Raw genomic sequence first — 56186 nt, 5'->3', positions numbered from 1 at the left:
CCTTGATAGTCAGGACGCCATCGCCCCGACGTTTCGCTTGCCGGGGGAAATCCAGGCGCATTATCAGGCGCTCAACTGCACTGCCAGTGCCTCCGACCGTGAGGGCATGGCGTTTCTGATTCTGACCGGGCGCTACATTGGTTATCTGCCGGATCATTACGCCAGCCTTTGGGTACAGCAAGGGCGTTTACGCGCACTCAAGGCCGACACACGTTTTTATGATTTGAGTCTGGCATCGGTCACGCGCAAAGGCCGGCGCCCTCATTTGGTGCTGGAAAGCTTTCTGGAGAGTCTGGCGGCGACGCGTTAAACATTGCCCGCCGCCCAGCCACGTTAGGCCTTAGAGACAAAACCAAGCAATAATCTGAGCAAGTGGACAGCTTTTTGCAAAGCAGGATCAACCCCGATCCTTCAACAAGAAGCCCAACGCCATGCAGCCAGATTCCGAACCGTCCAGCGACTTGATCTACGGCCTCAACGACCGCCCGAAACCGCTGGCCGCAACCCTCGCCGCCCTGCAACACGTGCTCGCCAGTTTCGTCGGCATCATCACCCCACCGCTGGTGATCGGCTCGGCGCTTGGGCTGACCGCGCATTTGCCTTACCTGATCAGCATGGCGCTGATGGTGTCCGGGGTCGGCACGTTTATTCAGGCTCGCCGGCCGTTCGGGATCGGCGCGGGGATGATCTGCTTGCAAGGCACCAGTTTCGCCTTTCTCGGCGCGGTGCTGTCGGCCGGGTTTCTGGTCAAGCAGCGCGGCGGTAGCCCGGAAGACATTTTGGCGATGATCTTTGGTGTGTGCTTTTTCGGCGCGATTGTGCAGATCGTGCTCAGCCGTTTCATTGGTCAACTGCGCAGGGTGGTCACGCCGCTGGTGACCGGGATTGTCATCACGCTGATCGGCGTCAGCCTGATCAAGGTCGGCATCACCGATCTCGGCGGTGGCTTCAATGCCCCGGACTTCGGCGCGCCGGGCAATCTGGCGCTGGGCGTATTCGTGTTGCTGACGATCATTTTGCTCAACCGCTCGAACACGCCGTGGGTGCGGCTATCGGCAATCGTCATTGGCCTGCTGCTCGGGAGCCTCGCAGCGTGGTTCAGTGGGAAACTGGTACCGCAGCCGTTGCCTGACTTGCCGCTGGTGAGTTTTCCTACACCGTTCAAGTTCGGATTCAGTTTTGACTGGACCGCTTTCCTGCCGGTCGCGCTGATTTATCTGATCAGCACCATCGAAACCGTCGGCGACCTCACCGCCAATTGCATGCTCGCCCGCCAACCCATCAGCGGCCCTTCTTATATAAGCCGCTTGCGCGGTGGTGTACTGGGTGATGGCGTGAGCTGCATGATCGCCGCAACGTTCAGCGCCTTCCCCAACACCACGTTTGCGCAGAACAACGGCGTGATTCAGCTGACCGGCGTTGCCAGCCGCTACGTTGGCCTTTACATCGGCGCGATCCTGTTTTGTCTCGGCCTGTTTCCAATGATTGGTGCGGTGCTGCAACAGATACCGAAACCAGTACTCGGCGGCGCCACTCTGGTTATGTTCGGTGCCGTCGCCGCTGCCGGTGTGCGCATCCTCGCGCAGTCGCCGCTGGATCGGCGCAGCATGCTGATCATCGCCACTTCGTTCGGCGTCGGCCTGGGCATCGCCGCACAACCGAACCTGCTGCACCTGCTACCCAAACTGGTGCAAAACCTGTTCGACTCGGCGATTACCAGCGGCGGGCTGACGGCAATCATCCTTTGCCTGCTGCTGCCGGAAGCCAAAACAGCACCCGCTGAAGTGCAAGTGCAGCTGAACAAGATCGAACAGGCGTAACGGTTTTATCGCCTGAGGACTTGTCGGATGCTTGTGGGTGCGCTATCAACGCAATTGGTTGCACCCACAGACAAACCCGGAAGTGCCTATGACCTTTGAAGTCCCCGCTCACGGCGGCAAGCCCGCCAGCCGCATTCGTCAGAAGAACGAAGAGACCATTCTCAAAGCCGCCGAAGACGAGTTCGCCCGCCACGGGTACAAAGGCACCAGCATGAACACCATCGCCCAGAATGCCGGGTTGCCCAAGGCTAACCTGCATTACTACTTCACCAACAAGTTGGGGCTGTACGTGGCGGTGCTGAGCAACATCATCGAGTTGTGGGACAGCACCTTCAACACCCTCACCGCCGAAGACGATCCGGCCGAAGCGCTGACCCGTTACATTCGCGCCAAAATGGAATACTCCCGTCGCCAGCCACAAGCCTCGCGAATCTTTGCGATGGAAGTGATCAGCGGCGGCGAATGCCTGAGCGAGTATTTCAATCAGGATTACCGCGCCTGGTTCCAGGGCCGCGCGGCGGTGTTTCAGGCGTGGATCGATGCCGGCAAAATGGACCCGGTCGACCCGGTGCACCTGATCTTCCTGTTGTGGGGCAGCACCCAGCACTACGCCGACTTCGCCACGCAGATCTGCCGCGTCAGCGGGCGCAGCAAGTTGACCAAGCAGGACATGGAAGGCGCCAGCAACAACCTGATCCGCATCATTCTCAAAGGCTGCGGCCTCACTCCTTCTCTATAAGACGTTTATGCCTTTCACCCTCAGCGGTTTTTGCGAGTACCGCGAAGAGATTCGCAAAAGCCGCTTTATCACTTTCGCTGCCCCCATCAGCAGTCCCGCTGACGCGCAGGCGTTCTTCGAACAGCACAGCGACTTAAACGCCTCGCACAATTGCTGGGCGTGGAAACTCGGCGATCAATATCGCAGCAATGACGACGGCGAGCCGGGCGGCACGGCCGGGCGACCGATTCTGGCAGCGATTGAAGCGCAGGATTGCGATCAGGTCGCGGTGCTGGTGATCCGCTGGTACGGCGGCATTCAGCTGGGCACCGGCGGTTTGGCGCGAGCCTATGGCGGTGGTGCGAACAAGTGCCTGCAAACGGCGGCGAAAGTCGAGTTGATCAGCCGCATGCCATTGCGTTGTGCCTGCGGCTTTGCCGAGTTGGCGTTGGTGAAGCTGCGGGTGGCGGATCTGGGCGGACTGGTAGTTGAGGAGCAGTTCACCGCGAACGGGGTTGAGTTGAGGTTGGCGGTGGGTGAGGCGCAGATTGAATTGTTGCAGAGCCAATTGGCAGATTTGAGTCGCGGAAGGATTCTGCTGCAGCGCTAAAGCAAGATCAAAAGATCGTCCGAAGGCTGCGATCTTTTAGGGCATCCGCCGTTTTCCTTATTCCACGCAGTTGCCCACATCTGCTGTGCACCCGGCTGTGGATAACCTGAGCACATCCCGCTGTAACCCTTCTGTCATGCGGCTTTGCGCGATTTGTTCACTTTTCGCTCAATCACTCTGCGAACGCGTATTTTTTTCGTAAAAACAATAAGTTAACCAGGTTTAGCACTATTGGAAGAAAGCACCACGGTGCTTATGCCCTTGATTCCATGTTGCGCACAAATACTGTGGAACAACCTGTGGATAAGCCGTTCATGACTGGCGCAGTTGCAGATTGCACATAGCTCCGACGCAGTTGCTCGTTTTTTGATCAATTGCCTGCGGGCAAAAGTGGAGCTTGATCAACGGCTTCGCCCCCAAGTGGTGCTCGTTGTTATGCCGAATTTACTGCAAGTGCTCTGCGACAGGCGCGGGGTATCGGTGTCTTCAGGTGTTCCTGACTCAATGGCCAGGAAATTGCTTTATCCACAGGCACAACTCCAAGCAAGTCGAGCCTGTCATGCCCATCGCCTCTCCTACTCCGCGCCTGCAACTGCGCCATATCAGCAAACGCTACCCCGGATGTCTGGCCAATGACGCTATTGATCTGAGCATTGCGCCCGGAGAAATACATGCCTTGCTCGGTGAAAACGGCGCAGGCAAAAGCACGCTGATGAAGATCATCTACGGCGTCACTCAGGCCGACGCGGGCGAGATGCTCTGGCAAGGTCAGCGCGTGAACATGCGCAACCCGGCCCAGGCGCGACAGCTGGGGATCGGAATGGTCTTTCAACATTTCTCGCTGTTCGAAACCCTCAGCGTGGCGCAGAACATTGCGCTGGCGATGGGTGCGGCAGCGGGTACGCCGAAACAGCTTGAACCGAAGATTCGCGAAGTCTCGCGGCGCTACGGCATGGCGCTGGAGCCTGAGCGACTTGTCCACAGCCTGTCGATTGGCGAGCGGCAGCGGGTGGAAATCATTCGCTGCCTGATGCAAGACATCCGTCTGCTGATTCTCGATGAACCGACTTCGGTGCTGACGCCGCAGGAGGCCGACGATTTGTTCATCACCCTGCGCCGTCTCGCCGCGGAGGGTTGCAGCATTTTGTTTATCAGCCACAAGCTCGGAGAAGTTCGCGCCTTGTGCCACAGCGCAACGGTGTTGCGCGGCGGGCGAGTGGCCGGGCATTGCGTACCGGCCGAATGCTCGGATCAACAGTTGGCGCAGATGATGGTGGGCGAAGCGGCGGCGTTGATTGGCGACTATCCGAAGGTCAGCGGCGGCGCGGTATTTTTGCAGGTCCGCGGTTTGAGCTGGCATAACCCGGACCCGTTTGGCTGCTCACTGGCAGGCGTCGACTTGCAGGTGCGCAGCGGTGAAATCGTTGGCATCGCCGGGGTCGCGGGCAATGGTCAGGACGAATTGCTTGCCCTGCTCAGTGGGGAGCAAACGCTGTCACGGGTCGAGGCCGAAACGATTCGTTTCGGTCATCAGGCTGTTGCTGATTTGCGCCCCGATGCGAGACGCAGACTCGGTCTGGCTTTCGTCCCGGCCGAACGCCTCGGCCATGGTGCGGTGCCAGAGCTGAGTCTGGCCGACAACGCGCTGCTGACAGCCTTTCAACAAGGGCTGGTGAGCAACGGTTTGATCGAACGCGGCAAAGTCGATGCCCTCGCCCAGCAAATCATTCAACGCTTCGGGGTAAAAACGCCGAGTACGCAAACCGCCGCCCGCAGCCTGTCCGGCGGCAATCTACAGAAATTCATCCTCGGCCGGGAAATCCTCCAGCAACCAAAACTGCTGATCGCCGCGCACCCGACCTGGGGCGTGGACGTCGGCGCCGCCGCGACCATCCACCGCGCGTTGATCGCCTTGCGCGACGCCGGCGCGGCGATTCTGGTGATTTCCGAAGACCTCGATGAACTGTTCCAGATCAGCGACCGCCTCGGCGCCTTGTGCGGCGGCAAGCTGTCGGCGCTGCAAAACACCACGGACACGCAACTGAGTGACGTCGGCGGCTGGATGGCCGGTCAGTTCGATGCCCCTCAACAACACGCCACGGTTTAACGGAGTTTCAAACATGCTGCTTTCCCTCGAACCCCGTGGCCAGCAATCGCGCCTGATGCTTTGGTGCTCGCCGCTGTTGGCGGCGGCGCTGACGCTCGGCTGCGGTTCGCTGCTGTTCATCGCCCTCGGTCATGATCCGCTGCAAACCTTGCATACGTTGCTTATCGCGCCGGTCAGCGACTTGTACGGTGTTTCGGAATTACTGGTCAAAGCCTTGCCGATTCTGCTCTGCGCGCTGGGCCTGGCGGTGGCCTACCAAGCGCGAATCTGGAACATCGGCGCCGAAGGTCAATTGCTGCTCGGCGCGCTCGCCGGCAGTGCCTTGGCCGTAAATATCATCGACATGCAAAGCCGTTGGGCGCTGGTGCTGATTCTGCTGACCGGTACCCTCGCCGGCGCCGCATGGGCGGGGCTCACCGCATGGCTGCGCACACGCTTCAACGCCAACGAAATCCTCACCAGCATCATGCTCAATTACATCGCGCTGAACTTGCTGCTGTTCTGCGTACATGGGCCGCTGAAGGATCCCGCCGGTTTCAATTTTCCCGAGTCGGCAATGTTCGGCGACGCCAGCCGTTTGCCGCTGTTGCTGGAGGATGGCCGCGTGCATGCCGGGGTGTATTTCGCCCTGCTCGCACTGGTCGCGGTGTGGGTGTTGTTGCAGAAAAGTTTTATCGGTTTCCAGATCAAAGTGCTCGGGCTGGACAAGCGTGCGGCAGGGTTCGTCGGCTTTCGCGAGAAGCGTTTGATCTGGCTTGCCCTACTGATCAGCGGCGGGCTCGCGGGGCTTGCAGGTGTCTGCGAAGTCACCGGCCCAATCGGTCAATTGGTGCCGCAAGTGTCACCGGGTTATGGCTATGCGGCGATCACCGTGGCGTTTCTTGGGCGGCTCAACCCCATCGGGATTCTGTTCTCCAGTCTGCTGATGGCGCTGCTGTATATCGGGGGCGAGAACGCGCAGATGAGCCTCAATCTGCCGCAAGCGATCACTCAACTGTTTCAGGGAATGATGCTGTTTTTCCTGCTCGCCAGTGATGTGCTGATTCTCTATCGGCCACGTCTGAATCTGCGCTGGGCACGGCGCACACAGACCCCCACCGTAACCGCCGGAGCGCTGTGATGGATATCGATCTGCTGAGCAATATTTTCTTCGCGATGGTGCGTTGCGGCACGCCGCTGCTGCTGGTAGCGCTGGGTGAACTGATCTGCGAGAAGAGCGGCGTGCTCAACCTCGGGCAGGAAGGGATGATGCTGTTTGGTGCGGTGATCGGTTTTATCGTCGCGCTCAACAGCGGCAACCTGTGGCTCGGCGTATTGCTGGCGATGCTCGCAGGGATGTTGCTGTCGTCGCTGTTTGCTTTGGTGGCGCTGGTGTTCAACGCCAATCAGGTAGCGACCGGGTTGGCCCTGACGATTTTTGGCGTGGGGTTGTCGACTTTCGTGGGGGCGGCGTGGGTCGGCAAACCATTGGCTGGATTCGAACCGTTGGCGATTCCGTATCTGAGTGAAATCCCGCTGATCGGGCGGATGCTGTTCGCGCAGGATCTGCTGGTGTATCTGTCGTTCGGGCTGTTTGCGCTGGTGGCGTGGGTGATCATCAAAAGCCGTGTCGGGCTGATCATTCAAGCGGTCGGCGAGAACCCGGATGCGGCCAGTGCGATGGGCTTGCCCGTGTTGACCGTGCGCACCTTGGCGGTGCTTTTCGGCGGTGCGATGGCCGGGCTGGCCGGGGCGTATCTGTCGCTGGCGTACACGCCGATGTGGGCGGAGAACATGACGGCCGGGCGTGGCTGGATTGCCTTGGCGCTGGTGGTGTTTGCCAGTTGGCGGGTGTGGCGGTTGTTGCTGGGCGCCTATCTGTTCGGCCTCGCCAGCATCCTGCACCTGGTGGCGCAGGGGTTGGGGCTGGCGATTCCGTCGAGCCTGCTGGCGATGCTGCCGTACGTGGCGACGATTGTGGTGCTGGTGTTGTTGTCGCGCGATGCACTGCGGACACGGTTGTATGCGCCGGTGTCGTTGGGGCAGCCGTGGCAGTCGGGGCATTAATGCGGTGATTTCACGGGCCTCATCGCTGGCAAGCCAGCTCCCACAAGGATCTCGGGTGTGAACGAGGTCCATGTCACACAACAGGAACCTGTGGGAGCTGGCTTGCCAGCGATGGGGCCCGAACAGGCAACACCTGAGCAATGCCCCACGCCAGTTCGAAGACCAGAAAAACTGTCAAAATCGAACTGGCGCCATGGACCAGGGCATACCCCTGCCAAGCCGCAAACAGAAACCGCGCCACCGCGTCATAACGTCCATAACGCGCCTGCGGATCACGAATCCGCAGCACCGCCCACACACAAACCACCGAGCCCAAAAGATTCGCCATCAACATGTGCATCGGCGCGAACGCCGGCAACTCACCGGGCAAATCCAGCGCCTGACCGAGCGCGGTCAAAACCCCATGCAACGCGGCAAAACTCCACGGCGTCACAAATGCAGCCGTGACGATCAGGTCGTACCAGGCGCTGCCGCGCACCACGTGTCGATATTGTGTTGAAGTCCACATCGTCCATGCTCCAGAAATTTGAGGAGCAACCACGGTAAAGCCTGGAGTATGCTCCAGGGTCAAGCCCTCTTCAGAGCATCACAAATGCGCATCGGTGAATTGGCACAGGCCAGCGCAGTCAGTCGCGACACGCTGCGTTTCTATGAGCAACGCGGATTGATCGCAGCGCAACGCAGTGCCAATGGTTATCGCGACTACCCGCCGGAAATGCTGCAACTGGTGCTCTACATCAGGACGGCGCAGCGTTTGGGGTTTACCCTCGGCGAGATCGGCGACAGCGTTGCCGCACTGTGGAACACGCCCGATCCGAAAAACGCTGTGGCGCAATTGCTGCGCGACAAGCTACAACTGATTGAAACCCGCATGAGCGAACTCGACGCGCTACGGCATGAGCTGCAACTACGGCTCGGTCAGGCCTGTCCATTGAACCCTGAACGATAATTTTCAAGGAACCCATCATGTCCCAGGCAAAAAATGCACTGATCATCGGCGCCTCCCGTGGCTTGGGCCTCGGCTTGGTGAAGACCCTGCTGGGCGACGGCTGGCAAGTGACTGCCACCGTGCGCAATCCCTCGAACGCCGAGGCGCTGCAAGCGCTGGGCGACGTGCGGATCGAGAAGCTCGACATGGATGACCAGCAAGCGGTGATCGCCTTGAGCCAACAGTTGAAGGGTGAAACTTTCGACCTGCTGTTCGTCAATGCCGGGGTCAAAGGCCCGGCAGTACAGACCCCGGGCGGCGCAACCCTGGCGGAAGTCGGTCAGCTGTTTTTCACCAACGCGGTGGCGCCGATCAATCTGGCGCAACGCTTTGCCGGACAGATCCGCGATGGCAGCGGTGTGCTGGCGTTCATGAGCTCCGGGCTCGGCAGCGTGACGGTGCCGGATGCGCCGGAACTGGCGCTGTACAAGGCGAGCAAGGCTGCGCTGAACTCGATGACCAACAGTTTTGTCACGCAATTGGGCGAACAGAAACTGACGGTGCTGTCGCTGCATCCGGGTTGGGTGAAGACCGACATGGGCGGTGAAGGGGCTGACCTTGATGTGGACACCAGCACACGCGGACTGATTGATCAGGTGAATGCGTTTACCGGCAAGGGCGGGCATCACTTCATCAATTACAAAGGCGAAACCATTCCCTGGTAAAGGCACAAATCCTGTGGGAGCCGGGCTTGCCCGCGATGATGGAGTGCCAGTCGCCATATAAGGTGGCTGATCCGACGCATTCGCTGGCAAGCCAGCTCCCACAGGGATGAACGGTGTCCTGTCGGGTGGGGCTTGCCCGGCGCGGTGATTTGTTTGAAACTGCGCACCTCGTCCGTCGCGGCGAACCTGGATCAGCAGACAGGGCAACACTGAGCTGGCAACCCTGAACCCACTTTCAGAGGAGCCGGCGACAATGCCTGCGACCCGTATCTGGTTAAAAAACCCCCTCGCCATTTTCACCTCCAACGAGCTCGATGCCCGTGGCGGTCTGGTGCTGCAAGACGGCGTGATCGTCGAAGTGCTCGCCGCCGGTCAACAGCCGTCAGCGCCGTGCAATGAAGTGTTCGATGCCCGCGAGCATGTGATCCTGCCGGGCCTGATCAACACCCACCATCACTTCTATCAAACCCTCACTCGCGCCTGGGCGCCGGTGGTCAATCAGCCGTTGTTCCCGTGGCTGAAAACCCTGTACCCGGTGTGGGCACGTCTGACGCCGGAAAAACTCGCCCTCGCCACCAAAGTCGCTTTGGCCGAGTTGCTGCTGTCGGGTTGCACCACCGCTGCCGACCATCATTATCTGTTCCCGGACGGCCTGGAAAACGCCATCGACGTGCAAGTCGAAACCGTGCGTGAACTGGGCATGCGCGCCATGCTCACCCGTGGTTCGATGAGCCTCGGCGAGAAGGACGGCGGCCTGCCGCCGCAGCAGACCGTGCAAGAAGGCCAGGTGATTCTCGACGACAGTCAGCGCCTGATCCACGAGTACCACGAGCGTGGCGACGGTGCGCAAATCCAGATCGCTCTGGCACCGTGCTCGCCGTTTTCAGTGACCCCGGAAATCATGTCGGCCAGCGCCGAACTGGCGAATAAGCTCGACGTGCGCCTGCACACGCACCTGGCCGAAACCCTCGACGAAGAAGATTTCTGCCTGCAGCGTTTCGGCCTGCGCACCGTCGACTATCTGGACAGCGTCGGCTGGCTCGGCCCGCGCACCTGGCTGGCCCACGGCATCCACTTCAATCCGGACGAAATCGCCCGTCTCGGCCAGGCCGGCACCGGCATCTGTCACTGCCCAAGCTCGAACATGCGTCTGGCCTCGGGCATTTGCCCAAGCATCGATTTGACCGACGCCGGTGCGCTGTTCGGTCTGGGCGTGGATGGCTCGGCGTCCAACGATGCGTCGAACATGATCCTTGAAGCGCGTCAGGCGCTGTACATCCAGCGTCTGCGTTACGGCGCCGAGAAAATTACCCCTGAGCGCGTGCTGGGCTGGGCGACCAAGGGGTCGGCGAGCCTGTTGGGCCGTACCGACATTGGTGAACTGGCGGTGGGCAAACAGGCTGATCTGGCATTGTTCAAGCTCGATGAACTGCGCTTCTCTGGCAGCCACGATCCGATTTCGGCGCTGCTGCTGTGCGGCGCAGATCGAGCGGATCGGGTGATGATTGGCGGCAAGTGGCGCGTGGTTGATGGCCAGGTCGAAGGACTGGATCTGAAAGGCTTGATCGCCGATCACAGCCAGGCTGCTCGCCAGCTGATCGCCGGTACCTGATCCCAGCGGTTAAAACGGTGGGAGCGAGCCTGCTCGCGAAGAAGGAGCATCAGACAACATTTTTGTTGAATGACACTCCGCTTTCGCGAGCAGGCTCGCTCCCACAATTGTTTTGCAGTGGGCTTAAAGGCCTAGCAGGGACAGCATGATGAACGTCGCAAACAACACAAAGTGCGTCATGCCTTCAATGGCATTGGTCTCGCCGTCATTGAGATTGATCGCGCTGACGATCAATGTGAGAAAGATCATTACCGTCTGCACCGGGGTCATTGCCATCTGAAATGGCTGACCGGTGTACAGCGCCATCGCTTCCATCACCGGCACGGTGAGGATCACCGTCGACAGCGACGCGCCCATCGCAATATTGACCACTGACTGCATGCGGTTGGCCAACGCCGCACGCAACGCGGTCAAAATCTCCGGCGCCGCTGAAATCGCCGCCACCAGAATCGCCGTGATCACCGGCGGTGCGCCCGTACCTTCCAGGCCCAGATCGAGGGTCTTGGACATCACCTCGGCCAATGCGCCGATCACTACAATGCCAAACACCAGAATGCCGATCGACAGGCCGATGCTCGGTGCTTTTGCCTGCGCGTCCTGCGGCTCTTTCTTACGACGTTTGTCCGGGTAGCTGTAGCTGAAAAAGTAACTGTGCGGGCCGACCTGCATGCGCAGGAACAGCGCGTAAAGCACCACCATTGCACCGATAGTGAACGCCGAATAAATCTTCCAGTTGGCCTCGGGAATGAACTCCGGCACCACCATCGACACGCCCATCGCGGTGAGGATCATTACGCTGTAGCTGCGCGCCGAATCGTCGTTGTAGGACTGCTCGCCATGCTTGATCCCGCCCATCAGCGCAGCGAGGCCGAGGATGCCGTTGATGTCGAGCATCACTGCCGAATAAATCGTGTCGCGCACCAGTGTGGGCGACGCTTCGTTGCTCATCATGATCGCCAGAATCACCACCTCCACCAGCACGGCGGCCAGCGTGAGGATCATCGTGCCGTAAGGGTCGCCGACCTTTTCGGCGAGCAATTCGGCGTGATGGGCGACGCGCATCGAAGCGGCGACGATGAACGCGATCAGGAGCAGACCGGCAGTCAGCGCGACGATCTGGCCGCTGTGCAGCATCCAGTGTTCCAACGGATAAGCGACGACTGCGGCGAGCAGGGCCAACAGCAGAAAGCTTTCTTGCTTGAGGATTGAGAGCATGGCGGGCCTTTTTTGCCAAAGATTCGAATGAGCTACTGACTGCGGCGCGGCGCTAACGTTTCGTTACACATTAGCGCACCAAGCAATGGCGGGACTTTTGCCTGATGCACTTTTATTGGCCTGACCGGCCCCTTCGCGAGCAGGCTCGCTCCCACCTTGGAATGCAATCCCCTGTGGGAGCGAGCCTGCTCGCGAAGGCTTTCACACGGTTTCCAACCAGTTTGTTGTCTTGTTGGTCAGCAATTTGCATTGCCCCTGACCACACACAACAAAATGGAGCTCCAATTCATGCAAATACGTCCGCTGCACAAACTGCTGTGCGCCGCCATTGGTCTGGGGATAAGCCTGAGCGCCAGCGCTGCCGATCCGCTGAAGGTTGGTTTCGTCTACATCGGCCCCATCGGTGACCACGGCTGGACGTATCAGCATGAACAGGGGCGCAAGGCGCTGGCGGAGAAATTCGGCGCGCAGATCACCACCAACTACGTGGAAAACGTCGCCGAAGGTGCCGACGCCGAGCGGGTGATCCGCAACATGGCGAAGGACAAGTACGACCTGATCTTCACCACGTCCTTCGGTTACATGAACCCGACGCTGAAAGTCGCCAAACAATTTCCCAAGGTGACCTTCGAGCACGCCACCGGCTACAAGCAGGACAAGAACCTCGGCACCTATCTGGCGCGCACCTACGAGGGACGTTACGTCGGCGGCTTCCTCGCGGCGAAGATGACCAAGACCAAAAAGATCGGCTACGTCGCCTCCTTCCCCATCCCGGAAGTGATCCGCGACATCAACGCCATTCAACTGGCCCTGAACAAGTACAACCCCGGCACCGAGATCAAAGTGGTGTGGGTCAACTCGTGGTTCGATCCGGGCAAGGAAGCCGATGCCGCCAACGCGCTGATCGATCAGGGTGTCGACGTAGTGTTCCAGCACACCGACAGCCCGGCACCGATTCAGGCTGCCGAACGCCGCGGTGTCTACGCGGTGGGTTACGCCTCCGACATGGCCCACTTCGGGCCGAAAGCGGTGCTGACCTCGATCGTCAACGACTGGGCGCCGCATTACATTCAGGCGACTCAAAGCGTGATCGATCACAGCTGGAAGTCTCAGGATTACTGGGGTGGGCTGAAGGAAGGCACGGTTGAACTACCAATCAGCGACCTGGTGCCAGCACCGGTCAAAGCCGAAGCCGAGCAGATCATTGCCGATATCAAGAGCGGTGCGTTGCAGCCGTTTACCGGGCCGATCAAGGATCAGGCCGGGGTCGAGAAAATCCCCGCTGGCGTGAGCGCGACCACGGCGGAACTGGCGTCGATGAACTATTACGTGGAAGGCATGAAGGCCGAGATGCCGAAGTAATTTTTGCTGACCACACGAAACCCTGTGGGAGCGAGCCTGCTCGCGAAAGCGCTGTGTCATTGAACAAAGATGTTGTCTGACACGCCCTCTTCGCGAGCAGGCTCGCTCCCACATTGGAAACTCACCGCCCCAAGGATTGCGTATGGATCAGCTGCCCATCATCGACATCAGCCCGCTCTACACCGACAACCAAAACGCCTGGCCCGCCGTCGCCGAGCAAATCGACCAGGCTTGCCGCGAGTGGGGTTTCTTCTACATCAAGGGGCATCCGATTTCCGCTCAGCGCATCGACGCCCTGCTCGATCACGCGCAGCGTTTTTTCGATCTGCCGGCGGCAGAGAAGCTCAAGGTCGACATCACCCGGACCCGCCACCATCGCGGCTACGGCGCCATCGCCACCGAACAGCTCGACCCGAACAAACCCAGCGACCTCAAAGAAACCTTCGACATGGGTTTGCACCTGTCGGCGAACCATCCCGAAGTGCTGGCGGAAAAACCCTTGCGCGGGCCCAACCGTCATCCGGCAATTCCCGGTTGGGAGTCGCTGATGGAACAGCACTACCTCGACATGCAGGCCCTCGCGCAAACGCTTATGCGCGCAATGACCCTTGCCCTGGACATCGAACGCGACTTCTTCGACAAGCGCTTTCTTGAGCCCGTGAGTGTGCTGCGCATGATCCATTACCCGCCGCGTCACACCGCCAGTTCCGCCGAGCAGCAAGGTGCCGGTGCGCACACCGATTACGGCTGCATCACCCTGCTCTATCAGGACAGCGCCGGTGGCTTGCAAGTGAAGAACGTCAAAGGCGAATGGATCGACGCCCCACCGATTGACGGGACGTTTGTGGTCAACCTCGGCGACATGATGGCGCGCTGGAGCAATGACCGATATCGCTCGACACCGCACCGGGTGATCAGCCCGCTCGGAGTGGATCGCTACTCGATGCCGTTCTTTGCCGAGCCTCACCCGGACACCCGTATCGAGTGCCTGCCCGGTTGCCAGAGCGCAGAACACCCGGCGAAATATCCGACGACCACTTGTGCTGAATTCCTGCTGTCGCGCTTCGCCGATACCTACGCTTATCGACGGGAACAGGAAGCGGTGTGACGGATCGCTTGGTCAGGTTTTGCCAATTATTTCAGCAAGCATCTGTAGAATGCCGTCATTGCACCTGATGAGAAAAGAATATGTACGACTGGCTCAACGCCCTGCCCAAGGCCGAACTGCACCTGCATCTGGAAGGCTCGCTGGAGCCTGAGTTGCTGTTCGCTTTGGCCGAACGCAACAAGATCGCCCTGCCGTGGAACGACGTCGAAACCCTGCGCAAGGCTTACGCCTTCAACAATCTGCAGGAGTTCCTCGACCTGTATTACCAAGGCGCCGATGTGCTGCGCACCTCGCAGGATTTCTACGACCTGACCTGGGCCTACCTGCTGCGCTGCAAAGCGCAAAACGTGATTCACACCGAACCGTTCTTCGACCCGCAGACCCACACCGACCGTGGCATCCCGTTCGAAGTGGTGCTCAACGGCATCGCCGCCGCGTTGAAGGATGGCGAGCAGCAACTGGGCATCACCAGCGGTTTGATCCTCAGCTTCCTGCGCCACTTGAGCGAAGAAGAAGCCGAGAAAACCCTCGATCAGGCGCTGCCGTTCCGTGACGCGTTTGTCGCCGTAGGTCTGGACAGCTCCGAGATGGGCCATCCGCCAAGCAAGTTCCAGCGCGTGTTCGACCGTGCCCGTCACGAAGGCTTCCTGACCGTCGCCCACGCCGGTGAAGAAGGCCCGCCGGAATACATCTGGGAAGCCATCGACCTGCTGAAAATCCAACGCATCGACCACGGCGTGCGCGCCATCGAAGACGAGCGCCTGATGCAGCGGATCATCGACGAGCAGATCCCGCTGACCGTTTGCCCGCTGTCGAACACCAAACTCTGCGTGTTCGATCACATGTCGCAGCACAACATCCTCGACATGCTTGAGCGTGGCGTGAAGGTGACGGTCAACTCCGATGACCCTGCGTACTTCGGTGGCTACGTGACCGAGAACTTCCATGCGCTGTACGAACACTTGGGCATGACCCAGGATCAGGCCAAACGCCTGGCGCAGAACAGCCTGGATGCACGGCTCGTAAAACCTTAAGAGCAATACAAAACTGTGGGATCGGGCTTGCCCGCGATGAGGTCATCAATTCCAACATCATTGTTGACTGACAGACCGCTATCGCGGGCAAGCCCGCTCCCACAGGTACAGCGTTAGCTGATGGATTGCGGCTCAGGCAGCGATTTCACAGGCTCTGCTACGCCAGTTCCAGCTCTGTTTCCTTGGCGAATCGATGCAGCTCCCGCTGGCCAAGGGCGGTCAGTTGCAACGCCCTGGAGTCATGGGGCAAGGACAGCCAACCGGACTGCATGAACAACTGCAGCAACGCCGCGCCGAGTGAACCGCCCATGTGCGGACGACGCTCGCTCCAGTCCGGGCAGGCACAGGCCACCTGCACGTTGCGATGGGCCAACGCCTGGATGAACACGCCACGGCCGGCCAACTTGCTCGCGCCTTTATGGGTCACCACCACGCGTTGCTCAAGCTGTTCGATCCAGCCGGCGTCGAGCAGGCGTTGATACAGATCAGCCGCCAGCGTGCCGCCCAAATGGTCATCACAGAAACGAGCGCGCAGCAGTGAAGACGGCGCCGCCGCTACCTTGGCCATCGGAGTATTGCGTTTGAACACCTCGGCGACTTCTCGCGGGGCACTGGCGATGGTGGCGCTGGCCAACGCTTCGATCGCAGCGCCTACCTCCGGCGCCGAGAGGCGGAAAAACCGTTTACGCCCCCGGACTTCGACCTTCAACAGACCGCCAGTGGACAACCGTGCCAGATGCGCACTGGCCGACGACGGCGACAGCCCTGCCAGTAGCGCAAGCTCCTCGGTCTGCCGGGCCGAGCCATCCATCAACGCCCACATCATCGCGCTGCGCTTGGGGTCGGCCAGCAACGTGGCGATCTGGCTGATGCAAGGTGCATGTTCCATGTATTCACTCCCTGTGGAATCGTATCGTCTACTGCTCGGAGACATCTTGACCAGTAATGAGCCAGCGGCCAAGACGCGAAAAACGCCCTGAGCCGGGGCAAGGCAGGCCATTGGCACAACATGTTCCGGCGCCGAACCCGCAACCGCAGCAGTACCCGAAGTTAAACAAGGCAGCTCAGCATTGATGGCGTTCGGGCCGGGTTTCGGTACTGGCGTGAGGCGGGCGCTAGTATAAGCGGGATGCACGCGCCGTCCCGCGCTGCGGACTGCACGGGTGGTGATTGTTCCTGACAGAAATTTCTCTATTTACCTGCGACTAATGATCAACTTTCGAGAAAGCGGGAAATTGACTACTTAGATCAGCGCATCGGCTGGCGAGCATCTCCTTTAAAAGGTTCACAGGCTTACTCAATTGTGCGCGATGGGCGCACAACAAATTCAGCGGAGCGCGCTCACACAGCAGCTCTGGCAACAGCACTTTGAGGCGCCCGGCGAGAACATCGGCGCCCACGTCCAGCCAGGATTTATAGGCAATCCCGGCACCTGCCACGGCCCACAGACGTACCACGTCGGCGTCGTCACTGAAGCGGTCACCCGTGACAGTAAGGCTGACTTCGCGCTTGCCGTCAGTGAAGCTCCAGTGGTCATGAACCCGACTGCCGAGCATGAACAACAGGCAATTGTGCTGGGCCAGTTGTTCGAGTTGCCGCGGTTCGCCGTGCTGCGCCAGATACGCCGGTGACGCGCACAACACGCGGCGGTTGTGCGGCGCGATCGGCAAGGCAATCAGGCTGGAATCTTCCGGTTCGCCATACCGCAGGGCAATGTCCACCGGTTGGCGAAACAGGTCGGCAATGCGGTCGCCGAGCAGCAAGCGTACGGTCAGTTTCGGGTGCTCGCGCTGGAACTCGTCGAGCCACGGCAACAACAGGTTGCGGCCAAAGTCCGAAGGCGCCGACAGCTGCAAGACCCCGCTGACCTGATCCTGCCCGCTGGCCAGCAAACGTCGCCCCTCATCGAGATTGCTCAACGCCGCCCGAGCGTATTCGAGGAAGCCCTCGCCCTCGGCCGTCAGGCGCAAGCTGCGCGTCGACCGGGCGAGCAGACGCGCACCGAGTTGCTGTTCGATCCGTTTCAGCGCCGCGCTGGCCACTGCCGCAGACATGTCCATCACCCGCGCCGCCGCCGACAAACTGCCCAGATCCGCTGCCCGAACGAACAATTGCAAGTCATCGAAACGCAGCATGTCAGCCTCGATTATCAAAAAAACATTGAAAGAGACTGCTGTTTTAGCCGGTTTTATCTCGCAGAGAAATAGCTAATCATCAGCACCATCTTCTACTACCTGTGCGGAGCCTTCCATGAAAGCCATTGCCTATTACGCCTCACTGCCCATCAGCGACGCCAAATCCCTGCAAGACATCGATCTGCCTGAGCCAGTAGCCGGCCCGCGTGATTTGCTGGTGGAGGTCAAAGCCATTTCGGTCAATCCGGTCGACACCAAGGTGCGGCAGAATGCGGCGCCTGAGGGCGGGGCCGCGAAAGTGCTGGGCTGGGACGTGGCCGGCGTGGTCAAGGCGGTTGGCAGCGAGGTAACGCTGTTCAAGGCTGGCGATAAGGTTTTCTACGCCGGCTCCATCGCCCGCGCGGGCGGCAACAGCGAACTGCACGTGGTCGATGAGCGAATCGTCGGCCATATGCCCAAGTCCCTCGGTTTCGCCGAAGCCGCGGCCCTGCCGCTGACCGCGATTACCGCTTGGGAGTTGCTCTTCGAACGCCTGCAAGTCAGCGAAGGGCAAGACGATAATGGCCAGAGCCTGCTGATCGTCGGTGCGGCGGGTGGCGTCGGTTCGATCCTCACCCAATTGGCCAAGCAACTGACCGGTCTCAAAGTGATCGGCACCGCCTCCCGTGCACAGACCCGCGACTGGGTCAGCGAACTGGGGGCGGATCTGGTCATCGACCACAGCCAACCGCTGAGTGAAGAACTCAAGCGCGCCGGCATCAACCACGTCACCCACGTCGCCAGCCTGACTCAGACCGATCAGCATCTGGATCAACTGGTCGAAGCCCTGGCGCCGCAAGGCAAACTGGCCCTGATCGACGACCCGAAGTCGCTGGACGTGACCAAACTCAAGCGCAAGAGCCTCTCGCTGCACTGGGAGTTCATGTACACCCGCTCGCTGTTCGAGACACCCGACATGATCGAACAGCACAAACTGCTCAACCGCGTGGCCGAGTTGATTGATGCAGGCACATTGAAGACGACTGTCGGCGAGCACTTCGGCGCGATCAATGCGGCGAACCTGCGTCGCGCGCATGAGTTGCTGGAGAGCGGCAAAGCCAAGGGGAAAATTGTTTTAGAAGGTTTCTAAGGATCGGAAGATCGCAGCCTGAGGTAGCTCCTGCAATGCCTGCGATCTTCTTTTGCCGTCAGTCAGATGCTTGACCGTTGTCACAATTGCGATCGTATTCAGGTCTACAATCGAAGCCTCTGCGATACATCTTTTACGCAAGGGAGGTCAGCAATGAAGATCCTGATAAAAGAAGTGGCAAAGTCTCAATGGCAGGTTCGACTCGACCAGCACGCCGTGACATTCCGCAGTGAAGCCGAAGCGCTGGCCTTCACTCGCACCCTCGAAGCGCGACTCTGCGCGCCCCACAAGATTCCCGATCAAGGCCAGCAACGCGCAGCCGGCTGAGGTTCAAGCCTCGGCTTGGGCCTGAGCCAAGGCTCGGGCTCGGGCATTTTGCAGACGTCGGGTGAGCATCGCGACGCTCACCACCAGAAAACCGCACATGCTGATGACGATAGCCATCGGCACGGCTGTGCCATCGTGCAATATCCCCACCAGTGCCGAGGCGCCGGCCGCGACACTGAATTGCATGCAACCGAGCAACGCTGACGCGCTGCCGGCGCGCGCGCCCTGTCCGTTCATCGCGCAGGCGGCAGCGTTGGGACTGATGCAGCCGAGGCTGGACACGCAGATGAACAATGGAATCAGCAACGGCCAAAGCGCATTGGTGTGCAAGGCGCTGACGGCCAGCAATGTCAGCCCGGCAGCCAGGTAAACCCAGACCGCACGCGACAGCAGAAACGCCGGGCCACGCTTGGCCAACAACCGCGCATTGACCTGCGCCACCAGAATGAACCCCGCCGCGTTCGTACCGAACAGCCAGCCGAAATGCTCTGCCGGGACGCCATACAGTTTGATGAAGATGAACGGTGAGCCGGCAATGTAAGCGAACATTCCGGCGATGGCGATGCCGCCGGTCAAGGCATGGCCGAGGTAAACCCGATCCTTCAGCAGCCGTCCATACTGGCGCAGTGCACCGGACAGCGGCTGGCGCGGCATGTCCGCGGGCATACTTTCCGGCAGACCGAGCGCCACAGCCAAACCTGCCAACGCGCTGAACCCGGTCAGCACCAAAAAGATCGACTGCCAACCCGTGGTGTTGACCAACAGCCCGCCGAGCATCGGCGCCAGTATCGGTGCCAGGCCCATCACCAGCATCAACTGCGAGAAGACTTTTGCCGAGTCCACGGCGTCGCATTTATCGCTGACCACCGCCCGGCCGATCACCATCCCTGCACAACCGCCCAACGCCTGCACGAAACGTGCGCCGATCAGCCATTCCAGGTTCGGTGCATAAGCGCAGGCCAGTGATGCCAGCGTGAACAGCGCCAGACCTATGAGCAACGGAACCCGTCGACCGAAGCGATCGGCCACCGGGCCGTAAGCCAGCTGGCCGATGGACAGACCGAGAAAATACGCTGCCAACGTCATCTGCACATGTTTCTCGTCGGTGCCGAACGCGAGCGCCATCGACGGAAATGCAGGTAAATAGAAGTCGATCGCCAACGGACCGAAAGCGGTCAGGGCTCCGAGAATCAGAATGGTACGAAAGTTCATCAGGCATCCACGTTGGCAGGTCGGCAGCCCGACAGTCTAGCCGGGCATGGACGCCTTGAACATTCCGATAGCTGGCTAACAATTACAAACCGAGGATCAGAAGATCAAGAGATCGCAGCCTTCGGCAGCTCCTACAGGGGGTTTGCTTTGCTCTTGTAGGAGTTGCCGAAGGCTGCGATCTTTGGCTTTTTTCAGTTAAGAACAATCAGGCGAGTTTTACCGCGTAACCTTCTTCGCTGATGATCTCGATGACCTGCTCGGCACTCAATGTACTTTCGACGCCGACCTCTTTTGCGGCCAGGTCAACGCGCACACTGGCCGCCGGATCCTTTGCCTGGACAGCTTGAGTGACGGCTTTGACGCAGTGACCGCAGGACATGCCTTGAACATTGAACACTTGCATGGGATGACTCCTTCAGTGAGATTGCCGGCAGTTTCGAGCTTGCCACGATGGCAAGGTCAAGTTCTTGAATAAACTGCCGGGCTGGCAATCGGCGTCGCGCTCGGCCAAGCTGCATCCATCAATGATATGAATTCAGGAGATTCAGCCATGCGCTGGTCAGCTTTCAGCCTGTTGGGCTTTCTCGGCCTCTTTGCCGCCATCCCTTCGGTGCACGCCGCAGGTGAAGACTATGGCGTGCTGATCATTTCCCGCGAGCGTCTTGAAGTAGCGACCTCCTGCGAAATCGGCGTGTACATCCAGGATCAACTGTCGGCGCGGCTGTTCCAGGAACAAAGTGCCTCGTTCAACCTGCCGCCAGGCACCGTGTCGTTGCGCCTAAAATTGCTGCCGGGGCAAGTCGTCGGTTGCAGTCCGGGATTGCTGGCGCCGGGCTCGCAGGAAATCAAATTGCAGTCCGGTGAAATCCAGAAGTACCGAATCGCGATGACGCAGGAAGGTATGTACCTCAAGCGCGCCGACCTCGGCTATTAAGCAAACTCATGTGGGAGCGAGCCTGCTCGCGAAAGCGGTGTGTCATGCAGCACGATATTGACTGACATGACGCATTCGCGAGCAGGCTCGCTCCCACATTTTGGTTTTGCGACCACATCAAGATTGGCGCTTGACCTTGCCCGCATGGCAAGGTTGATCCTGTAGGCAACTTCTACAGGGAGCGTGAACGATGTCCGAATCCATCACTTTCGATCTGCCGATTGCCGGCATGACCTGCGCCAGTTGCGCCGGGCGTGTCGAGCGGGCCTTGAGTAAAGTCAGCGGCGCCAGTGCCGTCAGCGTCAACCTCGCCACCGAACAGGCCCGCGTGAAGGCGCCCGGGGACAGTCTGCCGGCGTTGATGGACGCCGTTGAACGTGCCGGTTACAGCGTGCCGCAACAGACCCTCGAATTGAGCATCGACGGCATGACCTGCGCGTCCTGCGTCGGTCGTGTCGAGCGCGCCCTGAACAAAGTCCTCGGGGTGAAAAGCGTCAGCGTCAATCTGGCCAACGAACGCGCTCACCTCCAGTTGCTCGGTCAAATCGATCCGCAGGTCCTGCTCGACGCGGTGAGCAAGGCTGGTTACGCCGCCAGCGTCTGGCAAGCCGAACACCCTCAAAGCGATAACCAGCAACAGCGTCTGCAACGTGAGCGCTGGGCACTGATCTGCGCCATCGCCCTGGCCTTGCCGCTGGTGTTGCCGATGTTGCTGCAACCGTTCGGCATCCATTGGATGCTCCCGGCCTGGGCGCAGTTTGCCCTCGCCACCCCCGTGCAATTCATCTTCGGCGCGCGGTTTTACGTGGCGGCATGGAAAGCCGTGCGCGCCGGGGCCGGCAACATGGACTTGCTCGTCGCCCTCGGCACCAGCGCCGGTTACGGCTTGAGTCTCTACGAATGGGCCACCGCCGCCGGGCGCATGCCGCACCTGTATTTCGAAGCGTCGGCGGTGGTCATCGCGCTGGTCCTGCTCGGCAAATATCTGGAAAGCCGCGCCAAACGCCAGACCGCCAGCGCCATCCGCGCCCTCGAGGCTTTGCGTCCGGAGCGGGCGATTCAAGTGATTGACGGCCGCGAACAGGATGTCGCCATTAGCGCGCTGCGCCTCAACGATCGGGTATTGGTCAAACCCGGCGAGCGCTTCCCGGTCGACGGCGAAGTGCTGGAAGGCCAAAGCCACGCTGACGAAGCCTTGATCAGCGGCGAGAGCCTGCCGGTGCCGAAACAGCCCGGGGACAACGTTACCGGCGGCGCCATCAACGGTGAAGGCCGGCTGCTGGTGCGCACCACCGCTCTCGGCGCGGAAAGCGTGCTGGCGCGCATCATTCGCCTGGTAGAAGACGCCCAAGCGGCGAAAGCACCGATCCAGAAACTGGTGGATAAAGTCAGCCAGGTGTTCGTCCCGACCGTGCTGGTATTGGCCTTGGCGACACTGGTCGGCTGGTGGCTGTACGGCGCGCCGTTGGAGACAGCGCTGATCAACGCCGTCGCGGTATTGGTGATCGCCTGCCCCTGCGCCCTCGGCCTCGCCACACCCACCGCGATCATGGCCGGCACCGGGGTGGCGGCGCGCCACGGCATTCTGATCAAGGACGCCGAAGCCCTGGAACGCGCCCATGAAGTCAGCAGCGTGGTGTTCGACAAAACCGGCACGCTGACCTCCGGCACGCCGCGCATCGCGCACTTCAGTGCCGTCGACGGTCATGAAGATCATCTGCTGCAACTGGCCGGCGCCCTGCAACGCGGCAGTGAACACCCGTTGGCCAAAGCGGTGCTCGACGCCGCCGCTGAACGCAACTTGAGCGTGCCGGACGTCAGCGATAGCCAGTCGCTGACCGGTCGTGGCATTGCCGGCAATCTCGACGGTCGGCGTCTGGCATTGGGCAATCGGCGAATGCTCGAAGAAAGTGGCCTGAGCGCAGGTGACCTGGCTGAGTCAGCGAAGACCTGGGAAGCCGAGGGCCGTACGCTTTCCTGGCTGATCGAACAAAGCCCCGAGCCCCGTGTGCTGGGCTTGTTCGCGTTCGGTGACACCTTGAAGCCCGGTGCGCTGGAGGCGGTGCAACAACTGGCCGCACGGAATATCCACAGCCATTTGCTGACCGGCGATAACCGGGGCAGCGCGCGCGTGGTGGCTGAGGCCTTGGGCATCGACAACGTCCACGCCGAAGTTCTGCCTGCCGACAAAGCCGCCACCGTCACCGAACTGAAAAAAACCGGCGTCGTGGCGATGGTCGGCGATGGTATCAACGACGCCCCGGCGCTCGCGGCGGCCGACATCGGCATTGCCATGGGCGGCGGCACCGACGTCGCCATGCACGCGGCGGGCATAACGCTGATGCGCGGTGATCCACGGCTGGTGCCGGCGGCACTGGAAATCAGCCGCAAGACTTACGCGAAGATTCGCCAGAACCTGTTCTGGGCCTTCGTCTACAACCTGATCGGCATTCCGCTGGCGGCGTTCGGCTTTCTCAACCCGGTGCTGGCCGGCGCGGCGATGGCGCTGTCGAGCGTCAGCGTAGTGAGCAATGCGCTACTGTTGAAAACCTGGAAACCCAAGGATCTGGAGGAGCATCGATGAACATCGGCCAAGCGGCCCGGCAAAGTGGCCTGAGCGCGAAAATGATTCGCTATTACGAGTCGACCGGCCTGCTCAAAGCGGCCCATCGCACCGACAGCGGCTACCGGGTCTACGGCGCTGATGACTTGCACACACTGGCCTTCATCAAGCGTTCGCGAGACCTCGGTTTTTCACTGGAAGAAGTCGGCAAGCTACTGACGCTCTGGCAGGACCGTCAACGAGCCAGCGCCGATGTGAAGGCACTGGCGCGTCAGCACATCGACGAGCTGAACCAGAAGATCCGCGAACTCGGCCAGTTGCGCGACACGTTGCAGGACCTGGTCGAGCACTGTCAGGGCGATCATCGCCCCGACTGCCCGATCCTCAAGGAACTGGCGTCGGGCTGCTGCGCGCAACCCGCCCGCGCCTGAGCGCAAACCCCTTCACCGTCAGCAACGTGCCGAGTGGAATGCCGTGGAACAACATGACCACGGCACCCGGCGTCCACCATGCGTAAAACGGTGCGGCGATCAGCATGCCGACGCCGAACCCGGTCATCTGCAGTAACGTCAAAAAGCTGAAAATCGGCAGGCGCAAATGCTCGGGCTCGCGTTGCAGGCGCGACATCAGACCGACCTCGGAGAAACCGTCACCCAGCCCCGCCGGCAACGAAAACAACAGCAGTCCATACAGGCTGTGTTGCTGGAACATCAGGATAAAACCGCAGGACATCAACGCCACCCCGAAGAAAAACCGACGCTCCAGATGAATGTTATCCGAGCCTTTCAAACGGCTGGCGATCCGCGCGCCGAGCAGTTTGCCACTGGCCCACACCGCCAGCATCAGGCCCAGGGTTGTGCTCGCTGAATCCGGTGACAGCAGTTTGGAAATGATCGGGAATCCGACGTTATGCGCGGCGCTGCCCAAGGTGTCGGCCATCGTCACTGCGAGCATCGCCGCAATCACCGGAGCACTGCGCAAACCTTGCTTGAGGGCCGACCACTCGCCGCGCTCGGACGCTGGATTAACAGTCGCAGGTGCGAAACGCAGCGGCACAATCATCAACGCCGCCAGCAAATAGGTCAGCGCGTTCAGGGCAAATACCGTTTCGAAACCAAACCCCGCCACCAGCAACCCCGAGACCAGACTGCCACCGACCATGGCTGCGGAAGAAGCCGAGGTGATCCAGGCGTTGGTCTTCAGCAACTGCGACGGCTCGATCAGCCGTGGTAACTGACTGTTGAGACCGATGGCAAACATCGAATTGCCCAAGCCCAGAGCGAAGGCGATCACCGGCAACAGCAGCGCTTGCTGACTGACCGGCACGATCAGCAACAATCCGAGCACGCCGGCGCGTAACAGATCAAACGCGATCAGCGGCAGACGGCCGCTCCAGCGTCTATAAAAACGCGTGCCGATCAGACTGGCAAAAATCCCGCCCCCCACGCGGCTCGCAAGGAAAATCCCCACGCTCATGGCGCTGTTGCTGAGCAGATAGACGTAGGTAGCCAGCGCAACCATGTTGAGGAAGGCGCCGAAATCGGAGATCAGCCGGGCCGTGATGATGAAGCGGGTGTTGGCGTTCACATACGATCCTTGTAGGTCAGCAGCATCAAATATGTTTGTGGTTGCTTATGGGAATGTATCGGGCACAAAAAACCCGGCCGAAGCCGGGTTTCTGTTCAAGCAATCACTGCATCCACGGGGGAGGCGGTGGCTCGTCCGACTTGCCCTTCGGCTCGTCATCCGCCGCACGAATCGCTTGCTTGCGCTCCTCATCGAGTCGCGCCGCTTCGATCTCGCGCAGAATGCCGCCAACATCCGCCTGCTCTTCCGGATCGTCGAACTCACCGGTCAGCACGCTGGCCGGGTGCAAGGTGCCGGCTTCGTACAATGCCCACATTTCCTTGGCGTATTTGGTCTTCTTCAACTCCGGGGCAAAGCGACCGAAGTAAGAAGCCATGTTGCCAACGTCACGCTCGAGCATGCTGAACGCGTGGTTGTTGCCCGCCGCGTCCACTGCCTGCGGCAGATCGATGATCACCGGGCCGGTTGGCGTCAGCAGCACGTTGAACTCCGAGAGGTCACCGTGCACCAGACCGGTACACAACATCAGCACGATCTGCGAAATCAGGAACGCGTGATACTCGCGCGCCTGATCCGGCTCCAGCACCACGTCGTTCAGACGCGGCGCGGCATCGCCGTACTCGTCGGCCACCAGCTCCATCAACAGCACGCCTTCAAGGAAGTCGTACGGTTGCGGAACCCGAACGCCAGCGCCAGCCAGCCGGAACAGCGCGGCGACCTCAGCGTTCTGCCAGGCGTCTTCGGTTTCTTTCTTGCCGAACTTCGAGCCTTTGGCCATCGCTCGAGCCTGTCGGCTGTTGCGAACCTTGCGACCTTCCTGATACTCGGACGCCTGGCGGAAACTGCGTTTGTTCGCCTCCTTGTAGACCTTTGCGCAACGTAACTGATTGCCGCAGCGCACCACATAAACAGCTGCTTCTTTACCACTCATCAGTGGGCGCAGCACTTCGTCGACCAGACCGTCCTCGATCAGGGGTTCAATGCGTTTTGGAGTCTTCATCAGCTTTTATTGTGGGTCCTTTATTACCAAACACGCGAATGTCACTCGTTATACGGCAATCCTCGCGCTTCGGGGAGGGGTTGCCGACCTGTGAACCTCATGAATGCACACACTGTGCCGAAAAATCGACCGCAGCGAATCATAGCTGAGCCGGTGGTAAATGTTGGTAAACGGTGTTGAGGGCATTTGCGACAGAATCTGACATCGCGTGTTCAAGCCCTCTCCCGGAGGAAGAGAGCTAGGGTGAGGGGCTCTTCTAGCGCTCAATAATCGCAGTAACACCTTGCCCCCCCGCCGCGCAGATCGAAATCAACCCCCTTCCCTGCCCCGCCGCATCCAGCAACTTCGCCAGATTCGCGACAATTCGCCCGCCGGTTGCGGCAAACGGATGCCCCGCCGCCAGTGAGCTGCCTTTGACGTTGAGGCGACTGCGGTCGATAGAACCCAGCGGCGCATCGAGCCCCAGACGGGTTTTGCAGTACTCGGGATCTTCCCAGGCCTTGAGCGTACACAAAACCTGCGCGGCGAACGCCTCATGAATTTCGTAATAATCGAAATCCTGCAAGCTCAGGCCGTTGCGCGCCAGCAACCGGGGTACCGCGTACACCGGCGCCATCAGCAGGCCTTCGGCACCGTTGACGAAGTCCACCGCCGCCGCTTCGCCATCGCGCAGGTAGGCCAGGATCGGCAAACCACGCTCCTTCGCCCATTCCTCACTGCCAAGCAGCACCACCGACGCACCGTCCGTGAGGGGTGTGGAATTACCCGCCGTCAGCGTGCCTTTGGCGCTTTTTTCGAACGCCGGTTTCAGCGCGGCGAGTTTTTCCAGGGTCAGGTCCGGGCGCAGGTTGTTGTCACGGGTCAGGCCGAGGAACGGCGTCATCAGATCGTTGTGCCAGCCTTCACCATAAGACGCGGCCAGTTTGTGATGACTTTCTAGGGCCAACTGATCTTGATCTTCGCGAGCAATATTCCAGGTCTGCGCCATCAACTCGCAGTGTTGGCCCATCGACAGGCCCGTGCGCGCTTCGCCATTGCGCGGAAACTCCGGGATCAGGTGTTGCGGGCGCAGTTGCAGAAACGTTTTCAGTTTTTCGCCGGTGGTCTTCGCGCGGTTGGCTTGCAGGAGGATTTTGCGCAGGCCTTCGCTGACGCTGATCGGCGCGTCGGAGGTGGTGTCGACACCGCCGGCAATGCCGCAATCGATCTGGCCGATGGCGATTTTATTGGCCACCAGCAACGCCGCTTCGAGCCCCGTGCCGCAGGCTTGCTGGATGTCATAGGCCGGGGTGGCTGGTGACAGGCGTGAGCCGAGCACGCATTCGCGGGTCAGATTCATATCCCGTGACAATTTAAGCACCGCGCCCGCCACCACCTCGCCAATGCGCTGGCCGTGCAGGTTGTAGCGTTCGATCAGGCCTTCAAGGGCTGCGGTGAGCATCGCCTGATTACTGGCCGCGGCATAAGGGCCATTGGAACGGGCGAAGGGAATACGGTTACCGCCGATGATCGCGACGCGGCGCAGCTGACTCATGAAAAGCTCCTGTCTGGATTTCCAGATTCACATAGCCCTCTGTAGGAGCTGGCATGCCAGCTCCTACAGAGGCGTTGGTCTACTCTGCTGTTCTAGCGTAGGCCTTATTGCGTGGATCGAACGATTGATTGCCTTGGGCAGTCCACACTTTGAACCCCAACTTCTGGAGAGCGTTCCATGTCTGACCGCTATATCGACTTCGCCAACTCGTCCATCGGCCATCGCCTGGTCGGGGCTTTGGGCCTGCCGTCGCCGGTGCGACTGGAACGCTGGCAGGCCGGGCGCCTGCGGCCGGTGGACGGTGCGCTGCTGATCGGGGGTGGCCCGCTAGCGGAACGCATCAGTGCTTTCGCCAACCGTCTGACCGAGGGGATTTACCGTTACGGCGAGCAACCGGCGAAGGCCACTGAGTGGATTCCGGGCCTTGGCCCAAAACTCAAAGCCGTGGTGTTCGACGCCAGTGACTTGCAGCACACCGACCAGCTCAAACAGCTGCGCGAGTTCTTTCAGCCCCTGATGAAAAACCTTGAGCACAGCGCCCATCTGGTCATTCTTGGCCGGGCGCCGGAAGGCTTGCGCGATCCGTTCGCGGCCAGCGCCCAACGTGCACTGGAAGGTTTCTCCCGTTCGCTGGCCAAGGAATTGCGCAGCGGCGGCACGCTGCAACTGATCTATGTCGGCGAAGGCGCCGAGGATCAACTGGAAGGGCCGCTGCGATTTTTCCTTTCGCCCAAAAGCGCCTTTGTCTCCGGGCAAGTGATTCGCCTGACCGCGTGCGAAAAACAGGTGACTGACTGGACGCGGCCACTCGCCGGGCGCAAGGCGTTGGTTACCGGTGCGGCGCGCGGGATTGGCGCATCGATTGCCGAGACCCTCGCGCGCGATGGCGCTGACGTCATCCTGCTCGACGTGCCACCGGCCAAGTCCGATCTGGAAGCCCTCGCCGCACGCCTGGGTGCTCGCAGTATCACCCTCGATATCTGCGCCGAAGACGCCGCCGCGCAGTTGATCGAACAGTTGCCAGACGGCCTCGACATTCTGGTGCACAACGCCGGGATCACCCGCGACAAGACCCTGGCGAACATGACCCCGGAATTCTGGGACGCGGTGCTGGCGGTCAACCTCAACGCCCCGCAGGTACTGACCAAGGCCCTGCTCGACAGCGGCACCTTGCATGACGATGCGCGGGTGGTCCTGCTGGCCTCGATCAGCGGCATCGCCGGCAATCGCGGGCAAACCAACTATGCCGCGAGCAAGGCCGGTTTGATCGGCCTCGCGCAGGCCTGGGCACCGACGTTGCAGGAGCGCGGCATCAGCATCAACGCCGTGGCACCGGGTTTTATCGAAACCCAGATGACCGCACACATCCCGTTTGGCCTGCGTGAAGCCGGCCGACGCATGAGCTCGCTGGGCCAGGGTGGCTTGCCGCAGGACGTCGCCGAAGCCGTGGCGTGGCTGGCGCAACCGGGCACCGGCGCGTTCACCGGGCAGGCGCTGCGCGTCTGTGGGCAAAGTGTTCTGGGGGCATAGGCATGAGCATCGAATGGCACACGCTGGACCGCGAACCGAGTCTGCCCGGGCTGTACGCGCGGGCCGCGACACGACGCAAAATCACCGGTACGCAACTGCCCGACAGTGGTTTGCGCTGCTGGGTCGATGTCGACGGCAAACGGCTGGCGGACTATCGCAAGGTCTGCGGTTTTAACGACGATGGTCTGCTGCCGCCGACTTATCCACACATCCTCGCGTTTGCCTTGCAGATGCAATTGCTGACGGCCAAGGACTTTCCGTTTCCCCTGCTGGGGTTGATTCATTTGAGCAACCGCATTCGCGTGCTGCGGCCAATGGGCGGGATCAGTCGGGCGCAAGTCAGCGTGCGCGTACACAACCTGCAACCGCATCCCAAAGGGGCGACGTTCGATCTGTTGACCACCCTGGACGATCAGCTCGGACCGCTGTGGGAAGCCGAAAGCCAGATGCTCTGTCGCGGTGTGAAACTCGACGGTGAGGCCGTCGAGCAACATTGGGAACCGTCGCAAGCGCTGACTGAAGTGACGCACTGGAAAGCACCGGCAGACATCGGCCGGCAATACGCCAAGGTGTCCGGTGACTACAACCCGATTCACTTGAGTGCGGCCAGCGCCAAGCTGTTCGGTTTCCCCACGGCCATTGCCCATGGTTTGTGGAACAAGGCACGCACACTCGCGGCATTGGCGGATCATTTGCCCAAGGCCAATTTGGAAGTCACCGTGCACTTTCGCAAACCGGTGCGATTGCCGAGTGAAGTGACATTGCTCGCGAGCGAGGCAGGGTCCAGCGGCCAATTGCGACTGGTAGGCGCAGGAGACCTTGAGCATATGGTGGGTAATTGGCAGCCGATTGCCTGAATGCCATTTCGATCGTGTCGGGGGGCAAGCCTGTAAATTGTGTATATATCACTTAAGTTTTTCCGCGCTCTGCCCCCCGCTCCGACAAATCCCCAGCCTTGATTTTCAAGGCTTTTTTTTGTGCGTTTATATCGTGGGTATTAGTCCTTAGGCGCTGGACAGCACCTTATATATAAAGGCGTTAATACCAACTTGAGAATGGTGCGAACCCTGCCCCCGGACTGAGATTGACACAACGGACGAGGCATCACCGACAGCAGATCGGCGAGCCATCGAAGACAACGAACGTTGTGACTGGTGCAAGGAATACGATCATGAAAACTCAAAACGTGTGGTGCAAATCGGCAATCGCTCTGGCATTGATGCTTTCCCTCGGCCTCACCGGTTGCAGCAGCGGCGGTGGCGGCCACAAGAGCACTCCCGGCAGCTCTTCTTCGGGCAGCACCGCTGGCACCGATGGGACTGGTGGAACGGGTGGAACAGGTGACACCGCCGGAACGGGTGGCACTGGCGGCACTGGCAATACCGGAGGCACAGGCGGCACTGGCGGCCCCGGTGATACCGCCGGCACGGGTGGAACCGGGGGCACGGGTGGCACCGGCGGCACTAATCCTACCAATCCGACAAACCCGACAAACCCGACAGATCCAACCAATCCAACCAATCCAACGAACCCGACAGATCCAACCAACCCGACTAATCCCCCACCAGCACTGGTGACCACCACCCTCGTGCAGGATGTCGGTAAAACAGTCAGCGGCGTCGGCGATGGTGTCGGCCAGATTGGCGACTCTCTGAGCGGCGTGCCAGTCGTCGGCGGCGTAGTGCAGAGCGCGGCCAACACTGCTGGCAACGTCGTCACCACACTGGGCGACGGCGTAACCAACGGCATCGGTAAACTGGCGACTGATCCAAAAGGCCTGACCACCACCGTCTCTTCAGTCGGCGGCGTTGTGCAGGATGTCGGTGACGGCGTCTCCGATCTGAGCGGCAAACTGGCGACCGCAACCAATCGCGTCCCGGTGGTCGGCGGCGTGGTCACCAAAGTGGCTCCGTTGCTCGATGGCGTCGGCGAGAAAGTCACCATGCTCGGCGACACGTTGAACACAACACTCAGTACCGGCCCAACCAGCCAACTGACCAACACTGTCGGCGGCAAACTGGTGCCGGTGATCGCCATGGTTGAAAGTACTACGGACAAAATCGGTAGCGCCACCGGCCTTGGCACTCCGCTCAAAGGTGTGATCTCGCAAGTCGGCGGCGCGGTGAATGGCTTGGGCGGCAAGGTCACTGACGCCGGTCATGGCAATGCCTTGACCAACACCCTCGGCGGTGCGCTGAGCAATACCGGCACAGCCGCTGGCAAGGCCGGTGGCCTGGTGTCCAACGGCACCGGCTCGGGTACCGGTGGTATCGGCGGTGTCGGGGGTATCGGCGGTGCTGTGGGTGGGGCGGTCAGTGGTGTCGGCGGCGCGGTCGTGGCTGTCGGTGGCGCTATCAGTGGCGGCAGTGTCGGTGGCGGTGGGGTCGGTGGGGTTGGCGGCGCTCTGGCCGGCACTGGCCTGCTGCAAACCGTCGGCGGCGCAGTGGCCAACGTCGGCGCAGGCTTGAATGCCGGCAGCACCAACGGCGTGGTCAGTGCAGGTGGTGTCGCGGCGGGTGGTTTGGGTAATACCATCGCTTCGCTCAACACTGCACTTGGCGGATCGGGCACACCGATCACCGCTCCGACTTCAGCACTGGCTACCGTCGGCGCCACTGTGGGTGCTGGTCTGAACCCGGTTACCAGCGCTGTCACCAGCCTGACCCAAAATGTCGGCGCCACCACCGGTATCTCCGCACCTGTGGTCGGTCTCACCACACAGGTCGGCGGCGCAGTCAGCAACATCGGCAACACGATCGCTGCCACCAACAACCCGGTCACTACAGCCGTCGGAGGTCTGGTCAACAACGTGGGGGCTACCGTCGGCGCCGTCGGTGGGCTGGTCAATGGCGGTGCCGGTGCAGGCACCACCGGCGGCACCACAAGTGGTGGGCTGGGCGGTGTGCTCGGTGGTCTGACCGGCGCTCTGGGAGGCAATAAACGCTAAATTGCACCTGGCCGATTCGACGGCCTTACCTACAGCGCCTACGCTTGGTTGAGGGCGGAAGATTCCCACGAGTCTTCCGCTTTTTTCTTAGGAAAAACCAGCCCCTTGCTGTGTTCTGACCATGGAGTGTCCTATGCGCGTTATGGCATCCCTGCTGTTCCTCAGTCTCAGTTCCGCCGCCCTCGCCGACACCCTGCCCAGCTTTCTCAATAGCAACGAAACCATCCGCAACCTGCCCGTGCCAAATCTGCCGGCGGACGCCTATCGTCCGAGCGCCGCGCCGCTGCAAGTGCCTGACCCCGGCGCCGCCACCGCGCAACCGTTGCTGATGGAGACCAAAGTCAATCTGAGGACCGTACAGATCGAAGGCGGGACGATTTATCCGCTCAACGAACTGGCCGAAGTCTACAAGCCGTTGATCGGTCGCCAGACCAGCCTGGCCGACCTGATCGAAGCCACGCGCAACATCACCCGACGCTATCAAAAGGACGGCTATCTGTTGTCCTACGCCTTCCTGCCGCAACAGAATTTCGACGACGGCGTGGCGCGAGTGGTGCTGGTCGAAGGCTACGTTCGCGATGTGCAGATGCAGGGCGATGTCGGTCGGGTCAAAGGCCTGCTCGACAAACTGGCGGCGAAAATCCAGGCCGAACGGCCGCTGACCCGCAAGACCTTCGAGCGCTACACCACGCTGATGACGCGCATCCCCGGCGTGACGATTCAGGCCCAGGTGCCGCCGCCCGGCACCACTGACGGCGCGACGACGCTGATCGCCGAGGCCAGCCGCAAACCGTTCACCAGCACGCTGAGCGCCACCGAAAACAACCGTAACGGCACGCAAGCGTTGCTCGGTGTCAGCAGCAACTCGCAGACGTCCATGGGCGAGCAACTGACCCTCAGCGGCCTGTTCCCGCCGGGGGATGACCACGAACGTTACTATCGCCTCGACTACAGCCAGTTCCTCGATGCTGAAGGCACACAACTGAATCTGTCGGCCTCGCGTTATCGCGCCGACCCCGGCACCGAGGTGCTGGTCAACAATGGCGGCCGCCTCGATACCCACCGCGAAAACGACCGTTACTCGATCGGCTTCAGCGTGCCGTTGATTGCCTCCGCCAACGAACTGCTGACTGCCGGCTCGCGCCTGTACGCGGTCGACGACAAGACCCGCTACGACGGCATCAACTTTCCGTTCAGCACGGAATTTCGCACCGACATCCGCGCCCTCGCCTTCGAAGGCGACTGGCGCAAGGCCGATGCCCGGCAATTGCGCATCCTCAGCGCTGGCGTCTATCAGGGTTTCGACAGCCTGGGCGCGCATACCAACTTCGACGACATCGACCTGGACTTCTTCCGCGCGCGACTCTCCGGCGTGCAGAGCGACAAGTTCTTCGACAACTGGCAAGGCGTGCTGTCGGCGGCGTTGTACTGGAGCGACGACACCCTGCCCGACAGCGAGCGCGCCGTGTTCGGCGGGCAGAATTTCGGTCGCGGTTATCCCGATGACCAGGCGTCCGGCGACAAGGGTTGGGGGGTGGCTTACGAGGTCAACTACAGCTTCAACCGTGAAGGCAACTGGGTGCGCATCCTGCAACCGTACGTAGTGCTCGATCGCTCACGCAGCTGGTTCAATGATTTGCCGGTGCAGGCCAACAACCTGTCATCGGCAGCGATCGGGTTAAGGTTTGGTGACGCCAAGTACTACAACATTGCGTTGGAGGCGGCGAAGGCGATGTCCGATGAGGCACTGGACACCTTCAATCGCAAACCGCGGTACAGCATCAGCTTCAGTTATCAGTTGTAAAAACCCAATGCAGGAGCTGCCGCAGACTGCGATCTTTTGATCTTGAAAAACAGGATCAAAAGATCGCAGCCTGCGGCAGCTCCTACAGGGGAATGCGTTCCTCATGTGGGAGCGCATAGTGTGAAGGTGGATCAGAACGCGTAACGCACCTTCGCCGTGAAACCATCGGCGTCAAACCCGCTAGCCGTCACGTAGTTGTACGAACCGCCGACACTCCACGCCCCCATTCGGTAGTTGGCACCCAGGCCCAACTCGTAGCTGTCACGCACCGGCGTGGTACCACGACTGGTGAACGAATCACCGCCCAATACGAACGAAGACTGAGTGGCAACCTTGTCGCCAATCACATCGTGCCAAGCCATGAGTTTCGCTTCCGGCTCAAGACTGCCAGCGCCCAGCGCAAATGCAGCGGCCAGACGCGCGCCCATGCCCAACTCACCGACTTCGTAACGCTGGCTGCCGACATTCAACGCTGCCGCACTACCCTTCTCGCGATAGGAATCCATTCCCACGTTGGCATAGCGCGCGCCAACCTGCGGTTCAAGCACCACATCCGGCATCAGCCGCAGGCTGTAGCCGGCCAAAGCACTCACGCCAAATACCTCACTGTCGTAATCGGCCTTCGCGCGGGTGCCGGCGATGTAGCGTTTGGACTCGTTATCGTTCCAGCCGTACATCAGCGACGTGTCGACGAACCAGTTGTCATGCACCCAGTTGCCGTACACAGTCAGCGCGTGGCCGGTCACTTTGGTCTTGCTGCCGAGGTCGGATTTCACATCGGTGTCGAGGTAGCTGTAAGCCAGGCCCACTGTCGTGTCGGCATTCAACTGACCGTCGGCACCCACGGCAATCCCGTGGCTGTCGGCGTCATAACCCGACACACCGCGACGTTCGTCCTGATTGGCATCGCTGCTCAGGGCTTGCAGCCACACGCCTTTTTCGCTCGAACCGGTGGCATTGCGCGCACGACTGGAGCGTTCGTTGATCACGCCGGAGACCAGCGTCTGGCTGTTGGTCGCGGCGTGCAGCACACCCCGGCTAACATCCGGGCTGAGGGACTCGGACAGACGCGCCAGTTGCGCATCGGTGCTGGCATTGGCGAAGGTCTGGAACACCGGATCCTGCTCATCGATGCGTGACATCAGGCTGGTCAAATGTCCTGCCGCCGTTGCAGCGTTGTGGCTGCCACCGGCATCCAGCGTGTTTTCCGTCACCACTTCCTGCGACTTGGTGCTGACCAATGCCTTGATATCGTTGCCTTCGACGCCATAGCTTTTTACATAGAGCAGCGCGGAGGTCGACTCGACGGCGAGGTTTTCCCCACCGACGAGATTGCCTGAACTGATCAAGGTGTATCGGTTGCCGGCGGCGGCGGTGCGGAAATCGCTGGAGCGCGCCTGCAACTGCAGGTGTCCGCCCGGGGCGATGTCGGTGGTGCCGCTGACCGTCAGAATCGGCCGGTTGATGTCGGTGTCATTGCCGACCGACATCGCGATATTCGAATCGGCGTCTTCCATGTCCAGATTGCCGATGATCGTGGTATGGGCTTGCTCCAGGGTCAGAGTGCCCTCTTGAACCGTGACGTAACCGGACTTGATCGTCGCGCCATCGAAGTTGACCTCGCCATCAATCGACACCCCGGTCAGGCCCAGCAAGTCGCCTTTGACATCGCCGTTATTCCAGTAAAAGTAACTCAGGCCGTCGTCCACTTGAATGGCCGCAGTACCGCCCCCGATCGATCCATATGACTGAACAATGTTGAGCGGACCTTGCCCTGCGGGCTGGTTGAGTACATGGATACCGATGTTCTCCCCATAAACGGTGCCGTAGTTGTAGAGGCCATATTGGCTCGCATTCGATGCAGGCACGAGCTGCACCCCGTTCAACACCAAGGCTTCAGCGCCGCTGCCAGTGGCCCTCATCGTCGACCGGCTCATGACGGGGCCTGACAGCGCGGTGTTTTCCAGATAAAGGCCCCGGGCGTGGGTGCCGCTGACGACAATCGGAGCGGCGTTGATCACCCCGCTGCCAAAAGTGCTGCCGATCAGCGCAACCCCGGTGGCGTTGTTGCCGCTCACGTTGATAGCGCCTGAGCTCATGAAGGCGCCACGAACCGGAATGTCCTTCAGTGCGATACCCGTCGACTCACCACTGGAAGCCAGACCATTGATGGTGACCAAGCCCTCGTTGCTGAAGTTGTAACCCAGCCGCGCCCACGACACACCCGCCGCCGGCGCGATGTCGATTCCGACCCCGTGAGTGGCGCCATCGATCGTGATCCTAGCCTTGTTGGTGATTTCGCTATTGACGGACAACCCGGTGAACTGCGCGGCGCTAGTCATCGCCGACGTCGAGCTTTCCACGACATTGGCAGTGCCGACGAGATTGAGGAAATCGTAGGTCTGCTTGACGCTGACCAGCGGCCCGCTCCCCAGATCGTAATTGAGCGTGACAGCCCCGACACTCGGAGCCTGAACAGCGGCGGCTGCCACAGAAAGCGCCAATAACGAGCGGCGCAGGCAAGAAGTATTCAAACGAGATTCCCTTCCAAAACATGAAAAACAGTTCCAGCAGGGTTCACGTATTCACTCAGTCATCCCTACCGACCCGCCAGATTGCCTGGTTCGGGCGCGGGGAATTTACACGAGCCATCATTTCGACACCATCAAAATGTCAACGAGATGACGTCAAATTTCAGATACCTCTTTGCGGCGGCTCCTGCGCAGAACAGGCAGGCAATAATGGGCTGGCTGAAAGGGCCTCATCGCTGGCAAGCCAGCTCCCACAGGTTTTGCATCAGTCTTGAATCAGCGCATGACCTTGTGGGAGCTGGCTTGCCAGCGATGAACGATAACGCGGTAAACCTGCGGATCAGGTCTGCGGATCTACCCGGTCCAGCGCGCGGTTCACCGCCAGCTCGGCGAGCATGATGATCTGCTGGATGCCCAGCACCGTGCTGCGCTGCAAGCCGCTCAGTTCATTGGCGAAGTTGCTGGCCGCCGCGCTGGCACTGGCCAGTGATTCACAGGCGTGGGCGAGCAGGCTTTCGGTATCGACGTTGGGGTTGACCAGGAACATCGTACTCGGCTGGCGCGGTTTGACGGGATCGGGGCAGAGGTAGAAATCCAGCGCACGCTTTATGGCTTCGCGGTTTTTCGTCTGCTCATCGACGCGGATGGCGTCGGCAAGTGGGGTGGGGGTTTCGAGGGGTGGATCGGGAATCAGCTTGTCCATTAACAACTCCTACTTGGCTGTCGGAGCCACCTCTTGTCGTTTCCACACGACGAAAAGGTGGCAGCTGTACGCGGGGTGGAAAACCGATAAGTAGGCAACCGGCCAGACCGAAGTCTGCCCACGCACAGCCGCCGCGACGCAGTTTGCAGACGAATGAAGACGTCGGCAACGATTAAGGTGCTGATGCAATGCATCTACTTAAGCGGGTTTCCACACCCGATCGCTGAGACGTCAGCGACACCCCAAGACTAGTGAGCGCACGTCCGACGGACAACCTGAAAACCTTGTGGGAGGGTTCCGAAAATCCCACACATGTTTAAACAACTGACAATGACGGGTTGGCTGAACTGGCCTCATCGCGGGCAAGCCCGCTCCCACAGGGTCATATGCCATTTTCAAGACAGATGCAGAACCTGTGGGAGCTGGCTTGCCAGCGATGAACGATAACGCGGTGAACCTGCCGAACAGATCAGCCCCCCGAACCGCTGTCGACCTCCCCGCCCTCGTCCTGATCGAAATACTGCGGAATCTCATGCAGGTAGCTTTTCAGCCAGCGCTGCATGGCCAGTTCACGCTCGGTCGGCGTCTGGGTTTGCACCGTCGGCGAGGCAACCTTGTTGCGGCTTTGCAGCAGCAGCCAGCCTTCGGTTTCCTGTTGCTGGGCCGAGGCCGGGCCGGCATCGATGGCGTGGCTGGTCAGCGGCAGTGCCAGCAGGCCAACAAACAAAATGGCAGCTTTCATCGCGGTCTCCTTACTTGAGCATCGCCGTGATGGCGGCGGTGGCCGGGCTCGGCACTTTGAGTTTTTCCGCGCGGCCCTGGGCTTCGCTGAACTGAGCAGGGCTCAGACCGAGACGGCTGACCAGTTCGGCGGCGCGGTTCCAGTCGTTCTGATACAGCAACAGCGTCACCAGGTTCAGCGCCGCCAATTGGTCGCTCTGCTTGAGCTCCATGGCGGTGAGGAATTCGAAGCGTGCGTCTTCAATGCGCAACTGGTTGAGGTACACCACCCCCAAGTCGTTACGGATTTTTTCGTCAGTCGGCGCCAGGCGTGCGGCGCGTTGCAAGTGCGCCTGCGCCTGGCCGTAGTCGGACCTGGCCGCTGCCAATTGGCCCAAGCCATGTTCGGCTTCGGCGGCCAGACATGAACCGAGCAGGCTGCGATACAAAGGCTCGGCCTCGCTGCGACCGAGCAAGCGATACGCCTTGGCCTTGCGCAGACGCACATCCGCGATGTTGTCCGGCAGGCTTTGCAGGTTGGCGAGGCTGGCGTGCAACTTGCCATCGTTGGCCATGTCATCGGCAAGGTTCAGCGACAGCTGTTGATCGGAACTCAACTTGGCGCAACTGGCGGTACTGGTCAGCGCTTGCCACGGGTTTTGCCCGGTGTTGGCACAACCACCGAGCATCAGTAAACAGACACCTGCAATCATTGCTTTCATCACCACTCCTTCAAGCACCCAACGCCTTCGCCAGGGCAGTGAAGCCCGGGCCGGCCAGGACAATCAATAACGCCGGGAAGAGAAACAGCATCATCACGACGGACATTTTTGCGGACATTTTCGAGATGTATTCCTGCAGGCGCGTCAGGCGCCGGTCATCAAGTAGCTGCTTGAGCGACAGCAGCGATTTCATAGCGCCGCCGCCCTGATACAGCAACTGCTGGAGGATCACGCAGGTGTCGGTGAACTCGTCGACCGCCAACAACTGCGTCGCCTTGTTGAGTTCTTCGCCGAGTTCAAGGCCAGAGTCGACCCGCGCCAGCACCAGACGTAACTCCTGGGTCAGCACCGGCAGCAACGCCTGACTTTCGTGGCTCAATACACGCAGCGCCTGCTCCACGGCCATGCCGGATTCGAAGAGGATGCGCAACAGCGGGATGAACGTGCTGATCTCGCTGGCCAGTTGTTTTTGCCGGCGAGCGACCGCGATCACCAACAGCCGTTTGGGCAACAGGTAGCCCACGCCGAGGGCGAACAGCGGCGCGATCCACTGTTTTTCCACGGCGGGGAAAAATACCGATTGCAGCAGCACCGCCAGCGCCAGCAACAACAACGGCGAGCCGATCTGGCAGGCGGCGAACAGCGAGCGCTGACGGGCACTGCGCCAGCCCAGACGGTTGAGCAGGGTCTGGGTTTCGTTGTCGAGCTTGACGCTGTGCTGGCCGACTTTGCTCTCGCCAAGCACTTGCAGAAGGTTTCCGAAGCGATTCTGGCGCAGCAGGTCGCCCTCCAGTCGCCGGCTGATCTGCTGGCTGCGGCGGCGCTGGTCCAGCAGGCTGAAAAGCAGCAACAGCGCGGCGCCAAGCAAGAGCAAGGCGCTGATCATCAGTGGCGTCGTCATAGGCTGCGCAACATCCGCCAGAGCAACAAACTGCCGATCACCTGCATGCCGAACGCCGTGGCCAGCATCCGCTGCCCGGAAGGGTCGTGCCACATGGCGACCAGATAAATCGGATTGGCCATCAGGAAATACCCGGCCATGGTGATCGGCAGCAGGCCCAGCACCCACGCGGTGAGGCGGGTTTCGCCGGTCATCGCGCGCAATTGACGCGCGGCCTGATCGCGCTCGCGGATCATCTTGATCAGGTTTTCCAGCAGCTCGCTGGCGTTGCCGCCGTAGCGATGATTGACCTTGAGGCCGAGGGCGAACAGGCGAAACTCGTCGCGCTCATAGAGTTCGGCCAGATCCGACACGGCGTCCGGCAGGCTCACGCCCAACTGCACGCTGCGCTGTACACGGCCCATGGCATCCTTGAGCGGATCTTCACTGGCCTCGATGGCACCGAGCACCGCATCGGCGAGGGTACGTCCGGACTTCAGGCTGCGTACGGTGTGGTCGAGCAGTTGCGGCAATTGTTCGATCATTCGCCGCAATCGCCTTTGGTAGCGCCAACTGACGTACAACCGCACGGCCACTGGCGGCAATACCAGCATCACCAATAGGCCGATCCATCCGGCGAGCGCCAGACTCAGCACGATGGCGAACATCCAGAGCAGGATCCATGCACCAAGACGCTCGGTCGGACGCCCCAGGCCTGCGCGCAAGAAAGCACGTTCAAGGCCCGCCCAGCCGGGTTTCGGCGAGAGGCCCTGCGGCTGTCCCTCGTTCAATCGTTCCATTACTCGAGTGGCACCACTCAAGCGCCATGCCTTATAGAACAAACGCATGGATTGCACGAACAAAGCCAGACTGAGCAAGTACAGCAACAGCGGTTTAAGCATGCTGTGGGCCCTCAGTGCGCGAGCATCGGTTCACGGCGCAACTTGTCGCCAGCCGGGTTGAGCGCCTCGCGCATGAAGCCGAAGCCTGTGCGGCGGTCGAGACGGAACAGGGTGTTGGTAACGTAGACGTCCTCGCGCACGCCAACCACTTCCACCACCTCGCTGACGCAGCGACGGCCGTCCGGCATGCGCGTCAGTTGAATCACCACATCCAGCGCGGCGCAAATCATCTGGCGCAAGGTGCGTTCGGCGATGGTGCGCCCGGTCAGGCCGACCAGGGTCTCCAGACGCAGCAAGGCGTCCTGGGCATTGTTGGCGTGCACGGTGCTCATCGAGCCGTCGTGACCGGTGTTCATCGCCGTCAGCACATCGACCACTTCAACGCCGCGAATCTCGCCAAGGATGATCCGGTCGGGACGCATGCGCAGAGCGTTGCGGATCAGGTCGCTGGCTTTCACCTCGCCATGGCCTTCGGCGTTTGGCGGCCGGGTTTCGAGGCGCACGACGTGAGGATGACCAAGCTGCAGTTCGGCAACGTCCTCGATGGTCACCAGACGTTCATTAGGATTGATCAACTGGCTGAGGATGTTCAGCAAGGTGGTTTTGCCGGTGCCGGTGCCGCCGCTGATGAGGATGTTGCAGCGCTTGCCTACCGCCTCCTGAATGAAGTCGAAGATAGCCTGATCGATGGTTTGCATTGCCATCAAGTCAGTGCTCTTGAGCATGTCCTTGCGAAATTTGCGGATCGACAGGCACGGGCCGTCGAGAGCAATCGGCGGGATGATGGCGTTGACCCGACTGCCATCGGGCAGGCGTGCATCGACCATCGGCGACGACTCATCGAGACGCCGACCGAGTGGCCCGAGAATGCGCTGCATCACCCGTTCAACGTGGTGCGCATCAATAAAGCGCAGGTCGCTCAGGTGCAGCACGCCGTCGCGTTCGATGAACACCCGGTGCGGGCCGTTGACCAGAATTTCGGTCACCGCGCTGTCGCGCAGCAGCACTTCCAGCGGGCCGAAACCGGTTAGCTCATCGACGATTTCTTCGGCCAGGCGCTCCATCTCATAACGGGAAATCGCCAGGTGCAGGCGTGCGATGTATTCGGCGACCTTGTCGATGACGAATTGCGAAAGCACCTGCCGCGAGCCTTCCAGCAGGTTTTTCCCCGACTCTTCGATGGCGTCGATGATGTAACGGTGCAGCACCAGTTTCAGGCCATCGTGATCGGTGTTGCCGGACGCGGGGCGCTGCGACCCGCCGAACAATTGCTCGCCGTTCATGAGGTGCCTCGCAAGCGGTCGAACCAGCTGACTTTGGGTTTGGCCAGGCCTTCGGAGCGTTTCGCCAGGCGTTCGCCGAGGGTACGCAGGCTCTGGCTGATGGCCTCACGCGGGGCCAGTTCGAACAGGCTGACGCCCTGGTTTTTTGCGTTTAGACGAATCTCCGGGCTGTAGGCGAGCACCGCGATGACCTCCAGGCCGAAGGTCTTGCCGAGGGTGTCGGAATCCGGCGCGACGTTGCGCAGGTAGCGATCCACCAGCAACCGGCCATGGTCAAGTTTCATGCCTTTTTCGCGCCACAGATTGAGCACCGCGAGGTTGCGCCGACAGTCGAGAACGTTCTGGTCGGTGTACCAGATCAGCTTGTCGCAATGGCTGACGAAGGTGCGCAGCGCTTCGCTGTCGGGCTGGCCGGTGAGGTTGACCACGATGTGCTGGAAGTGCTGGCGCAAGGCGCTGAGCAACATGTACAACTCGGCGGCGCTGGTGCGCTCCAGCGGCTCGTCGCCGTTGGCGTAGGCAAGAATGCGCAGGCCCGCTTCGGCGCTGGTGAAGGCGCTGTCGATCAGGGTCGTATCGAGCCGCCGCAAGTGGCGCAGCGCGTCGCCGAAATGGAACGAACTCTCAAGTCCGAGCAAGGCCAGACTGTCGCCGCGCGGCAGGCCCAGATCGAGCAGCAGGGTTTGCTGGCCGCTCTTCTGCACCACCAGCGCCATGTGGTTGGCGAGCAGTGCGCCGTCGGCGTTGCTTTGTACGCCGTAGAGCACCGTCAAACCACCGAGCTGAGTGCTCGGCGTCACCGCCGGCAGACGTTTGCTCAGGCGTCGCACCAGCCCGGCAACTTCGCTGGAGCGTGAACCGTAGGCGACAAAATCCCGCGCGCCGGCGCGCATTGCGTTGAGCACCAACTGATTGTCCATACCGTCACCGAGGGCGACGATGGCGAGCATCGGCTTGGCTTCCAGCACTCCTTCGATCAGGGCGCTTTGCGCCACCAGATGATCACGATCAAGTCCCACGAACACCAGGCTGGCGAAGGTCACATCGACCAGCGCCAGCAACTCGTCAAGGCTGCCGCCACCGGCGCTGACCACCTGACCGAGTGGCGCCAGCGCGCCTTGCAGCCATTCAAGGTCGGTGTCGTTGCGGGTGATGGCGAGGAAGGTCTGACTCAGGTTCTGGCTCATTGCGATAATCCGCTGCGTTTATCGAAGTTGCCGTTTTCGAGGAAGTACAGGCGATACCAGTTCGGGTCGTAGTTGCGCAGTTTCTCCCCCGGCAGCGAAGGCAGCGGTGCATTGGCAGCCAGTGGCTGCACCAGGTGCGGGGTGACGATCATCAGCAACTCGCGCTCTTCGCGATTGATCGATGAGTTGCGGAAAAATGCGCCCAGGACCGGGATGTCGCCAAGGCCGGGAAATTTATTCACTTCAGAGGCGTTGCGCGTGCTGATCAACCCGCTGATCACAAAGCTTTCACCGTCGGCCAGAGAGATGCTGGTGTCGGTGCGGCGGATGTTGAACGCCGGCACTTTGGTGCCGCCGATGGTCACGCCATTGTTGTAGTCCAGCTCGCTGACTTCAGGGGCGACTTTGAGCGCGATGCGGTTGTTGCTGACCACGGTCGGCGTCAGCGTCAAACGAATGCCGAACTCCTTGTATTCGATGGAGTAACTGTTGCTGTTGGCGCTCGGCACCGGGATCGGAATCTCACCACCAGCAAGGAAGCTCGCGCTCTGCCCGCTCAGCGCTACCAGGCTTGGCCGCGCCAGGGTGTAGGCAAAACCGCTGCCCTCCAGCGCATTGACGATGCCAAGAAATTTGCTGCTGCCGCCGCCCCAGACAATATTGAACGCGTCGTTGACCAACGGAATGCTCGGTGCAATGACCGGCACCGTACCCGGCCTGACTACGGTGCCCGGCACCGTGCCCGGGCCGCCGAACAGGAAGTTGTTGGGGCCCTTGCCGTAGATCGAGGTGCCGGCCTCTTTCAGTTTGGATCGGCTGACTTCGACAAAACGGATGTCGGTTTGCACTTGCGAGGGCAGGTTCAAGTCAGCGCTTGCCGGTAACGCAACAGCGGTCATCGCCGCGCTGGCCTTGCCCTGCACAAACACCATGCTTTGGCGCGGCGCGCTGGCGCAGGCACTCCAGATCATCAGCGTGGTGGCACCGGGCGCGACGCCGGTGAGCAACACGCCTTGATCGCCGGTCACGCGCACATCGGCGATTTTCGGGTCACCCACCGCAACCCGAGTGATGGGCACGGGTGATTGCAGCGCCTGTTGCAGGCCTTCGCCGACTTCCAGCGTCGCCGGCAACGGACCAAGTGCGGCACAGTTGCTGGCGGCGGCGCCTGCACTTGAGATCGAGGCGATGCTCAGCAGCGCAGCTCGAAAAAAGCCATTGAACAGGGGCGTAAAGCGTTTGCGCATGTAAAGGCGTCCTTGCTCGGGTCAGGGAGTGGGTTGAGCGGCTTCGGCACCGCGGATGACTTCCACGGCGGGTTTGCGCGCAACCGGTTGGCCGGCCACAGCGACGGGCCTGGGCGGGGGTGTCAGGGACAATTGACTGAACTCGAGCAAATCCCGGCGCGGTGTATCGAGCCGCGTCGCCACATCGTTTTCGCCGGCCCAGTATTTCGCCAGTTGCTGCTCATCGGCGCTGCGCACCGCCAGGCGCAGCACACCGGCGCCCGACGCCAGCATCAAACGGCTGAGCAACGGTTCCGGCACCGCAAGCACCACGCTGCGCGCGGCCATGCGTTGTTGATCCTGTCTCAGGCGCTCTTCATCGGTGCGCGCGGGGCTGGCGGGTTGACCCTCGTTGGTCAGGCCCATCTGACTGCCGACGACCAGTACGCGCACCGCTGGCACCACCAGTTGCGCCGAGGGCTGCAAATTGTTTTCGTCCTTGCGCAGAAACAGCAGTACATCGACGTAATCGCCGGGCGCCAATTGCCCACCAGCGTTAATCACTTCATCCACCGCCACGGCCAATGCGCGCTCACCAGGGCGAATCATGCGTGCCAGTTGGCTACCCGCTTCGAAGCTTTCTTCACTCAACCAACTACCGGCGCTCAACGGGCGCCAAGGCGTGCGGCCGATCACCTGGTCGACAGCGCCAAGGCTGCCGGCGGGAGCGGTGCGCAGTTTTTCCACGGCGACATCGGCCGCGGTGATTTTCACGAACGGCGCGATATCGCGCAGCAGGACAACAACGGGTTGGCGGGTCGGGTCTTCAACCGGTGTCGCAGGCGCAGCGTTCGGTGACACGACAGCGACAGCAGCGGGCGCTGCGGCCGGTTCGACGACCGGTTGACGGCTTAAAGTCAGCCCCCAGTATCCGGCGATGATGGCACCTAGCAGAAGCAATCCGGCCAGACCCAAAGTGACGCGACTGTTCATGACGGCTCTCCCTTTCCTGCTGCGTTGTGTCTTTTGCAATGACCCGTGACTTCCATCGAGACAAATTCGCAATCAGGCAGCTATGAACAAGTAACTATTTCGCTATTTGACGGTAGCGCAGCGCGAACAAAACGCCATTAAACCCACTCAAATATCCGCGAAAATCAGAGGGCTCACGCGCCAAACGTCGTTTTATGCCGTTAAACGGCGCACTACTACTAAAGCGTTAATCCGTTCTTACAGTTGTTGGGGCAGGAAATGCCGACAATGCTGATGCTGGCACAGGGAAATCATGTTGCGAACGCGCAACACCTGGTGCGCTCAAGGAGAATCCTTATGTCGTATTCGCGCGTTGTTGCAAAAATCAAATCCGAGTTCGCGTTCTTCAAAAGCCTGGCCAAAGACACCGAGGGTGCTTCGGCCATCGAATATGCGTTGGTGGTCGGTTTGGTGGCGCTGGCGGTTGCCGCTTTCGGTAACGGCATAGGCACCGCTGTCACCACCATCCTGACCACGATCCAGACCGCCCTCACCTGATCGAACCGATAACTTGTCAATGCAGCCATTGGGTTCTAACGTCAGCACTCAGCCCATTGCAGGTGTTGCCTATGAACTCTTCACATACTCCACGCCAGCAGTTGCTCCTCGTCGACGATGAAGAGGACGCACTGCTGGAGCTTGCGGAGTTGCTGGAGGGCGAAGGCTTCACCTGTCACACCGCAACGTCGGTGAAACTCGCCCTGCACCATCTCACCCGCCATCCCGATATCGCCCTGGTGATCACTGATCTGCGCATGCCGGAAGAAAGCGGCATGTCGCTGATCAAGCGTCTGCGTGAACACACCTCGCGCCAGCATTTGCCGGTGATCGTCACGTCCGGGCATGCGGACATGGAGGATGTCAGCGACATGCTGCGTCTGCAGGTGCTGGATCTGTTCCGCAAACCGATTTATCACGTGCGCCTGCTGGAAACCCTCGACAACCTGTTCCCCAAGTCGAAGGCCTTTATCGGTTGAATCACGGCGATTGAGATAAGTGACCCCGCGCAAGGGCGGGGTCGACAAGGGTCAGTGCGCGGTCACGCGTTGACGTCCCGAGTTGCTCGGTGACAACGCCAAAGCCAATTGGGTGCGGTTGTGCATATGCGTCAGGCGCAGCACCTGCGAGACATAGAGTTTTACCGTGTTTTCGGTAATCCCCAACTCACACGCAATCTGGTAGTTGGTCTGGCCCTTGCCTACCAACCGTGCGACATCGAGCTGACGTGGCGACAGCTGATTGAAAATCGCCGGTATCTCAAGCCCTTCGACATCAGCCGATCCTTCGTCACTCACCGTGGCAGGACCGCGGCGGACTTTGTCGAGGTCCTGGTAAAGGTCGTCAATCGACTCGGACAGGTATTGCAGCTTCTGATTCAGGTGGCCCAACTGCAGGGTTTTCTGCCGCTCTTGCAGTGCCACTTCCTGGCGTTGCAGACCTTCGAGCAATTCATCCAGATCAATCGGTTTCTGGTAGTAGTCGGCAATCCCGGCGCGCAATGCCTTGATCACGTCCTGCTTGTCGGCGCGCCCGGTGAGCATGATGGCTTCGAAAGCACGGTGCTTGCCCGACAACCGTTGCAGTTCCTGCACCAGTTCAATGCCGTCCATGTCCGGCATGTGCAGGTCACACAACACCAGGCCGATAGCAGGGTCTTCGATGAATTGTTCGATCGCCTGCTTGCTCGATTCGCAAGGCACGCAACGGTAGCCGCTGCTCTCGAGGAATTCGCAGAGTTCCTCAACAATCAGCGGCTGATCGTCGACTACCAGAACCTTTATCGCAGACGTAAGCTTGTTCACTTGCCACTCCATGCCCAGGCCAAAGGCTGACCGTTCCTGTACTTACAGCGCAATGCTGTACAGCGTTGCTTTGAAAGTAGACGCACTTTCTGACTATGTACATAGCAGTAGTGGCAAGGGGCGACTAATGGAACCAGAGCAAAGTGAGGATTATTCCAGACAGCACGAACGGAGCAAATGGCAGCTTTTTTGACACATTTGGGGCCATATATCGAAGATGTTCTCTAAGTCCCTGACTCATATGCAGCCAGAGTTTTGGCGCCAGCAACATCCACAGGGCGCTGGTCAGCGCCGCACCGATAAATGCGCCGAGCAAGTGTGCACCGTCCGTCGCAAGGGCCAAGGCTGTCATTAATTTCACATCGCCCGCACCAAAACGTTTCAAAATATAACCGGGAAGAGTAAGCACCAGCGCCAGCAATACTGCCCAGCCGCCTTGTGCCGCATCGGCCCCGATCCAGGTGTGGCCAGTCAACAGCAAGTACGCCGCGGCGAGGCTGCCGACACCCAGCGTCAGGGCGTTGCCAATATGCCGTTGCCGGGCATCCTGCGCCGCGCATAGCGCCAGCCAGATCAGTAGGACAAAGCTGTGCATGCGGTAAAAAACGTCCGTTTTGGCCGAATGATTCTATGCTGATATTACGTAGTGAATGTCAGGGTAGACGCAGTCATGAAATCCGGCCTCCCCCGCAAGCAAAAAGGCGCAGTCGCCATAGAGTTCGCCTTGGTCTTCATCATCTTTTTTGCTGTGTTTTATGGCCTGATCAGCTACAGCTTGCCGCTGTTGCTGATGCAGTCGTTCAACGAATCGACGGCCGAAGCTGTGCGGCGCAGCGTGGCGCTTGATCCGGCCACCGACAATTACCCCACCGTCGTCACCACCACCGCCAGAACCGAACTGGCCCGGCAACTGGCCTGGCTACCCGGCGCCTTGAACTTCAATGCCACATCGGACAGCACCATCACTTATGCCGGTGGCGTGCTGACCGTAACCATCCACTATCCCACCAGCAAATTGAATCAGGCGCTGCCGTTTCTGGTGCTGCCGGGGATCGGTGCAGTGCCGCGCCTGCCAGCGACATTGAGCGCCTCGTCGAGCCTGCAATTTTGAATACGGGTGACAAGCTGTTCGCCCGCCTGCTCAATCGACAACCCGGTCCGTCTCAGCCTCTGAACAGTCCTGTGGTGCCAAGCGTTGGCTTGCAGCTGTATCTGGATGACGACGGCCACGTCGAGCACTTGAGCGGACCACTGCGCCATCTGCTGGTGCAACAAAGGGCCGGCAGCCATACCGCGCCGCTGCTCGAATATTTATTGCCGCACAGCAGCCTTGCGCTGGAAGGTCGACCGGCCGACTGGCAAGGCCAACTGCTCGACCTGGATTTTTTCAGCCTCGCTGGCCCGCCATTGCATTTGCGCGGCTGGGTGCAGGCGCAAGGTGACGGCTGGCTTCTGCAATTGCTGGACATCGGTGATCTGCTCGGCGAGCGGCGGCAGGCGCGCAGTCGTGAGCAATGTCAGTGGCTGGCCACACAGGTTCGCGATCAACTGCGCCTGGGCAGCCTCGCCCGCCTTCCGCATGAGCTGAGCGAACAGCTGCAACGCCTGGGTCAGCACTTGCACATTCCCAGCCTGGCAGTAGCTCTGCTCGACGAGCAGGGTCAGGGCTGGCAGATTCATCAGTACTATGCGGCGCCGAATGCACCGCAGGTGTGGCGTGATCAGCAGCGCCTGGGCACCGCTCTCGACAGCCTGAACGGCGCCCTGCCGCAACGTTTGCTGGCGAGCGAGCAGCCGCGGCTGAGTGCGCTGCTGGGCCCGAACGAAGGTTTTGCCGTGCCCTACCGCGACGCTCAAGGCGTGGCGGCATGGTTGCTGTGCGCGGGCTATAACGCGGCGCAACAGGCGCCCGACCTGAACGATCACGACTGGCTGTTGTTGGCTGCCGCCGTGGCCGCGCCGTTGCTGGAGCGGCTGCGCGAGCATCGTCATCATCAACAGCTGGAACGACTGGAAATCCTCCAGGCATTGCTCGGCACCGGTTGGTGGGAAGTCAGCAGCGCCAGCGCCGAAGTGCAACTGGCGCCGACACTGGCTGAGCACCTCGGCTTGCAGGCCGAACGCATTTCGATCGAGAACTGGTTCAGCCACGTGCATCCCGCCGACCGCGATGAACTGCGCAGTCATCTGCAAGCCCTGCAGGATGACGGCACCCCGCTGGAATTGTGCGTGCGCCTGCAAACGAGTGAGCAATCGTTGCCGCTGTGGTATCGCCTGCAAGGCCGGTCGCTGGGCATCGGTGCCGAGCGCCGACTGGTAGGGTTCATGCTCGACATCAGCGACATCAAGAATCAACAGCAACAGGCCGCCGCCGCCCATGCGCGACTGGACAATCTGATCGCCAGCGCACCCGCGGTGATTTACGTGCAGCGCTACGTCGAAGGCGCGCTGCAACCGACATTTTTCAGCGCCAGCCTGCATCCCTTGCTCGGGTGGAATCTCGCCGATTGTGCCGATGGTCGACTGGTGGAGCACGTCCACCCCGAAGACCGTCCGCGCTATTTCGAACGCACTCGCCAGTTGCTGCGTGAAGGCTCGGTGAGCGCTCGTTATCGGGTGCTCGACCGTCAGGGTCAGGCGCACTGGTTGCTCGATGAAGCCAAACTGCTGCGCGACGATCTCGGCCTGCCCGTCGAAGCGGTGGGCCTGTGGCTGGACGTCACCGAAGCGACCCTCGCCGCCGAGCAGGTCAAGGCCAGCGAGGAGCGCTACCGGATTCTGGTCGAAGATTCGCCGGCGATGATTTGCCGCTACCGCCCGGACCTGACACTGACCTTCGGCAACCGGCCGTTGGCGACTTATCTGGAGTGCGCGCCGGAGCAGTTGCCCGGGGTGAATCTGGGCAACTGGATGTCTGACGAACAACGCGAAGCCTTTGTTCAGCGCCTGGCGCAACTGACCCCGGAACTGCCGGTGAGTACCGCCGAAATCAATCTGCGCCTGCCCGGTCGCGAGCATGCGTGGTGGGTCTGGTCGGATCGTGGCGTGTTCGATGAGTTCGGGCGCTTGCTCGAAGTGCAAGCAGTGGGCCGCGACAATACCGAAGTGCGCCGCTCGCAGCAGCAACTGACGCAGAGCGCAAAAATGGCCACCCTCGGCGAAATGGCCACCGGCCTGGCGCACGAGATCAATCAGCCGCTGAACGTGATGCGCATGGCCATCGTCAATGTGCTCAAGCGTTTGAGCAACGGCGATGTGCAGATCGACTATCTGACCGACAAGCTCAATCGCATTGACGCCCAGGTGCAACGGGCGGCGCGAGTTGTCGATCACATGCGTGTGTTCGGCCGCCGCTCGGAAATCGAACAACACCCCTTCAACCCCCTCGACGCCATCGAAGGCACGCTGGCGCTATTGTCCGAGGGCCTGCGCGGCAAAGGCGTCGAATTGCGAATCAAAGAGGCTGGCTTTGAGGTTCAGGTGCGCGGTTACGTCGATCAGCTTGAGCAAGTGCTGATCAACCTGATGGTCAACGCCCGCGACGCCCTACTCGGCAAGCGTGAGACCCATCGCGACTTTCAGCCGTGGATTGCCGTGCACGCCGAGTGCGACGAGCATGTGGTACGGCTGTGGGTCGAGGACAACGGCGGCGGCATTGATCCGCGTTTGCTGGAGCGAATCTTCGAGCCGTTTTTCACCACCAAACCCGTCGGCGTCGGCACCGGTCTGGGCTTGCCGGTGAGTTACGGCATCATCGAAAACATGGGCGGCCGCCTGAGCGTGCGCAATGGCGATGAGGGTGCGCGGTTCTGTATCGAGCTACCGATTGCACGGGGCGATTAGATCACCAGATAGGCTCTGCCAGTCTGCCCGCAAGTCATGTTGGCGCCCACATCGACGTCCATCAGGTTGATGCCCAGGCTTTTTAGCAGGTTGTTGAGCAGAGGGTCGAGCAACGGCGAGATCAACTCGGTCACCACTGGCAGCAGACGGTTGGTGACATCGCTGATCAAAGACGCCACGCCCGTCACGATAGCGCCCAGCGGGTTGCTGCCCACCGGCCTGTAGACGATCAGGTTGATGCCCGCCAGGCTATCGGCCAAGCTTGCAACGATATCGTTGGTAGGTACCACCGGCTGAATACTTGGTGGCAGTTTGAGGTTGGCCGGGGTGGCGAACGGCGTGGTGCTGGAAAACAGCAAGTCCTGAGAATTTTGCGCAACGCTGGTGTCGAGTTTGATCCCGATTCCACCGGCGCGGTATGGCACATGGGTGGCCGGATTGCACGAGCCAATACCCAGAATCTTGTGACACGTGACAGTGCCAAGATCGATCAGCGGCAGCGGCATGACCGTCGGCTCGGCGACCGACGAGAAAGCGTTGGCAGGGTCGATCTGGCCGACCTTGAGATCGGCGATAGAGGTAATGGTGTGGGCGGTCAGGCTTTTCGTGCCCGTGCTGCCGGTCGGGCAACTGTAATCAGTGACATAACTCTTCGCGCCGCCGGCATCGAGGGCAATATCGATTCGCGGGGATGGCAGCAATTTCGGATCAAGCTGTTCGCAACCAGCGCCCAGCAAACAGAACACGGAGTTGAGCGTATCCACCAGATTCAGGCTCAACAGTGCATTCAAAGTCGGGGTCAATGTGCCCACTAATCCCAGCACCGCGTTGGCCAACCCGGTTACCCCCGTAAGAACCGGCAGATTGACTGACAACATCGTACGAATCTGCGCCGTGCGCACAAAAATCCGGTCCGGCCCCAGCGGGTTGGCCTTGGCTCGGGCCGGGTCGCCAATCGCCGAAAACTGCGGTGGTTCAATCACTTTCACCCGCACCGTAACGTTCGCCAACCCCGGCAGATTGATCGGCAACGTCGCCGCTACCGCGCTTTTGCTGTTGGCCAGTTGCACCACGCCTTGTATCAGTTGCAGCAGTTGCAGATTGGCATCCAGTCCGGCCGAGGTGGTACCGGTCTGCAATTGCAGAATCTCGCCTAGTTTGACCGGTGCCGCGTTGATCGCGGCCACTTGCAGCGCGCCGAGCGCGGTGATCACTTCGGCGGTCGCGCCGTTGAGTTGCACCACGGTCGCAGCGGCTTGAATCAGTTGCGTGACCGAGGCTTGAGTGTTGAGCAATTGGGTGTAGTTGCCGGCCGCGACATTGAGATTGATCGCCAGTTGATCAAGGTATTTGAGCAGGTTGATATCAGTCTTCAACAGTCCATCCCAGCCCAGCGCGGTGAGGTTGACGTTGCCACCGAGCAGTCCCGAAAACAGCGGGTTGAGAATATTCGACTGAGCGGTATCGATGCTCGCCAGATTACTGCGAATGTTCAGTTGGGCGACGGTCGGCTGCGGTTTTGCGGCGACGGCGGAAGCCTGCAACGTGGTGTTCTGGCTGACCGATGCCCCCGAGAACAACGCGCGTATGCCACGGGCGAAACTGGTGGTCACCGTGCGACTGGCCGCGACCCGGACCGCTGCCGTCTGAGCCGCATCAGCGGTGAACGTGCGCATCCCGTTGGCGCCGGTCAGCAAAGCGCCACAACTGGTCGACAGGGTATTGGCGGTATCGACGGTGTATCCATTGCGCACGGCGCTTTGCCCGGCATAAGTGGCTGCCGTCAGGCCAGGCAGGCAATTGCCACCGCGACTGACCGCCTCCAGAGCGGCGTTATCCACCACGCGCTGCAGTTTGCGCTGCTCCATGTACAAGCGGCCGGTATCGACCACCAGCAACATCATCAACACCGCAACGCCGAGGGTCATTGCCGCCGTCAAACCGATCGCCCCGCGCTGTGGGGCCGGGCAGTTGAATTGTGAACGAGGAAACATCGCGCACTCCTTTGCCGGCGCACCGCCGAGCGCAACCTCCATGGGTGAATTTGAGTGTAGACGGGGAGCGGCGAGGCTGCTGGCAACAAGCCAGCCCCGTTAGCGGCATCAACCTGAAATGCGGTTCATGGGATATCTACGAAACCTGTGGGAGCGGGCTTGCCCGCGATGGCGGTGTGTCAGACACATCAATCTTGAATGTGCCGCCGTCATCGCGGGCAAGCCGGCTCCCACAGGGTCTGAGGTCACTCAGAAGGAATCAGCGCGGAGGATAGTTGGCGAGGATGCGCGCGACTGTCTCGCGTATGGCGCTGCTGCGGTCCTCTGGATTCGGCCTGCTGGCGAGCATCTGCTCATCGCTGCCGCGCCACACCAGTTTGCCGTCCTTGCCATCAAGCAAGTCGACCTGGATGGTCGCGACCTTGTAGGTGATGTTGCGGGTTTCGTTGTACATCGGCGCGCCCCAGTAACCATTCCATGGGCCACCCCAACCGCCGCCGTAGTTGGTCGTCACTTGCTGCTGGCGATCCTCGACAATCAAGTAAGTCTGCACGTTCAGGTCACCCTTCACGCCTGCCGCAGCGGGACGCAAACCACGTTGATCGAGCTGATCGGTCACCGCCTGACGAATCCTTTGTTCGGTCAGGTCGCTCTTGATCCGTGGATCATCCGGGCGATATTGCAGGGCGGGATCTTTCCAGCTCCAGCTGCGATAGGCCGCGAAGTCGCGGCTGGCATCAAAGTCATGGTTGACCTGGTTCGAGGCGCAGGCGCTGAGCAGCGCGGCCATGGCCAGTAAAGCGAGACGGCGGAACATGGGTTTTCTCCACTCGTAGGCAGGAAGCTAACTCGGAGGATACGCCGACATGGCCTTTTCCACAGCCTCGCGAACCGCATCGGTGCGGTCGATCTGGCTGCCCTTGTTAGCGGTTTCGGCGCTGGCGCTCCACACCGGTTGACCGGTCCCGGCATCGAACAGATCGACCCGCACCACCACGACCTGTTCCTGATAGGTACGGACGATCGGCACAGTGTTGTACATGCCGTAACCGCGTCCGTAACGATCATGGCTGCCGTACCCGCCGTATCCACCGTAGTAGCCGTAATCGTCCCGTTCCTGACGCAAGCGGGTTTCCAGACGCAGGTCGGCAGTAACGAAAAGATCCGCCGGGCGATTGTCGTGCAACGGCCGTAAACCACGCTGATCCAACGCATTGCTCACCGCTTCGGCCACTTGCGCCGAATCCGCCCACGCGGTGCCCGGCGGCAATTGCCCGTTGAGCCAGGCCCAACTGCGATAGCGCCCATAATCACGCGGTGGCGCCGGATAGGCACTGCGGTCAAACGTGTTGGCAGCTTGCGGCGGCGCCGGTGGCAAGGGCCGCGACTGCGCCACATACGGATTGCTGCCCTGGCAGGCAGCCAACCCCAGACAGATCAGCAATAACCCGGATTGAGCTTTCATGTCGCGCTCCGATCAGATCGGCCGGCAGATCCAGTGCAAATAACGCCCAAGCCCGGCGAAGCTTGGGTGACGACGGTGGGCGAGCTCCATCTCGAGTAAATCCGCGAGTTCGACGCGGGCCTGGAATTCCACCGGCATGTAATCGTGGAAAACTCGCACTCCGCTTTGGCTTTCGACCTGCCACAAGCCTTCGAGTTGCGTTGCAAGTTCTCGCGGGTCAAGGGGCTGCTGCGGGGTCAGGCTCTGCTTTTCGCCAGCCATGACGTTCTTGCGCATTTTCTTGAAATGGCCCTTGAGCAGATTGCGATAAATCAGCGCATCGCGGTTGTAGAACGCCAGCGACAACCAGCCACCGGGCTTGGTCAACTGATGCAGCACCGGCAGAATCGCGTGGGGTTCGGCCAGCCATTCAAGCACGGCGTGGCAGATCACCAGGTCGTAGGGTTCAGTGAGCTGGCCGGGCAGTTCCTGCCACGGCGCCTGAATGAACGTCGCCGTTTGCCCCGCTTCGGCAAAGCGCTGGCGGGCGCCTTCCAGCATCGGCTCGGCCGGCTCGGTAAAGGTCACATCGTGGCCACGCTCTGCCAGCCATAGCGACATGTGCCCCAGACCACCACCGATATCGAGCACCCGCAACGGGCGATCCGGCAGCGCTTCGGCAAGGTCGGCCTGCAACACCGCGAGGCGAATGGCACCTTTGGCGCCGCCATAGATTTTTTCGGCGAAACGCGTCGCCAACTGATCGAAATGCCGGTCACTCATCAGCTGAACCGCCGTTCGCTGTCGGCGAGTTTGCTGCGCACCACTTCATTCATGTCCAACCCCAACTCGCTGCACAGCAGTAACAGATACAAGACGATGTCACCCACTTCCTGCCCGGCGTGGGCGAGTTTGTCCGCCGGCAACTGGCGCGACTGGTCTTCCGTCAGCCACTGGAAGATCTCCACCAGTTCGGACATCTCGACGCTGGCGGCCATGGCAAGGTTTTTCGGGCTGTGAAATTGCCGCCAGTCATTGCGATCGCGAATGGCGTGCAGGCGTTCGGTCAGTTCAACAAGGTTCATCGGGTTCTCCTGAAGGCGTATAGCTTCGGGGGGAAGGCGACTGAACGCAAGCGAACATGCGGTGCTTTTGTGGGAGCGAGCCTGCTCGCGAAAGCGTTGGGTCATCCAACATTGATTTACCTGAAACGACGCCTTCGCGAGCAGGCTCGCTCCCACAGGATCCGTGCAACCCTCTATAGTTGCAGGGAACTCGGCCACCTGCGTTGTGGCCCAAGGCTCAGCTCTTTCATCAGGATGCACACATGCAGGTAGAAAGCTTTTTCGGATGGCTCGGCCAGGCACTCGGTGCGGTCATCCGCTTTATCGTCGATGGCCTCAGTGGTTTGTTCAACATACTGAGCAACGCCGGTGGCAACTTTGTCGACGGCCTGGCCAGGACGCTGGGGATGGACACTTCGATCATCAGCATCATTGCCCTGATTGTCGGCTTGATGCTGCTGTGGTCGGCGATCCGTGCGTTCATGAATGCGTCGATCATTGCCGGGATTATCTGGTTGTTGCTGGGGTTGTGGTTGTTGAGCTGGATTATTCACTAGACCTCTAGAAGCCCCTCACCCTAACCCTCTCCCGGAGGGAGATGGACTGACCGTGGTGTTCTGCGGCTATACGCCGACGTGAAATACCGAGTCGAAATCAGATTTTGCAAACGACGGAGATCTGCCCCCTCTCCCTCCGGGAGAGGGCTGGGGTGAGGGTGCTTCTAGCGCTACAATCCCCGCTCCCCCAAGGAGCCCGCATGTCCAACCTGATTGCCGACTGGCGCGACCGCCCGACTCACCGCAAGGTCTGGACGCTCGCGGCGCCCATGATCCTTTCCAATATTTCCGTGCCGCTGGTAGCGCTGG

Annotated in this window: 54 protein-coding genes (2 of these 54 only partly in view); 28 read left to right on the top strand and 26 right to left on the bottom strand. The window is 60.6% G+C overall.

The annotated features are described in order from the left end of the window. The 7 genes from AB4P97_RS27580 to AB4P97_RS27550 all read left to right on the top strand — a co-directional run. Positions 1–310, top strand: partial view of a LysR family transcriptional regulator gene (locus tag AB4P97_RS27580; RefSeq protein WP_042557531.1) — the 3' portion only. It extends 611 nt beyond the left edge of the window; the window shows 310 of its 921 coding nt (coding positions 612–921); its start codon lies off the left edge, out of view; the stop codon is at positions 308–310. A gap of 121 nt (positions 311–431) precedes the next feature. Then, a complete protein-coding gene (locus tag AB4P97_RS27575; protein ID WP_042557530.1) occupies positions 432–1820 on the top strand; it encodes a uracil-xanthine permease family protein in 1389 nt (462 codons plus the stop codon). Between the two features lie 88 nt (positions 1821–1908). Continuing rightward, positions 1909–2559 carry a TetR/AcrR family transcriptional regulator gene (locus AB4P97_RS27570; RefSeq protein WP_042557529.1) on the top strand — a complete coding sequence of 217 codons (651 nt, stop codon included), beginning with the start codon at positions 1909–1911 and terminating at the stop codon, positions 2557–2559. 7 nt (positions 2560–2566) lie between these two features. Continuing rightward, positions 2567–3148 (top strand): YigZ family protein, encoded by a 582-nt coding sequence (locus tag AB4P97_RS27565; RefSeq protein WP_042557528.1) that lies wholly within the window; start codon positions 2567–2569, stop codon positions 3146–3148. 559 nt (positions 3149–3707) lie between these two features. Continuing rightward, the gene (locus tag AB4P97_RS27560; RefSeq protein ID WP_395601879.1) at positions 3708–5255 is read left to right on the top strand and encodes an ABC transporter ATP-binding protein; all 1548 of its coding nucleotides are present in this window, start codon (positions 3708–3710) and stop codon (positions 5253–5255) included. A 13-nt stretch (positions 5256–5268) separates the two neighbouring features. Then, positions 5269–6375: an ABC transporter permease gene (locus AB4P97_RS27555; protein ID WP_042557526.1), complete on the top strand. Its 1107-nt coding sequence runs from the start codon at positions 5269–5271 to the stop codon at positions 6373–6375. Then, positions 6375–7301, top strand: coding sequence for an ABC transporter permease (locus tag AB4P97_RS27550; RefSeq protein WP_042557525.1), 927 nt, complete (start codon positions 6375–6377; stop codon positions 7299–7301). Before AB4P97_RS27555 ends, AB4P97_RS27550 begins: the two co-directional genes overlap by 1 nt. Positions 7302–7374: 73 nt before the next feature. Here the strand turns inward: AB4P97_RS27550 and AB4P97_RS27545 are convergent, their stop codons facing one another. After that, a complete protein-coding gene (locus tag AB4P97_RS27545) occupies positions 7375–7809 on the bottom strand; it encodes a hypothetical protein (RefSeq protein WP_395601878.1) in 435 nt (144 codons plus the stop codon). A gap of 84 nt (positions 7810–7893) precedes the next feature. Here AB4P97_RS27545 and AB4P97_RS27540 point away from each other — a divergent pair, with 84 nt between their 5' ends. The 3 genes from AB4P97_RS27540 (at position 7894) to AB4P97_RS27530 (ending at position 10566) form a co-directional block, all read left to right on the top strand. Next, positions 7894–8250: a MerR family transcriptional regulator gene (locus AB4P97_RS27540; RefSeq protein ID WP_042557524.1), complete on the top strand. Its 357-nt coding sequence runs from the start codon at positions 7894–7896 to the stop codon at positions 8248–8250. A gap of 17 nt (positions 8251–8267) precedes the next feature. Next, a complete protein-coding gene (locus tag AB4P97_RS27535; protein ID WP_042557523.1) occupies positions 8268–8954 on the top strand; it encodes an SDR family oxidoreductase in 687 nt (228 codons plus the stop codon). A 253-nt stretch (positions 8955–9207) separates the two neighbouring features. Continuing rightward, a complete protein-coding gene (locus AB4P97_RS27530; protein WP_042557522.1) occupies positions 9208–10566 on the top strand; it encodes an 8-oxoguanine deaminase in 1359 nt (452 codons plus the stop codon). Positions 10567–10689: 123 nt separating this feature from the next. Here AB4P97_RS27530 and AB4P97_RS27525 read toward each other — a convergent pair whose 3' ends face one another. Further along, on the bottom strand, positions 10690–11781 hold the full coding sequence (locus AB4P97_RS27525) for a calcium:proton antiporter (RefSeq protein ID WP_042557521.1): 1092 nt from the start codon (positions 11779–11781) through the stop codon (positions 10690–10692). 288 nt (positions 11782–12069) lie between these two features. On the opposite strand from AB4P97_RS27525, the gene AB4P97_RS27520 reads away from it, so the two are divergent. From AB4P97_RS27520 to AB4P97_RS27510, 3 genes are all read left to right on the top strand, one after another. Continuing rightward, a complete protein-coding gene (locus tag AB4P97_RS27520) occupies positions 12070–13143 on the top strand; it encodes a BMP family ABC transporter substrate-binding protein (RefSeq protein ID WP_042557520.1) in 1074 nt (357 codons plus the stop codon). Between the two features lie 142 nt (positions 13144–13285). Beyond that, complete coding sequence (locus AB4P97_RS27515; RefSeq protein ID WP_395601877.1) at positions 13286–14251, top strand: isopenicillin N synthase family dioxygenase; 966 nt, start codon at positions 13286–13288, stop codon at positions 14249–14251. Positions 14252–14331: 80 nt separating this feature from the next. Beyond that, entirely contained in the window at positions 14332–15285 is a 954-nt protein-coding gene (locus AB4P97_RS27510; RefSeq protein ID WP_042557518.1) for an adenosine deaminase, read from the top strand. A 157-nt stretch (positions 15286–15442) separates the two neighbouring features. Here the strand turns inward: AB4P97_RS27510 and AB4P97_RS27505 are convergent, their stop codons facing one another. Next, on the bottom strand, positions 15443–16174 hold the full coding sequence (locus tag AB4P97_RS27505; protein ID WP_042557517.1) for a helix-turn-helix transcriptional regulator: 732 nt from the start codon (positions 16172–16174) through the stop codon (positions 15443–15445). 316 nt (positions 16175–16490) lie between these two features. Beyond that, the gene (locus tag AB4P97_RS27500) at positions 16491–17420 is read right to left on the bottom strand and encodes a LysR family transcriptional regulator (protein WP_042557516.1); all 930 of its coding nucleotides are present in this window, start codon (positions 17418–17420) and stop codon (positions 16491–16493) included. A gap of 115 nt (positions 17421–17535) precedes the next feature. Between AB4P97_RS27500 and AB4P97_RS27495 the strand changes: the two genes are divergently transcribed. Continuing rightward, positions 17536–18549, top strand: coding sequence for a zinc-binding alcohol dehydrogenase family protein (locus AB4P97_RS27495; RefSeq protein WP_047299635.1), 1014 nt, complete (start codon positions 17536–17538; stop codon positions 18547–18549). Positions 18550–18702: 153 nt separating this feature from the next. Then, complete coding sequence (locus tag AB4P97_RS27490) at positions 18703–18876, top strand: hypothetical protein (protein WP_164488104.1); 174 nt, start codon at positions 18703–18705, stop codon at positions 18874–18876. A gap of 3 nt (positions 18877–18879) precedes the next feature. Here AB4P97_RS27490 and AB4P97_RS27485 read toward each other — a convergent pair whose 3' ends face one another. Further along, complete coding sequence (locus AB4P97_RS27485) at positions 18880–20088, bottom strand: multidrug effflux MFS transporter (protein WP_042557514.1); 1209 nt, start codon at positions 20086–20088, stop codon at positions 18880–18882. A 205-nt stretch (positions 20089–20293) separates the two neighbouring features. Beyond that, positions 20294–20491, bottom strand: a complete 198-nt coding sequence (locus AB4P97_RS27480) for a cation transporter (protein ID WP_042557513.1) — start codon at positions 20489–20491, stop codon at positions 20294–20296. Between the two features lie 147 nt (positions 20492–20638). Between AB4P97_RS27480 and AB4P97_RS27475 the strand changes: the two genes are divergently transcribed. The 3 genes from AB4P97_RS27475 (at position 20639) to cueR (ending at position 24016) form a co-directional block, all read left to right on the top strand. Beyond that, positions 20639–21022, top strand: coding sequence for a hypothetical protein (locus AB4P97_RS27475; RefSeq protein WP_042557512.1), 384 nt, complete (start codon positions 20639–20641; stop codon positions 21020–21022). Positions 21023–21212: 190 nt separating this feature from the next. Continuing rightward, positions 21213–23606 carry a heavy metal translocating P-type ATPase gene (locus tag AB4P97_RS27470; RefSeq protein WP_395601876.1) on the top strand — a complete coding sequence of 798 codons (2394 nt, stop codon included), beginning with the start codon at positions 21213–21215 and terminating at the stop codon, positions 23604–23606. Further along, positions 23603–24016 (top strand): Cu(I)-responsive transcriptional regulator, encoded by a 414-nt coding sequence (gene cueR / locus AB4P97_RS27465; RefSeq protein ID WP_047299627.1) that lies wholly within the window; start codon positions 23603–23605, stop codon positions 24014–24016. The genes AB4P97_RS27470 and cueR overlap by 4 nt, the downstream gene beginning before the upstream one ends. Here the strand turns inward: cueR and AB4P97_RS27460 are convergent. From AB4P97_RS27460 to AB4P97_RS27450, 3 genes are all read right to left on the bottom strand, one after another. Continuing rightward, on the bottom strand, positions 23970–25106 hold the full coding sequence (locus AB4P97_RS27460; protein ID WP_395602970.1) for an MFS transporter: 1137 nt from the start codon (positions 25104–25106) through the stop codon (positions 23970–23972). The two genes, cueR and AB4P97_RS27460, sit on opposite strands and share 47 nt — an antisense overlap. A gap of 169 nt (positions 25107–25275) precedes the next feature. Beyond that, positions 25276–26172, bottom strand: a complete 897-nt coding sequence (locus AB4P97_RS27455) for a PA4780 family RIO1-like protein kinase (RefSeq protein WP_042557508.1) — start codon at positions 26170–26172, stop codon at positions 25276–25278. Positions 26173–26428: 256 nt separating this feature from the next. Then, complete coding sequence (locus AB4P97_RS27450; protein ID WP_047299623.1) at positions 26429–27706, bottom strand: acetyl-CoA C-acetyltransferase; 1278 nt, start codon at positions 27704–27706, stop codon at positions 26429–26431. Positions 27707–27883: 177 nt separating this feature from the next. On the opposite strand from AB4P97_RS27450, the gene AB4P97_RS27445 reads away from it, so the two are divergent. From AB4P97_RS27445 to AB4P97_RS27430, 4 genes are all read left to right on the top strand, one after another. Further along, on the top strand, positions 27884–29236 hold the full coding sequence (locus tag AB4P97_RS27445) for a 3-oxoacyl-ACP reductase (protein ID WP_395599409.1): 1353 nt from the start codon (positions 27884–27886) through the stop codon (positions 29234–29236). 2 nt (positions 29237–29238) lie between these two features. Next, entirely contained in the window at positions 29239–30093 is an 855-nt protein-coding gene (locus tag AB4P97_RS27440; protein ID WP_395601875.1) for a MaoC family dehydratase, read from the top strand. A gap of 314 nt (positions 30094–30407) precedes the next feature. Continuing rightward, positions 30408–32183, top strand: a complete 1776-nt coding sequence (locus tag AB4P97_RS27435; RefSeq protein ID WP_395601874.1) for a collagen-like triple helix repeat-containing protein — start codon at positions 30408–30410, stop codon at positions 32181–32183. Positions 32184–32316: 133 nt separating this feature from the next. After that, the gene (locus AB4P97_RS27430; RefSeq protein WP_395601873.1) at positions 32317–33987 is read left to right on the top strand and encodes a ShlB/FhaC/HecB family hemolysin secretion/activation protein; all 1671 of its coding nucleotides are present in this window, start codon (positions 32317–32319) and stop codon (positions 33985–33987) included. A gap of 131 nt (positions 33988–34118) precedes the next feature. On the opposite strand, the gene AB4P97_RS27425 is transcribed toward AB4P97_RS27430, so the two are convergent. From AB4P97_RS27425 to cpaB, 10 genes are all read right to left on the bottom strand, one after another. Beyond that, complete coding sequence (locus tag AB4P97_RS27425; protein ID WP_395601872.1) at positions 34119–36521, bottom strand: autotransporter outer membrane beta-barrel domain-containing protein; 2403 nt, start codon at positions 36519–36521, stop codon at positions 34119–34121. 337 nt (positions 36522–36858) lie between these two features. Continuing rightward, a complete protein-coding gene (locus tag AB4P97_RS27420; protein ID WP_395601871.1) occupies positions 36859–37221 on the bottom strand; it encodes a DUF6124 family protein in 363 nt (120 codons plus the stop codon). 469 nt (positions 37222–37690) lie between these two features. Beyond that, positions 37691–37963 (bottom strand): DUF3613 domain-containing protein, encoded by a 273-nt coding sequence (locus tag AB4P97_RS27415; protein ID WP_042557502.1) that lies wholly within the window; start codon positions 37961–37963, stop codon positions 37691–37693. 10 nt (positions 37964–37973) lie between these two features. Continuing rightward, complete coding sequence (locus AB4P97_RS27410) at positions 37974–38663, bottom strand: hypothetical protein (RefSeq protein ID WP_395601870.1); 690 nt, start codon at positions 38661–38663, stop codon at positions 37974–37976. 10 nt (positions 38664–38673) lie between these two features. Continuing rightward, complete coding sequence (locus AB4P97_RS27405) at positions 38674–39564, bottom strand: type II secretion system F family protein (protein ID WP_042557500.1); 891 nt, start codon at positions 39562–39564, stop codon at positions 38674–38676. Beyond that, complete coding sequence (locus AB4P97_RS27400) at positions 39561–40445, bottom strand: type II secretion system F family protein (protein ID WP_042557499.1); 885 nt, start codon at positions 40443–40445, stop codon at positions 39561–39563. Before AB4P97_RS27400 ends, AB4P97_RS27405 begins: the two co-directional genes overlap by 4 nt. An 11-nt stretch (positions 40446–40456) precedes the next feature. Further along, complete coding sequence (locus AB4P97_RS27395) at positions 40457–41728, bottom strand: CpaF family protein (RefSeq protein WP_115145880.1); 1272 nt, start codon at positions 41726–41728, stop codon at positions 40457–40459. After that, positions 41725–42915 (bottom strand): pilus assembly protein, encoded by a 1191-nt coding sequence (locus AB4P97_RS27390; RefSeq protein ID WP_042557497.1) that lies wholly within the window; start codon positions 42913–42915, stop codon positions 41725–41727. The genes AB4P97_RS27395 and AB4P97_RS27390 overlap by 4 nt, the downstream gene beginning before the upstream one ends. Continuing rightward, positions 42912–44162, bottom strand: a complete 1251-nt coding sequence (locus AB4P97_RS27385) for a type II and III secretion system protein family protein (protein WP_395601869.1) — start codon at positions 44160–44162, stop codon at positions 42912–42914. The genes AB4P97_RS27390 and AB4P97_RS27385 overlap by 4 nt, the downstream gene beginning before the upstream one ends. Positions 44163–44183: 21 nt before the next feature. After that, positions 44184–45134 (bottom strand): Flp pilus assembly protein CpaB, encoded by a 951-nt coding sequence (gene cpaB / locus AB4P97_RS27380; protein WP_395601868.1) that lies wholly within the window; start codon positions 45132–45134, stop codon positions 44184–44186. Between the two features lie 336 nt (positions 45135–45470). Between cpaB and AB4P97_RS27375 the strand changes: the two genes are divergently transcribed. Next, a complete protein-coding gene (locus AB4P97_RS27375) occupies positions 45471–45671 on the top strand; it encodes a Flp family type IVb pilin (protein WP_395601867.1) in 201 nt (66 codons plus the stop codon). Between the two features lie 71 nt (positions 45672–45742). Further along, positions 45743–46150, top strand: a complete 408-nt coding sequence (locus AB4P97_RS27370; RefSeq protein WP_042557493.1) for a response regulator — start codon at positions 45743–45745, stop codon at positions 46148–46150. 51 nt (positions 46151–46201) lie between these two features. On the opposite strand, the gene AB4P97_RS27365 is transcribed toward AB4P97_RS27370, so the two are convergent. Both AB4P97_RS27365 and AB4P97_RS27360 read right to left on the bottom strand, forming a co-directional pair. Next, positions 46202–46975 (bottom strand): response regulator transcription factor, encoded by a 774-nt coding sequence (locus tag AB4P97_RS27365; protein WP_042561946.1) that lies wholly within the window; start codon positions 46973–46975, stop codon positions 46202–46204. 124 nt (positions 46976–47099) lie between these two features. Next, entirely contained in the window at positions 47100–47570 is a 471-nt protein-coding gene (locus tag AB4P97_RS27360; RefSeq protein ID WP_042557492.1) for a prepilin peptidase, read from the bottom strand. Between the two features lie 75 nt (positions 47571–47645). On the opposite strand from AB4P97_RS27360, the gene AB4P97_RS27355 reads away from it, so the two are divergent. Beyond that, positions 47646–48086 (top strand): TadE/TadG family type IV pilus assembly protein, encoded by a 441-nt coding sequence (locus AB4P97_RS27355; protein ID WP_395601866.1) that lies wholly within the window; start codon positions 47646–47648, stop codon positions 48084–48086. Continuing rightward, a complete protein-coding gene (locus AB4P97_RS27350) occupies positions 48083–50818 on the top strand; it encodes a PAS domain-containing protein (RefSeq protein ID WP_395601865.1) in 2736 nt (911 codons plus the stop codon). The genes AB4P97_RS27355 and AB4P97_RS27350 overlap by 4 nt, the downstream gene beginning before the upstream one ends. On the opposite strand, the gene AB4P97_RS27345 is transcribed toward AB4P97_RS27350, so the two are convergent. The 5 genes from AB4P97_RS27345 to AB4P97_RS27325 all read right to left on the bottom strand — a co-directional run bounded on the left by AB4P97_RS27345 (position 50815) and on the right by AB4P97_RS27325 (position 55341). Further along, positions 50815–52812: a pilus assembly protein TadG-related protein gene (locus AB4P97_RS27345; RefSeq protein ID WP_395601864.1), complete on the bottom strand. Its 1998-nt coding sequence runs from the start codon at positions 52810–52812 to the stop codon at positions 50815–50817. The genes AB4P97_RS27350 and AB4P97_RS27345 overlap by 4 nt on opposite strands. Positions 52813–53071: 259 nt before the next feature. Continuing rightward, positions 53072–53629: a DUF4136 domain-containing protein gene (locus AB4P97_RS27340; RefSeq protein WP_042557488.1), complete on the bottom strand. Its 558-nt coding sequence runs from the start codon at positions 53627–53629 to the stop codon at positions 53072–53074. A 27-nt stretch (positions 53630–53656) separates the two neighbouring features. Next, positions 53657–54277 carry a DUF4136 domain-containing protein gene (locus AB4P97_RS27335; RefSeq protein WP_395601863.1) on the bottom strand — a complete coding sequence of 207 codons (621 nt, stop codon included), beginning with the start codon at positions 54275–54277 and terminating at the stop codon, positions 53657–53659. Between the two features lie 12 nt (positions 54278–54289). Continuing rightward, positions 54290–55039: a methyltransferase gene (locus tag AB4P97_RS27330; protein ID WP_210703068.1), complete on the bottom strand. Its 750-nt coding sequence runs from the start codon at positions 55037–55039 to the stop codon at positions 54290–54292. Continuing rightward, the gene (locus AB4P97_RS27325; protein ID WP_007951009.1) at positions 55039–55341 is read right to left on the bottom strand and encodes a MazG-like family protein; all 303 of its coding nucleotides are present in this window, start codon (positions 55339–55341) and stop codon (positions 55039–55041) included. Before AB4P97_RS27325 ends, AB4P97_RS27330 begins: the two co-directional genes overlap by 1 nt. A 242-nt stretch (positions 55342–55583) precedes the next feature. On the opposite strand from AB4P97_RS27325, the gene AB4P97_RS27320 reads away from it, so the two are divergent. Continuing rightward, positions 55584–55877 (top strand): hypothetical protein, encoded by a 294-nt coding sequence (locus tag AB4P97_RS27320; protein ID WP_042557485.1) that lies wholly within the window; start codon positions 55584–55586, stop codon positions 55875–55877. A gap of 200 nt (positions 55878–56077) precedes the next feature. Next, a protein-coding gene (locus AB4P97_RS27315) for an MATE family efflux transporter (RefSeq protein ID WP_395601862.1) crosses the window boundary here: on the top strand, positions 56078–56186 show its start. Its footprint extends 1241 nt past the window's final position; 109 of the gene's 1350 nt are visible here — the first part of the coding sequence; the start codon lies at positions 56078–56080; its stop codon lies off the right edge, out of view.

Origin of the sequence: Pseudomonas sp. A1230 (genome assembly GCF_044218825.1) — a bacterium.
Classification (GTDB): Bacteria; Pseudomonadota; Gammaproteobacteria; order Pseudomonadales; family Pseudomonadaceae; genus Aquipseudomonas; species Aquipseudomonas iridis.
This window is presented reverse-complemented; position numbering and strand designations above follow the sequence as displayed.

What these genes read in the sequence shown, in the direction of transcription:
- AB4P97_RS27400 (WP_042557499.1), bottom strand. Translation starts at nt 40,445, where the DNA reads ATGCTTAAACCGCTGTTGCTGTACTTGCTCAGTCTGGCTTTGTTCGTG.
- AB4P97_RS27430 (WP_395601873.1), top strand. Translation starts at nt 32,317, where the DNA reads ATGCGCGTTATGGCATCCCTGCTGTTCCTCAGTCTCAGTTCCGCCGCC.
- AB4P97_RS27395 (WP_115145880.1), bottom strand. Translation starts at nt 41,728, where the DNA reads ATGAACGGCGAGCAATTGTTCGGCGGGTCGCAGCGCCCCGCGTCCGGC.
- AB4P97_RS27415 (WP_042557502.1), bottom strand. Translation starts at nt 37,963, where the DNA reads ATGAAAGCTGCCATTTTGTTTGTTGGCCTGCTGGCACTGCCGCTGACC.
- AB4P97_RS27355 (WP_395601866.1), top strand. Translation starts at nt 47,646, where the DNA reads ATGAAATCCGGCCTCCCCCGCAAGCAAAAAGGCGCAGTCGCCATAGAG.
- AB4P97_RS27335 (WP_395601863.1), bottom strand. Translation starts at nt 54,277, where the DNA reads ATGAAAGCTCAATCCGGGTTATTGCTGATCTGTCTGGGGTTGGCTGCC.
- AB4P97_RS27535 (WP_042557523.1), top strand. Translation starts at nt 8,268, where the DNA reads ATGTCCCAGGCAAAAAATGCACTGATCATCGGCGCCTCCCGTGGCTTG.
- AB4P97_RS27570 (WP_042557529.1), top strand. Translation starts at nt 1,909, where the DNA reads ATGACCTTTGAAGTCCCCGCTCACGGCGGCAAGCCCGCCAGCCGCATT.
- AB4P97_RS27420 (WP_395601871.1), bottom strand. Translation starts at nt 37,221, where the DNA reads ATGGACAAGCTGATTCCCGATCCACCCCTCGAAACCCCCACCCCACTT.
- AB4P97_RS27560 (WP_395601879.1), top strand. Translation starts at nt 3,708, where the DNA reads ATGCCCATCGCCTCTCCTACTCCGCGCCTGCAACTGCGCCATATCAGC.
- AB4P97_RS27375 (WP_395601867.1), top strand. Translation starts at nt 45,471, where the DNA reads ATGTCGTATTCGCGCGTTGTTGCAAAAATCAAATCCGAGTTCGCGTTC.
- AB4P97_RS27320 (WP_042557485.1), top strand. Translation starts at nt 55,584, where the DNA reads ATGCAGGTAGAAAGCTTTTTCGGATGGCTCGGCCAGGCACTCGGTGCG.
- AB4P97_RS27460 (WP_395602970.1), bottom strand. Translation starts at nt 25,106, where the DNA reads ATGGTTGCGCTGGCTACCTACGTCTATCTGCTCAGCAACAGCGCCATG.
- AB4P97_RS27390 (WP_042557497.1), bottom strand. Translation starts at nt 42,915, where the DNA reads ATGAGCCAGAACCTGAGTCAGACCTTCCTCGCCATCACCCGCAACGAC.
- AB4P97_RS27545 (WP_395601878.1), bottom strand. Translation starts at nt 7,809, where the DNA reads ATGTGGACTTCAACACAATATCGACACGTGGTGCGCGGCAGCGCCTGG.
- AB4P97_RS27490 (WP_164488104.1), top strand. Translation starts at nt 18,703, where the DNA reads ATGAAGATCCTGATAAAAGAAGTGGCAAAGTCTCAATGGCAGGTTCGA.
- AB4P97_RS27550 (WP_042557525.1), top strand. Translation starts at nt 6,375, where the DNA reads ATGGATATCGATCTGCTGAGCAATATTTTCTTCGCGATGGTGCGTTGC.
- AB4P97_RS27340 (WP_042557488.1), bottom strand. Translation starts at nt 53,629, where the DNA reads ATGTTCCGCCGTCTCGCTTTACTGGCCATGGCCGCGCTGCTCAGCGCC.
- AB4P97_RS27555 (WP_042557526.1), top strand. Translation starts at nt 5,269, where the DNA reads ATGCTGCTTTCCCTCGAACCCCGTGGCCAGCAATCGCGCCTGATGCTT.
- AB4P97_RS27405 (WP_042557500.1), bottom strand. Translation starts at nt 39,564, where the DNA reads ATGACGACGCCACTGATGATCAGCGCCTTGCTCTTGCTTGGCGCCGCG.
- AB4P97_RS27515 (WP_395601877.1), top strand. Translation starts at nt 13,286, where the DNA reads ATGGATCAGCTGCCCATCATCGACATCAGCCCGCTCTACACCGACAAC.
- AB4P97_RS27525 (WP_042557521.1), bottom strand. Translation starts at nt 11,781, where the DNA reads ATGCTCTCAATCCTCAAGCAAGAAAGCTTTCTGCTGTTGGCCCTGCTC.
- AB4P97_RS27575 (WP_042557530.1), top strand. Translation starts at nt 432, where the DNA reads ATGCAGCCAGATTCCGAACCGTCCAGCGACTTGATCTACGGCCTCAAC.
- AB4P97_RS27370 (WP_042557493.1), top strand. Translation starts at nt 45,743, where the DNA reads ATGAACTCTTCACATACTCCACGCCAGCAGTTGCTCCTCGTCGACGAT.
- AB4P97_RS27495 (WP_047299635.1), top strand. Translation starts at nt 17,536, where the DNA reads ATGAAAGCCATTGCCTATTACGCCTCACTGCCCATCAGCGACGCCAAA.
- cueR (WP_047299627.1), top strand. Translation starts at nt 23,603, where the DNA reads ATGAACATCGGCCAAGCGGCCCGGCAAAGTGGCCTGAGCGCGAAAATG.
- AB4P97_RS27455 (WP_042557508.1), bottom strand. Translation starts at nt 26,172, where the DNA reads ATGAAGACTCCAAAACGCATTGAACCCCTGATCGAGGACGGTCTGGTC.
- AB4P97_RS27475 (WP_042557512.1), top strand. Translation starts at nt 20,639, where the DNA reads ATGCGCTGGTCAGCTTTCAGCCTGTTGGGCTTTCTCGGCCTCTTTGCC.
- AB4P97_RS27470 (WP_395601876.1), top strand. Translation starts at nt 21,213, where the DNA reads ATGTCCGAATCCATCACTTTCGATCTGCCGATTGCCGGCATGACCTGC.
- AB4P97_RS27445 (WP_395599409.1), top strand. Translation starts at nt 27,884, where the DNA reads ATGTCTGACCGCTATATCGACTTCGCCAACTCGTCCATCGGCCATCGC.
- AB4P97_RS27485 (WP_042557514.1), bottom strand. Translation starts at nt 20,088, where the DNA reads ATGAACTTTCGTACCATTCTGATTCTCGGAGCCCTGACCGCTTTCGGT.
- AB4P97_RS27385 (WP_395601869.1), bottom strand. Translation starts at nt 44,162, where the DNA reads ATGCGCAAACGCTTTACGCCCCTGTTCAATGGCTTTTTTCGAGCTGCG.
- AB4P97_RS27435 (WP_395601874.1), top strand. Translation starts at nt 30,408, where the DNA reads ATGAAAACTCAAAACGTGTGGTGCAAATCGGCAATCGCTCTGGCATTG.
- AB4P97_RS27345 (WP_395601864.1), bottom strand. Translation starts at nt 52,812, where the DNA reads ATGTTTCCTCGTTCACAATTCAACTGCCCGGCCCCACAGCGCGGGGCG.
- AB4P97_RS27480 (WP_042557513.1), bottom strand. Translation starts at nt 20,491, where the DNA reads ATGCAAGTGTTCAATGTTCAAGGCATGTCCTGCGGTCACTGCGTCAAA.
- AB4P97_RS27530 (WP_042557522.1), top strand. Translation starts at nt 9,208, where the DNA reads ATGCCTGCGACCCGTATCTGGTTAAAAAACCCCCTCGCCATTTTCACC.
- AB4P97_RS27330 (WP_210703068.1), bottom strand. Translation starts at nt 55,039, where the DNA reads ATGAGTGACCGGCATTTCGATCAGTTGGCGACGCGTTTCGCCGAAAAA.
- AB4P97_RS27410 (WP_395601870.1), bottom strand. Translation starts at nt 38,663, where the DNA reads ATGAAAGCAATGATTGCAGGTGTCTGTTTACTGATGCTCGGTGGTTGT.
- AB4P97_RS27440 (WP_395601875.1), top strand. Translation starts at nt 29,239, where the DNA reads ATGAGCATCGAATGGCACACGCTGGACCGCGAACCGAGTCTGCCCGGG.
- AB4P97_RS27450 (WP_047299623.1), bottom strand. Translation starts at nt 27,706, where the DNA reads ATGAGTCAGCTGCGCCGCGTCGCGATCATCGGCGGTAACCGTATTCCC.
- AB4P97_RS27505 (WP_042557517.1), bottom strand. Translation starts at nt 16,174, where the DNA reads ATGGAACATGCACCTTGCATCAGCCAGATCGCCACGTTGCTGGCCGAC.
- AB4P97_RS27510 (WP_042557518.1), top strand. Translation starts at nt 14,332, where the DNA reads ATGTACGACTGGCTCAACGCCCTGCCCAAGGCCGAACTGCACCTGCAT.
- AB4P97_RS27540 (WP_042557524.1), top strand. Translation starts at nt 7,894, where the DNA reads ATGCGCATCGGTGAATTGGCACAGGCCAGCGCAGTCAGTCGCGACACG.
- cpaB (WP_395601868.1), bottom strand. Translation starts at nt 45,134, where the DNA reads ATGAACAGTCGCGTCACTTTGGGTCTGGCCGGATTGCTTCTGCTAGGT.
- AB4P97_RS27360 (WP_042557492.1), bottom strand. Translation starts at nt 47,570, where the DNA reads ATGCACAGCTTTGTCCTACTGATCTGGCTGGCGCTATGCGCGGCGCAG.
- AB4P97_RS27325 (WP_007951009.1), bottom strand. Translation starts at nt 55,341, where the DNA reads ATGAACCTTGTTGAACTGACCGAACGCCTGCACGCCATTCGCGATCGC.
- AB4P97_RS27520 (WP_042557520.1), top strand. Translation starts at nt 12,070, where the DNA reads ATGCAAATACGTCCGCTGCACAAACTGCTGTGCGCCGCCATTGGTCTG.
- AB4P97_RS27500 (WP_042557516.1), bottom strand. Translation starts at nt 17,420, where the DNA reads ATGCTGCGTTTCGATGACTTGCAATTGTTCGTTCGGGCAGCGGATCTG.
- AB4P97_RS27565 (WP_042557528.1), top strand. Translation starts at nt 2,567, where the DNA reads ATGCCTTTCACCCTCAGCGGTTTTTGCGAGTACCGCGAAGAGATTCGC.